At 65.9% G+C, this 57671-nt stretch carries 44 protein-coding genes (1 of these 44 running past the window's edge); 30 read left to right on the top strand and 14 right to left on the bottom strand.

Annotated features, from left to right (window positions below; translation table 11 throughout):
- From ACW4E8_RS30905 to ACW4E8_RS30850, 12 genes are all read left to right on the top strand, one after another.
- On the top strand, nt 1–1907 hold the 3' portion of the coding sequence (locus ACW4E8_RS30905) for a TonB-dependent hemoglobin/transferrin/lactoferrin family receptor (protein WP_456807998.1). Its footprint begins 373 nt before the window's first position; only the last 1907 of its 2280 coding nucleotides appear in the window; the start codon falls outside the window, past its left edge; its stop codon occupies nt 1905–1907.
- Nucleotides 1908–1924: 17 nt separating this feature from the next.
- A complete protein-coding gene (gene cobN / locus ACW4E8_RS30900; protein WP_456807997.1) occupies nt 1925–5929 on the top strand; it encodes a cobaltochelatase subunit CobN in 4005 nt (1334 codons plus the stop codon).
- Nucleotides 5930–5973: 44 nt separating this feature from the next.
- Complete coding sequence (locus ACW4E8_RS30895; protein ID WP_456807996.1) at nt 5974–6483, top strand: MotA/TolQ/ExbB proton channel family protein; 510 nt, start codon at nt 5974–5976, stop codon at nt 6481–6483.
- Nucleotides 6480–6842 (top strand): DUF2149 domain-containing protein, encoded by a 363-nt coding sequence (locus ACW4E8_RS30890; RefSeq protein ID WP_456807995.1) that lies wholly within the window; start codon nt 6480–6482, stop codon nt 6840–6842. Before ACW4E8_RS30895 ends, ACW4E8_RS30890 begins: the two co-directional genes overlap by 4 nt.
- 16 nt (nt 6843–6858) lie before the next feature.
- Entirely contained in the window at nt 6859–7695 is an 837-nt protein-coding gene (locus ACW4E8_RS30885) for a ChaN family lipoprotein (protein ID WP_456807994.1), read from the top strand.
- A 327-nt stretch (nt 7696–8022) separates the two neighbouring features.
- Nucleotides 8023–8991: a Bug family tripartite tricarboxylate transporter substrate binding protein gene (locus tag ACW4E8_RS30880; RefSeq protein ID WP_456807993.1), complete on the top strand. Its 969-nt coding sequence runs from the start codon at nt 8023–8025 to the stop codon at nt 8989–8991.
- A gap of 229 nt (nt 8992–9220) precedes the next feature.
- The gene (locus ACW4E8_RS30875; RefSeq protein ID WP_456807992.1) at nt 9221–9694 is read left to right on the top strand and encodes a tripartite tricarboxylate transporter TctB family protein; all 474 of its coding nucleotides are present in this window, start codon (nt 9221–9223) and stop codon (nt 9692–9694) included.
- A gap of 32 nt (nt 9695–9726) precedes the next feature.
- Nucleotides 9727–11241, top strand: coding sequence for a tripartite tricarboxylate transporter permease (locus tag ACW4E8_RS30870; RefSeq protein WP_456807991.1), 1515 nt, complete (start codon nt 9727–9729; stop codon nt 11239–11241).
- Nucleotides 11242–11365: 124 nt separating this feature from the next.
- Complete coding sequence (locus ACW4E8_RS30865; protein WP_456807990.1) at nt 11366–12424, top strand: AbrB family transcriptional regulator; 1059 nt, start codon at nt 11366–11368, stop codon at nt 12422–12424.
- A 50-nt stretch (nt 12425–12474) separates the two neighbouring features.
- A complete protein-coding gene (locus ACW4E8_RS30860) occupies nt 12475–12897 on the top strand; it encodes a PaaI family thioesterase (protein WP_456807989.1) in 423 nt (140 codons plus the stop codon).
- Nucleotides 12898–12919: 22 nt separating this feature from the next.
- The gene (locus ACW4E8_RS30855) at nt 12920–13816 is read left to right on the top strand and encodes a patatin-like phospholipase family protein (protein WP_456807988.1); all 897 of its coding nucleotides are present in this window, start codon (nt 12920–12922) and stop codon (nt 13814–13816) included.
- A 67-nt stretch (nt 13817–13883) separates the two neighbouring features.
- Nucleotides 13884–15353: a dihydrolipoyl dehydrogenase family protein gene (locus ACW4E8_RS30850; protein WP_456807987.1), complete on the top strand. Its 1470-nt coding sequence runs from the start codon at nt 13884–13886 to the stop codon at nt 15351–15353.
- 3 nt (nt 15354–15356) lie between these two features.
- Here ACW4E8_RS30850 and ACW4E8_RS30845 read toward each other — a convergent pair whose 3' ends face one another.
- Together ACW4E8_RS30845 and ACW4E8_RS30840 are read right to left on the bottom strand one after the other, a co-directional pair.
- The gene (locus ACW4E8_RS30845) at nt 15357–16811 is read right to left on the bottom strand and encodes a sensor histidine kinase (protein ID WP_456807986.1); all 1455 of its coding nucleotides are present in this window, start codon (nt 16809–16811) and stop codon (nt 15357–15359) included.
- Nucleotides 16812–16824: 13 nt separating this feature from the next.
- Nucleotides 16825–17499 carry a response regulator gene (locus ACW4E8_RS30840; RefSeq protein WP_456807985.1) on the bottom strand — a complete coding sequence of 225 codons (675 nt, stop codon included), beginning with the start codon at nt 17497–17499 and terminating at the stop codon, nt 16825–16827.
- A gap of 296 nt (nt 17500–17795) precedes the next feature.
- Here ACW4E8_RS30840 and ACW4E8_RS30835 point away from each other — a divergent pair, with 296 nt between their 5' ends.
- On the top strand, nt 17796–18890 hold the full coding sequence (locus tag ACW4E8_RS30835) for an ABC transporter substrate-binding protein (protein ID WP_456808032.1): 1095 nt from the start codon (nt 17796–17798) through the stop codon (nt 18888–18890).
- 9 nt (nt 18891–18899) lie between these two features.
- Here the strand turns inward: ACW4E8_RS30835 and ACW4E8_RS30830 are convergent, their stop codons facing one another.
- Entirely contained in the window at nt 18900–19643 is a 744-nt protein-coding gene (locus tag ACW4E8_RS30830) for a TetR family transcriptional regulator (protein ID WP_456807984.1), read from the bottom strand.
- Nucleotides 19644–20261: 618 nt separating this feature from the next.
- On the opposite strand from ACW4E8_RS30830, the gene ACW4E8_RS30825 reads away from it, so the two are divergent.
- From ACW4E8_RS30825 to ACW4E8_RS30815, 3 genes are all read left to right on the top strand, one after another.
- Nucleotides 20262–21512 carry an efflux RND transporter periplasmic adaptor subunit gene (locus tag ACW4E8_RS30825; RefSeq protein ID WP_456807983.1) on the top strand — a complete coding sequence of 417 codons (1251 nt, stop codon included), beginning with the start codon at nt 20262–20264 and terminating at the stop codon, nt 21510–21512.
- A gap of 68 nt (nt 21513–21580) precedes the next feature.
- Nucleotides 21581–24733: an efflux RND transporter permease subunit gene (locus ACW4E8_RS30820; protein WP_456807982.1), complete on the top strand. Its 3153-nt coding sequence runs from the start codon at nt 21581–21583 to the stop codon at nt 24731–24733.
- A gap of 2 nt (nt 24734–24735) precedes the next feature.
- Nucleotides 24736–26223, top strand: coding sequence for an efflux transporter outer membrane subunit (locus ACW4E8_RS30815; protein WP_456807981.1), 1488 nt, complete (start codon nt 24736–24738; stop codon nt 26221–26223).
- A gap of 69 nt (nt 26224–26292) precedes the next feature.
- Here the strand turns inward: ACW4E8_RS30815 and ACW4E8_RS30810 are convergent, their stop codons facing one another.
- The 7 genes from ACW4E8_RS30810 to ACW4E8_RS30780 all read right to left on the bottom strand — a co-directional run bounded on the left by ACW4E8_RS30810 (nt 26293) and on the right by ACW4E8_RS30780 (nt 34700).
- Nucleotides 26293–27132: an OmpW/AlkL family protein gene (locus tag ACW4E8_RS30810; protein ID WP_456807980.1), complete on the bottom strand. Its 840-nt coding sequence runs from the start codon at nt 27130–27132 to the stop codon at nt 26293–26295.
- Between the two features lie 87 nt (nt 27133–27219).
- The gene (locus ACW4E8_RS30805; RefSeq protein WP_456807979.1) at nt 27220–28500 is read right to left on the bottom strand and encodes a DUF2957 domain-containing protein; all 1281 of its coding nucleotides are present in this window, start codon (nt 28498–28500) and stop codon (nt 27220–27222) included.
- A gap of 38 nt (nt 28501–28538) precedes the next feature.
- Nucleotides 28539–29894 carry a DUF2957 domain-containing protein gene (locus tag ACW4E8_RS30800; protein WP_456807978.1) on the bottom strand — a complete coding sequence of 452 codons (1356 nt, stop codon included), beginning with the start codon at nt 29892–29894 and terminating at the stop codon, nt 28539–28541.
- Nucleotides 29895–30144: 250 nt separating this feature from the next.
- Nucleotides 30145–31041 (bottom strand): DUF1571 domain-containing protein, encoded by an 897-nt coding sequence (locus ACW4E8_RS30795; protein ID WP_456807977.1) that lies wholly within the window; start codon nt 31039–31041, stop codon nt 30145–30147.
- A gap of 206 nt (nt 31042–31247) precedes the next feature.
- Complete coding sequence (locus tag ACW4E8_RS30790) at nt 31248–32222, bottom strand: TetR/AcrR family transcriptional regulator (protein WP_456807976.1); 975 nt, start codon at nt 32220–32222, stop codon at nt 31248–31250.
- 268 nt (nt 32223–32490) lie between these two features.
- Entirely contained in the window at nt 32491–34086 is a 1596-nt protein-coding gene (locus ACW4E8_RS30785; RefSeq protein ID WP_456807975.1) for a GMC family oxidoreductase N-terminal domain-containing protein, read from the bottom strand.
- Between the two features lie 8 nt (nt 34087–34094).
- Nucleotides 34095–34700: a hypothetical protein gene (locus ACW4E8_RS30780; RefSeq protein ID WP_456807974.1), complete on the bottom strand. Its 606-nt coding sequence runs from the start codon at nt 34698–34700 to the stop codon at nt 34095–34097.
- Between the two features lie 115 nt (nt 34701–34815).
- Here ACW4E8_RS30780 and ACW4E8_RS30775 point away from each other — a divergent pair, with 115 nt between their 5' ends.
- From ACW4E8_RS30775 to ACW4E8_RS30750, 6 genes are all read left to right on the top strand, one after another.
- Nucleotides 34816–35889, top strand: a complete 1074-nt coding sequence (locus ACW4E8_RS30775; RefSeq protein WP_456807973.1) for an AraC family transcriptional regulator — start codon at nt 34816–34818, stop codon at nt 35887–35889.
- Nucleotides 35890–36147: 258 nt separating this feature from the next.
- A complete protein-coding gene (locus tag ACW4E8_RS30770) occupies nt 36148–37722 on the top strand; it encodes a flavin-containing monooxygenase (RefSeq protein WP_456807972.1) in 1575 nt (524 codons plus the stop codon).
- Nucleotides 37723–37783: 61 nt separating this feature from the next.
- Nucleotides 37784–38674 carry an SDR family NAD(P)-dependent oxidoreductase gene (locus ACW4E8_RS30765; RefSeq protein ID WP_456807971.1) on the top strand — a complete coding sequence of 297 codons (891 nt, stop codon included), beginning with the start codon at nt 37784–37786 and terminating at the stop codon, nt 38672–38674.
- Nucleotides 38671–39633, top strand: coding sequence for an alpha/beta fold hydrolase (locus tag ACW4E8_RS30760; protein ID WP_456807970.1), 963 nt, complete (start codon nt 38671–38673; stop codon nt 39631–39633). Before ACW4E8_RS30765 ends, ACW4E8_RS30760 begins: the two co-directional genes overlap by 4 nt.
- Nucleotides 39634–39680: 47 nt before the next feature.
- Nucleotides 39681–40556, top strand: a complete 876-nt coding sequence (locus tag ACW4E8_RS30755) for a metal-dependent hydrolase (RefSeq protein ID WP_456807969.1) — start codon at nt 39681–39683, stop codon at nt 40554–40556.
- Nucleotides 40553–40717 (top strand): rubredoxin, encoded by a 165-nt coding sequence (locus ACW4E8_RS30750; protein WP_456807968.1) that lies wholly within the window; start codon nt 40553–40555, stop codon nt 40715–40717. Before ACW4E8_RS30755 ends, ACW4E8_RS30750 begins: the two co-directional genes overlap by 4 nt.
- A gap of 106 nt (nt 40718–40823) precedes the next feature.
- On the opposite strand, the gene yidC is transcribed toward ACW4E8_RS30750, so the two are convergent.
- The 4 genes from yidC to rpmH form a co-directional block, all read right to left on the bottom strand.
- Nucleotides 40824–42494: a membrane protein insertase YidC gene (yidC, locus tag ACW4E8_RS30745; RefSeq protein WP_456807967.1), complete on the bottom strand. Its 1671-nt coding sequence runs from the start codon at nt 42492–42494 to the stop codon at nt 40824–40826.
- A gap of 21 nt (nt 42495–42515) precedes the next feature.
- Complete coding sequence (gene yidD, locus ACW4E8_RS30740) at nt 42516–42827, bottom strand: membrane protein insertion efficiency factor YidD (protein WP_035817908.1); 312 nt, start codon at nt 42825–42827, stop codon at nt 42516–42518.
- A 10-nt stretch (nt 42828–42837) separates the two neighbouring features.
- On the bottom strand, nt 42838–43302 hold the full coding sequence (rnpA, locus tag ACW4E8_RS30735) for a ribonuclease P protein component (protein WP_085959671.1): 465 nt from the start codon (nt 43300–43302) through the stop codon (nt 42838–42840).
- Between the two features lie 173 nt (nt 43303–43475).
- Nucleotides 43476–43610 (bottom strand): 50S ribosomal protein L34, encoded by a 135-nt coding sequence (rpmH, locus tag ACW4E8_RS30730; RefSeq protein ID WP_008650850.1) that lies wholly within the window; start codon nt 43608–43610, stop codon nt 43476–43478.
- Nucleotides 43611–44428: 818 nt separating this feature from the next.
- Between rpmH and dnaA the strand changes: the two genes are divergently transcribed.
- The 8 genes from dnaA to ACW4E8_RS30690 form a co-directional block, all read left to right on the top strand.
- A complete protein-coding gene (dnaA, locus tag ACW4E8_RS30725) occupies nt 44429–46186 on the top strand; it encodes a chromosomal replication initiator protein DnaA (protein WP_456807966.1) in 1758 nt (585 codons plus the stop codon).
- 368 nt (nt 46187–46554) lie between these two features.
- Entirely contained in the window at nt 46555–47670 is a 1116-nt protein-coding gene (dnaN, locus tag ACW4E8_RS30720) for a DNA polymerase III subunit beta (protein WP_456807965.1), read from the top strand.
- 229 nt (nt 47671–47899) lie between these two features.
- Entirely contained in the window at nt 47900–50425 is a 2526-nt protein-coding gene (gyrB, locus tag ACW4E8_RS30715) for a DNA topoisomerase (ATP-hydrolyzing) subunit B (RefSeq protein ID WP_456807964.1), read from the top strand.
- Nucleotides 50426–51023: 598 nt separating this feature from the next.
- Nucleotides 51024–51209 carry a hypothetical protein gene (locus ACW4E8_RS30710; protein WP_456807963.1) on the top strand — a complete coding sequence of 62 codons (186 nt, stop codon included), beginning with the start codon at nt 51024–51026 and terminating at the stop codon, nt 51207–51209.
- A gap of 69 nt (nt 51210–51278) precedes the next feature.
- Nucleotides 51279–53633: a type I restriction-modification system subunit M gene (locus tag ACW4E8_RS30705; protein WP_456807962.1), complete on the top strand. Its 2355-nt coding sequence runs from the start codon at nt 51279–51281 to the stop codon at nt 53631–53633.
- On the top strand, nt 53630–55474 hold the full coding sequence (locus ACW4E8_RS30700) for a DUF262 domain-containing protein (RefSeq protein ID WP_456807961.1): 1845 nt from the start codon (nt 53630–53632) through the stop codon (nt 55472–55474). Before ACW4E8_RS30705 ends, ACW4E8_RS30700 begins: the two co-directional genes overlap by 4 nt.
- Nucleotides 55471–56775, top strand: a complete 1305-nt coding sequence (locus ACW4E8_RS30695; protein ID WP_456807960.1) for a restriction endonuclease subunit S — start codon at nt 55471–55473, stop codon at nt 56773–56775. Before ACW4E8_RS30700 ends, ACW4E8_RS30695 begins: the two co-directional genes overlap by 4 nt.
- An 11-nt stretch (nt 56776–56786) precedes the next feature.
- Nucleotides 56787–57671 (top strand): type I restriction endonuclease (locus ACW4E8_RS30690; RefSeq protein ID WP_456807959.1); only part of this gene is annotated, 885 nt, incomplete at its 3' end.

Here is a 57671-nt window from a genome sequence, read left to right as displayed (position 1 = left end):
CTGACTTCTTCAATGGCGGCGGGCCGTCGAATATCTCCAGCGCCACGCGCGATGCGCCTGAGTTCGCGTTCCTCAAGCGCGTGGAAGTGCTGCGCGGTCCGGCCTCCAGCCTGTACGGCTCGGACGCCATCGGCGGCGTGGTGGCGTATGCCACCAAGGACCCGTCCGACCTGATGCAGGGCCGCAAGGTTGGCGGTGAAATCGGCCTGAACTGGAACGGCATCGACAACGGCTTCGGCCAGACCGCAGGCGTGGCGGGCGGCAACGACACCATCCAGGGCCTGTTCATGTACGCGAACCGGAACGCGCATGAAATGAAGAACATGGGCAGCGAGGACTCCAACTCGGTGAATCGAACCAGGCCCAACCCACAGGATGTGCGCACGCAGGCGTGGCTGGGCAAGCTCCTGCTCAACGCCAGTCCCGAGCACAAGTTCAAGTTCACCTACGAGCACCGCGACGGCAATACCGATACCGACATCCTGCGCCTGTCGACGGCGCTGCCGCGCGTGACTTCAGCCAATGGCACCGAAGACCTGAAGCGCGACCGCGTCAGCCTGGACTATGCGTGGAAGCCGGCCAGCGGCGTGCTCGACCAGCTGACCGCGCAGGTCTACTACCAGGAAGCGGATACCAAGACCATCACCAACCAGGTGCGCAGCAACACCAGCACCGGCTGCTCGGCGTCCACGCGCGGCACCAGCCTGTGCAATGTCGAACTCGGCTTCGCCTTCCGCCAGGAACAGACTGGCTTCAATGTGCAGGGCGACAAGTCCTTTGCCACCGGCAGTGTCGGGCACCGGCTGATCGGCGGTGTCGATTTCATGCGCACGCGCACCACGGAATCGCGCGACGGCATCGTGCGCAACCTGACCACCGGCACCACCAGCAAGTCGCTGGCCGGCGACAACTTCCCGATGCACGACTTCCCCACCGGCGAGACGCGCCAGACCGGCCTGTTCGTGCAGGATGAGCTGCGCTTCTTCGATGGCCGCTTCACGCTGACGCCGGGCCTGCGCTACGACCACTACTCGCTTTCGCCCGATGGCGACGACGCGGTCTACAACAAGGCCGCGGGCGGCCCCGCCGTCAGCAAGAGCGATTCGCACGTGTCCCCCAAGCTGTCGGCTCTGTGGCAGGCGACCGACCGCGTCAACCTGTGGGCGCAATACGTCTTCGGCTATCGCGCGCCCAACTACCAGGAGGTCAACGGCAGCTTCCGCAACACCATCCAGGGCTATGGCGCGGCGCCCAATGCCGACCTGAACCCGGAGAAAAGCCGCTCGTTCGAGATCGGTGCGCGCTATACCGACGACAACGTCCAGACCAGCGTGGTGGTGTTCGACAACCGCTATCGCGATTTCATCGAACAAGTGCAGCTCACCTGCCCGTCCGACCCGGCTTGCCTGCCCGGCCTGCGTGCGACCTACCAGTACCGCAACCAGACCAGCGTGCGCATCTACGGTGCCGAGTGGCGCGGCGTGTGGCGCTTCCTGCCGCAATGGCGCGTCGACGGCGCGGTGGCCTATGCGCACGGCAACAACGAGCAGACCGGGCAGCCGCTGAACAGCGTGTCGCCGCTGCGCGCCAGTGCCGGCCTGAGCTGGGAGCGCACGCCGGGCCAGGGAGCAGGCATTCGCTGGCGCGGGGCGCGCCCGGTCACGCGCACCGACGATACTTCATTCACCTACTTCAAGCCCGCCGGCTACGGCGTGGTCGACCTGCAGGCGTGGTGGCGCTTCAACCGCTATGTCAGCCTGGCGCTGTCGGTGAACAACCTGTTCGACAAGAAGTACTGGCTGTGGGGCGATGTGCGCCAGACCGGCGTGGCCGCCACCGAGCCCGGCGTGGACTTCTACACGCAGTCCGGCCGCACCTTCGCCGCCAGTCTGAAGCTGTCGTTCTGAGCCGCAGGAGCTTTGCCATGTCCCCACAAAACACAATGAAAAGCCGCTTCGTGTGGGCGCTGCTATGGCTGCTGATGCTGGCCGGCGTTGCACACGCCGCCGCGCTGCCGCGCATCGCCATCCTGACCAGCTCGCCGGTGCCCGCCGGCAAGTTCGCGCCGTTGCGCGAGATGGCGCAGGCGCAAGGCATGGCGCTGGAGGCGCGCTATCTCGAACGTATGCCGGCGCAGGAGATCGCGCCCTTTATCAACGACGCCGACCTGCTGATCGTCGATGCGCCGCGCGACCATATCGTCACCGCGATGCTGCAGAAGCTGGGCCCGCTGTGGACGCAGGCACGCGTGCCGCGCGTGCTGGTGGCGACCGACCGCTACGAGGCGCACGGCGTTGACGACAAGCTTGCCGCGCAGCTGCATGCGTACTACGTCAACGGCGGCCGTGCCAACTTCAGCGCGATGATGCGCACGCTGGCCGCGCAGCAGTTCCGCCTGCGCGCCGATAGCAGTATCCCGGCACCGGTCGCCTTCCCCAAGGCGGCCTACTATCACCCTAAGCTGGCCAACGTCATCACCACTTCGCCGGACGAAGCGCTGGCCGCGTCGGGCAGCAGCGGCCCGGTGATCGGCATCGCCATCCACCAGGCTTATGTCTCGGGGCTGGACAGCGCCTTTATCGACGACCTGATCCGCCGCCTGGAAGCCCGCCATGCGCGCGTGCTCACCTTCTACGGCCCGGTGATGGATGCCGACGGCATCCTGCGCATGGCCATGCCTGAAGGCAGGCGCCTGGTCGACGTGCTGATCAACGGCCAGATCATGCTGAACCCGCAGGGGCGCAAGGCCGAGTTCGAAAAGCTCGACGTGCCCGTGATGCAGGTCATGCCCTACCGCAAGGGCGATGCGCAGGCGTGGCAGGACGATCCGCACGGCATCAGCCTGACCGATACGCCGTTCTACCTGGTGCAGCCCGAGCTGGCCGGCGTGATCGATCCCATCGTCGCGGCCGCTACCGCGAAGGGCGACGGCGCCATCGTCAGCCTGCCGGCGCAGCTCGACACCGTAGCCGACAAGGCGCTGGCGCTGGCGCGGCTGCGCCACCTGCCCAACGCCGACAAGCGCGTGGCGATCCTGTACTACAACTACCCGGCGGGCGAGAAGAACCTGTCGGCATCGTTCCTGAACCTGCCCAGGAGCCTGGCCAGCACACTCACCGCGCTGCGCGCCGCTGGCTATACGACCGAGGCGGCCGACGAAGCACGGCTGCAACGCGACCTGGGCGCGCTGCTCGCGCCCTTCTACCGCAGCGGCAAGCTGGAGCCGCTGCTCGACGCGGGGCTGGCGGTATGGATGCCGATGTCGCAGTACCGGCGCTGGTACGACGCGCAGCCCGCCGCGTTCCGCGCCTCGGTGGCACAGCGCTGGGGCAACCCCGAGCAATCGGCGATGGCCACCACGCGCAACGGCGAGGCCGGCTTCGTGATCCCGCGCCTGCAGCTCGGCAATGTCGCGCTGATGCCGGTGCCCCCGCGCGGCGAGCGCAATGAATCCGACGAGAAGGCGCTGTACCACTCCACCACCACCCCGCTGAACCACTTCTACATGGCCGCCTACCTGTGGGCACGCGAAGGGCGCGAGGCGCTGGTGCACTACGGCACGCACGGCACGCAGGAATGGACGCCGGGCAAGGAGCGCGGGCTATCCGTCACCGACCAGCCTTACCTGGTGCTGGGCAGCGTGCCGGTGATCTACCCGTATATCGTCGACGACGTGGGCGAGGCGATCCAGGCCAAGCGCCGCGGCCGCGCAGTGATCGTCAGCCACCAGACGCCACCGTTCCGCCCGGCGGGCCTGCATACCGAACTGGTGTCGCTGCACGACCAGCTGCACCAGTTCCCGCAGCAGGATGAAGGCGCGGTGAAGGACACGATCAGGCAGCAGATCCTGGCGCGCAGCGCCACGATGCACCTGTTCCAGGACATGGGCTGGACCGCGGCGCGCGCGCGCACCGATTTCACCGGCTATCTCGATGCGCTGCATATCCACCTGCATGAACTCGGCGGCACGCTGCAGCCCTATGGCCTGCATACCTTCGGCCAGTCGCAGGACGACGGGCTGCGGCTCTACACGACCATGGCGATGCTCGGCAAGGACTGGCTCACGCGCGTGTTCCCGGAAGAGCCGGAGGAGCTGTTCGCGGTCGACTACGCGCAGCTTGCGCAGACCGCGCCCTACGCGATGGTGCGCCGCTACGTCGCCGAAGGCGCGCCGCTGGACGAACTGCGCGATGCGCGCCAGCGCGAAGACATGCAGCGCGCGCGGCAGCTCTATGCCAGCCTTGACGCCGCGCCGGAGAACGCGGGATTGCTGACCGCGCTGGCAGGCCGGCACCTGTTGCCAGGCACCGGCGGCGACCCGGTGCGCAATCCCGACACGCTGCCGACCGGACGCAACCTGTATGGCTTCGATCCCTCCAAGGTGCCCAGCCGCGAAGCGTGGAAGGCCGGCCAGGCCGCGGCCGAGGCCATGATCGCCGACTGGCGCAAGCGCCATGGTCGATACCCCGACAAGCTGGCGTTCTCGCTGTGGAGCGTGGAGACCATGCGCCACCAGGGCATGCTGGAAGCACAGGCCATGGCGGTGCTGGGCGTGCGGCCCAAGTGGGATGATGGCGGCCGAGTCGTTGGCGTGGAAGCGATTCCCGCGGCGGAACTCGGGCGCCCGCGCGTGGACGTGGTGCTGTCCGCCACGGGCCTGTATCGCGATCACTTCCCCAACCTGATGAAGTGGCTGGCCGAGGCGGTGAAGCTGGCCGCCGCGCAGCCGGAGGCCGACAACGTCGTCGCCGCCAACACGCGCGCGGTGCGCGAGCGGCTGGCGAAGCTCAACGTCCCCGCCGACCGGCTCGATGCGCTGGCGGTGACGCGCATCTTCGCCAGCGAGTCGGGCAACTACGGCACCGGCCTCAACGATGCCGCGATGGCCACCGACACCTTCGGCAGCGGCCGCGAGGCCGATGCCAAGCTGGCCAAACTCTACCTTGCCCGCATGCAATACGCCTACGGCCCCGACGAGCAGCACTGGGGCGAGGCGCTGCCGCAGGTCAACCTGTATGCCGAGAACCTGAAGGGCGTGGACGGCGCGCTGCTGGCGCGCAGCTCCAACCTGTACGGCATGCTGACCACCGACGATCCGTTCCAGTACCTCGGCGGCATTGGCCTGGCGGTGCGGCACCTGACCGGCAAGGCGCCCGAGCTGCTGATCTCGAACCTGCGCGATGCCAGCAATGCGCGCACCGAGACCGCGGCGGGCTTCCTGGCCAGCGAGCTGCGCACGCGCTACTTCCATCCGGGCTGGATCGAGGGCATGAAGGCCGAGGGCTACAGCGGCGCGCTGAACGTGCTCGACACCGTCAACAACTTCTGGGGCTGGACCGCGGTCTCGCCCGAGATCGTGCGCGACGACCAGTGGACCGAGTTTGCCGAGGTCTATGTCAACGACAAGCACAAGCTGGGGCTGAACGAGTGGTTCGAGAAGAACGCGCCGCAGCCCCAGGCGCAGGTGATCGAGCGCATGCTGGAAGCCGCGCGCAAGGGCTACTGGAAGGCCGACAGCAAGCTGCTGGAGACACTGGCGCAGCGCTACGAGGATCTCGCGCAGCGCCATGACATCGTCAGCAACAACCGTGCGTTCAACCAGTACCGCAAGCAGCAGGTGCAGGCCGCGGCCGAGGGCTTCGGCATGCAGGCGCCGGCGGCGCCCCGCGCTGCCAAACCTGCCGCGCCTGCAAAGCCCGCTGCAGCCGAACCCGCACCGGTGTCGCCGCCAGCGCCGAACCAGTCCCAACCCCAGCCCGTGCAAGGCATGCAGCTGGTCGAGCGCAATCCGCCCGCGGCCGCCATCGTGCCGGTGCTGTCGTGGCTGGCCGGCGGCATCGCGCTGGCCGCGGCCATCGTCGGCGGCGCCGTCAGCGCGCGACGGCGCCAGGCGGCTGCCGGCGGCAGCTGGATACCGGGATCGCGTTGAGCCCCTTGCAGAAGCATCCATCGAATTCCTGAAAACGAGACACCATGACCCCTACCCTGCTTGAAACCCTGATGTACGACGTCGGCCAGCTGTTCCTGATCCCGACGCTGGCGCTGATCGCGCTGCTGTTCCTGTATGCCTTCTGGGCGCTGGGCGAGTTCGCCATGCAGGCCTGGCTGCGCGCGCGCCATCCGATTGAAAGCGGGCGCGGCTACGTACTGGTGACGTGGGCGCGCCGGCACAAGGTTGCAAACACCGACGCGCTTGACGTCGCCGCGCACCGCCTGCTGGAACGCCCGCGCATCGCCACCCGCGTGGCCCCGATGCTGGGGCTGGTGGCCACCATGATCCCGATGGGCCCGGCGCTCAAGGGCCTGTCCGGTGGCAACCTGGCCAATGTGGGCGAGAATCTCACCATTGCCTTCTCCGCGGTGATCCTGGCGCTGATCGCGGCCAGCATCACCTTCTGGGTGGTCAATGTGCGCCGCCGCTGGCTGGCCGAGGAGCTGGTGTGGCTGGGCCAGTCGCGGCCGCAATGGGAGGCCGGGGAATGAAGTTCCTGGAAGAGAGCGAAGCCGACGACCCGATCCTGTCGGTGGTCAACCTGATCGACGTGTTCCTGGTGGTGATCGCCGCCCTGCTGGTGGCGATCGCGCAGAATCCGGCCAACCCGTTCACGCATGACGACGTGACCATCATCACCAACCCGGGCAAGCCCAATATGGAGATCGTGTCGCGCCAGGGCGAGAAGGTGGTGCGCTACCAGGCCAGCGGGCAGGTGGGCTCGGGCGATGGCGTCAAGGCTGGCGTAGCCTATCGGATGAAGGACGGGTCGATGGTGTATGTGCCGGAGCAGCAGGCCGGGCAACAAGCGGGAGCGCAGGCCGCCAACCCCGCCACGACAACGAGATAAGGAAAGGAACCGCGTGATGTCATTCCGTTTGCGCATTGCCGGCATGCTGGCCGCCGCTGTCGCTGTGCTCGCCACCGGCTGCGCGGCCACCCGCCCCGCGCCCGAGGCGGTCAGCGCCGCCTTCGCCGGCAAGTCCTACGTGCTGCTGGGCGAGGTCCACGACAATGCCGCCGCGCAGCAGCAGCGCCTGGCCGCGCTGACGCGCGCCATCGAGCAAGGCTGGCGCCCCGCCATCGCCATGGAGCAGTTCGACCGCGAGCGCCAGGCGGATATCGAGCGCGCCCGCCGCGAGCGCCCGCGCGATGCCGACTACCTGATCGCCCAGGCCGGCGGCGGTGCCTGGCAATGGCCGCTGTACCGGCCGGTGGTGGCGCTGGCGCTGCAGTACGACCTGCCGCTGGTGGCGGCCAACCTGTCGCGCGCCGACGCCGGCAAGATTTTGCGCGGCGGACTGGACAGCCTGTTCCCGGCCGGCGAGCGTCAGCAACTGGGCCTGTCCGGTGCGCTGCCCGACGACCTCGTGGCCGCGCAGACGGCGGTGCTCGACCTAGGCCACTGCGGCAATTTCCCCAAGGCCATGCTGCCCGGAATGCTGGCGGCGCAGGCCGCGCGCGATGCGGTGATGGCGCAGACGCTGCGCCCCTACGCGCAGCGCGGCGCGGTGCTGATCGCCGGCAACGGCCATGTGCGGCGCGACATCGGCGTGCCGCGCTGGCTGGGGGTGGGCGTGGGGCAGGTGGTCAGCGTGGGGTATGTGGAAAACCCGCCGGCCGACGGCGAGTTCGACATGGCCGTGGTGGTGCCGGCGGTGGCGCGCAAGGACCCGTGCCTGCAGGCGAAGCCGGCGGGTTGAGGGGCCTGCACCCGCGCTGTAATGCGCCATCCACGTAAACCCCGACCCTTTCTCCCCCCGATTGACAGCCTTTTGACAGTTTCCGCCGCCTAGAATCCGCCCCATGACCGGTGATTCCGGTCTGACGTTCACCAAAAGTCCAAGAACAGTCCCGGCCACACCTCGCCGCGCCGGACAGGAGACAAGCACCGGCACTGCGCCTTTCGCGCAGTCCCCCCCGGCTATCTTCCCGTCCCCCGCAACGCAGTGGCAGCCGGAACGCCCGGGTCGGATCGCGGCTGCCAGCAGGCTGGCATGGCGCATCCCCGGTACAACCAGGAGACCGCTATGCGCCGTACCTATTCCCGCCTGGCCCATGCCGTGATGGCATCGGCCGCCGTTGCCGCCACCTTTGCCGCCGCGCCGGCCTTTGCGCTGGACAGCGTCAAGGTCATGATCGGCGCCAACCCGGGCGGCGGCTTTGACCAGACCGGCCGCTCGCTGGGCGCCGCGATGATTTCCGCGGGCCAGGCCAAGACCGCCTCGTACGACAACAAGGGCGGCGCCGGCGGCACCATCGCGCTGACGCAGTTCGTCAATACCGACAAGGGCAACCCCAATGCGCTGATGGTGGTGGGCGCGGTGATGGTGGGCGCGATCGAGACCAACAAGCCGCCGGTCACGCTGAAGAACGCCACCCCGATCGCGCGCCTGTTCGCCGACACCATGGTCATCACCGTGCCGGCCAGCTCGCCGATCAAGTCGATCAAGGACCTGACCACGCAGCTCAAGGCCAACCCGGGCAGCGTCAGCTGGGGCGGCGGCTCCAAGGGTTCGATCGACCACATCCTGGCTGGCCTGATCGCCAAGGAATCGGGCGTCGATCCCAAGAAGATCAACTACGTGCCCTTCCAGGGCGGCGGCGAAGCCTCGGCCTCGATCATGGGTGGCCACGTGACGGTGGGCATTGCCGGCGTGTCGGAATTCCTGCCCTTTATCAAGAGCGGCAAGATGCGCGCGCTGGCGGTGACCTCCAAGGACCGCACCGCCGATATCCCGACGCTCAAGGAGCAAGGCGTGAACGTCGAGATCTACAATTGGCGCGGCGTGTACGGCGCGCCCGGCATCAGCGCCGAGCAGCGCAAGGCCATGATCGATGCGGTGGTCAAGGCCACCGAGAGCCAGACCTGGAAGGACACGCTGCAGAAGAATGACTGGACCCCGTTCCTGCTGACCGGCGACGAGTTCGGCAAGTTCGTCGACAGCGAATCGGCCCGCCTGGGCGGCTCGCTGCGTGAACTGGGCGTGGCCAAGTAAGAACTGCCCGCAGCACCGCTTCAACCTGCTTTACCTGTCGTGCCTGCCAACCCCGCCGGTGAACCCGGCGGTGGGAAAACGGCGCAGGGCCCGGTGTCCACCTGCCGCTGATTACAGTGGTTCGCAGACAAATAACCATATGTCGCCGGGCCCTGCCGCCGCGCGGGCAGAACCAGCCAGCGTCGCGGACGCCAGCACCCATGCTGGCGACAAAGGCCAAGGAGTCTCCATGAAACCCTCGCACTTCGCCATCGGCATCGCCGTGCTGGCGCTCTCGCTGTTCTTCTTCCTCGGGCTGTCCGGCATTTCCGGCGAAGAGGGTTATGCCGGCCTGTCGCCGCGTTTCGTGCCCACGCTGGTGGCCGTCGGCCTGGCCGTGTGCGGCGCGCTGCTGACCTGGCAGGGCGTGCGCGGCGGTTTCCGCAACATGCCGGAAGAAGATGCGGAGCTGCCCGATGCGCCGCACAACTTCGGCGGCTTCCTGTGGGTGGCCGCGGGCCTGGTGCTGAACATGGCGCTGATCGGCACGCTTGGCTTCGTGTTCGCTTCCACGCTCCTGATGGTGTGCGTGGCGCGTGGCTACGGCAGCCGCCGTATCGTGCGCGACGCGCTGATCGGCCTGTGCATCACGGTGCCGATGTGGGCGCTGTTTGAATTCCTGCTCGGCATCAACCTGCCGCTGCTGCCCATCGCCGGCTTCTGAGCCCGCCCGCCCGACCAGCAAGGAGTCTTCGAATGGATACCCTGAACCTGCTGATGCACGGCTTTGCCGTGGCCATCACGCCAATCAACCTGATGTGGGCCCTGGTGGGCTGCTTCCTCGGCACCGCCATCGGCGTGCTGCCGGGCATCGGCCCCGCGCTGACGGTGGCGATGCTGCTGCCGCTGACCGCCAAGGTGGAACCGACCGCGGCGCTGATCATGTTCGCCGGCATCTACTACGGCGCGATGTACGGCGGCTCGACCACCTCGATCCTGATGAACACCCCGGGCGAGTCCTCCACCATGGTCACGGCCATGGAAGGCAACCTGATGGCCAAGAACGGGCGCGCGGGCCCGGCGCTGGCCACCGCGGCGATCGGCTCGTTCGTGGCGGGCACCATCGCCACCGTGCTGCTGTCGATGTTCGCGCCGGTGGCGGCCGACGTGGCGCTGCAGTTCGGCCCGGGCGAGTACTTCATGATCATGCTGCTGGCCTTCACCACGGTCTCCGCCGTGCTGGGCTCGTCGCTGCTGCGCGGCATGACCGCATTGTTCCTGGGCCTGGGCATCGGCCTGATCGGCATGGATTCGCTGTCGGGCCAGACCCGCTATTCGATGAACGTGCAGGAGCTGTACGACGGCATCGACATCGTGGTGGTGGCGGTGGGCCTGTTCGCCGTGGGCGAGGCGCTGTTCAACGCGTTCTTCCCGCAGCCGGCGGGCACGTTCAACAAGCTCAGCTCGGTCCACATGAACAAGTCGGACTGGAAGCGCTCGGTCCCGGCGTGGATCCGCGGCACCATCATCGGCTTCCCGTTCGGGCTGATCCCTGCCGGCGGCGCCGAGATCCCGACCTTCCTGTCGTATGCCACCGAGAAGAAGCTGTCGGACCACAAGGAAGAGTTCGGCAAGGTCGGCGCGATCGAAGGCGTGGCCGGCCCCGAAGCGGCCAACAATGCTGCCGTCACGGCGACGCTGGCCCCGCTGCTGACGCTGGGCATCCCGACCTCGAACACCACCGCGATCCTGCTGGCCGCGTTCCAGAACTACAACCTGCAGCCGGGCCCGATGCTGTTCCAGACCTCGGGCGACCTGGTGTGGGGCCTGCTGGCGTCGCTGTATATCGGCAACGTCATGCTGCTGGTGCTGAACCTGCCGGCGATCGGGCTGTGGGTGCGCATGCTGCGCGTGCCCACGCCGCTGCTGTACGGCGGCATCCTGATCTTCGCGGGCCTGGGCGCCTACGGCATCCGCCAGTCGTGGTTCGACCTGCTGCTGCTGTTCGTGGTCGGCCTGCTGGGCATGGTGATGCGCCGCTTCGACTTCCCCACCGCGCCGGTGATCGTCGGCATGATCCTGGGGCCGATGGCCGAGAAGCAGCTGCGCAATGCGCTGTCGATCGGCCAGGGCGACTGGACCCTGTTCCTGCGCCAGCCGATCTCGGCCACCATCCTGGCGCTGACCGTGGCGGTGGTGGTGATCCCGCGCCTGTTGCGCTGGCACGCGACCCGCACCTCGGCGCACGCGCAGGCCGACAACGCGGCCTGATGCACGCGATCTTGCGGTAAGCTTTGCGAGGCCCGCACGCCAACGGCGTGCGGGCCTCTTGTCTTTCGTCTCACGCCTTCCAGAACAACAAAGCGCCGGCGCTTCCGCGCCAGGCCGCTGAACCATGCGTCTCTTCTCCAACCCCTGGCTATCCGCGCTGCCGACGCTGGCACTCGGGCTGGCCGCCGCCCTGCTCTGCACCGCGCTGCATACCCCGCTGCCGTGGATGATCGGCCCGTTGCTGTCCGTGGCCGCCGCGCGCATGGCCGGGGCCGACCTGCGGGCGCCGTCGCAGGCCCGCAATGCGGGCCAGTGGGTGATTGGCGCGTCGCTCGGGCTCTACTTCACGCCGGACGTGGTGGCGCGGCTGGTGGAGTACCTGCCCTACATCATTGCCGGCTCGCTGTTCGCGCTGGTGCTGGGCGCGGGCGGCGCCATCCTGCTGCGGCGGACCACCGGCGTGGCCTTCAAGACCGCGTTCTTCTCCACCGCCATCGGCGGCGCCTCGGAGATGGCCAACCTGGCAGAGCGCAACGGCGCGCGCATCGACCAGGTGGCGGCCGCGCATTCGCTGCGGGTGCTGATGGTGGTGGTGACCGTGCCGGCCATCTTCCAGTACGGCGGCATCCACGGACTCGACCCCTATATCCCCGGCCCGCGCCTGGTCAGCGCGCCGGGGCTGCTGGCGCTGGTCGCCATCACGCTCGGCGTGGCGCTGCTGGTGAAGCGGCTGAACATGCCCAACCCGTTCGTGATCGGCACGCTGCTGGCCGCGGCGGTGCTGACCGCGTCCGGGATCGAACTGTCGGCCATCCCCACCTGGATGAGCCGTGCCGGCCAGCTGCTGATCGGGGTCTCGCTGGGGGTGCGCTTCTCGCGCGAGTTCCTGCATACCGCGCCGCGCTTCCTGTCGGGCGTGGCGCTCTACACGGTGCTGGCGCTGGTGGTATCGGCGCTGCTGGGCTGGGGCCTGTCGGCGCTGTCGGGCGCGCACCCGGCCACGGTGATCCTGGGCACCACGCCGGGCGGCATTGCCGAGATGTGCATCACCGCCAAGGTGCTGGAGGTGGGGGTGCCGCTGGTGACCGCGTTCCACGTGATCCGGATGGCCTTCGTGGTGCTGGCCACCGGCCCCCTGTATCATTGCCTCAAACATCGCGTCGCGCCGGAGGAGACAGAGTAGCGGTCCGCCACAGGACGGCTACGGTGCGGCCAGCTAGAATCAGGAGCGCCATGTCAGAAGCCGCACCGCAATTCAGCCTCACCGATATCGACGCCACGCTGGAGCGCGTGCTGGCGCCATGGGTGCGCCAGCTCGGCCTGCGTGCCGAAGCCGTCGATGCCCAGGGCGTCACGCTGCGCCTGCCGTTCAGCGAATCGTTCCGCCATGCGGGCGGCGTGGTCTGCGGCCAGGTGCTGATGTCTGCCGCCGATACCGCCATGATCGTCGCCGTGGCCAGCGCAATAGGCGCCTTCCGCCCGATGACCACGGTTACGCTCACCACCAGCTTCATGCGCCCGGTGATCGACGGCGACGTGCTGGTGCGCGCCAACGTGCTGCGCCTGGGCAAGACCGTGGTGTTCGGCGAGATCGAGCTGACCGGCACCGACGGCAAGCTGGCGGTGCAGGCCACCACCACCTACGCCCTGCTCTGATCCCCGCGCAACGCCAGCGTCCATGACTTCCGGCCACGCCAATCCCTTCGACCAGATCGTCTTTGCCGGCGGCGGCAACCGCTGCTGGTGGCAGGCGGGCTGGTGGGACACGGTCGCACCGGAACTGCAGCTGCGCCCGCGCGTGATCGCCGCGATCTCGGCCGGCGCGGCGACGGCGTGCATGGTCTATGCGCACGACTCGCACCAGACCATGGACTACTACCGCGAGGTGCTGTCCAACAACCGCCGCAATGCCTACTGGGGCAACCTGCTGCGCAATGAGCGCGTGTTCCCGCATTACGGCATCTACCGCACCGCGCTGCTGACGATCTTCGCCGACGGGCGCCTCTCGCACCTGCAGCAGGCGCCGGAGATCCGCATCGGCGTGGCCCATATCCCGCGTTGGACCGGCCCGCGCCTGGCGGTGGCCGCGGGGCTGCTGGCGTACAACATCGACAAGCATGTGCTCAAGACGCTGCACCCGCGGCTGGGGCGCAAGCTGGGCTTCCGGCCGGAGTTCGTGCGCGCGCAGGACTGCGCCTCGCCCGAGCAGCTGGCCGACCTGCTGCTGCAGTCGGCCTCCACGCCGCCGTTCACGCCGGTGCTGCGCCGCGGCGGCCGCCCGGTGCTGGACGGCGGGCTGGTCGACAACGTGCCCGTGGACGCGCTCGATGCCACGCCGGGCAATGTGCTGGTGCTGGTGACGAGGCTGTACCCGCGCCCGCGCCGTTTCGTGCTTGAGCAAGGCGGCCAGCGCCGCCTGTACCTGCAGCCCTCGCAGCGCGTGCCGATCTCGAGCTGGGACTACACCCGGCCCGATGCCATGACGCACGCCTACGAGCTGGGCCGCCGCGACGGGGAAACTTTCCTGCGCGAGTGGCCGTCGATCCTGAATACCGAACTGCGGCCCGCTGCCTAGTGTTTCGTTTGCTGGCGCTGGCCTGATTGTTGTCGATGCGGCCCGCGTGCCGCGACAGGAGGCATGGATGACTAAGCGCCAGACAACCCCCGCCGGGGCCAAGGAACCGCGGCGCGCCCGCGAGGTCAGCGCGGCGCCGCCGGTGGAGCAGGTGCCGCGCGTGCGCAACGGCCGCACGCGGCGCAACGACAAGGTGCGCCAGGCAGACCTGGTGGTGATCGGCGGCGGCTCGGGCGGCGTGGCCTGCGCGCGGCGCGCCGCCGCGCACGGCGCACGCGTGATCCTGGTCGAGCGCGATGCCATCGGCGGCACCTGCGTCAACCGCGGCTGCGTGCCCAAGAAGATGCTGTCGTACGGCGCCACCTGGTCGGCCATCCTGTCGGGCTGCCTGTCGCACACCGGCGGGCATGAGGACTGGCGCGACGCCATCGTGCGCGTCAACGCCGAAGTCGCGCGGCTGAACACGGGCTACACCCAGCGCCTGCACGAATCCGGCGTGGAAATACTGCGCGGCGACGCACTGGTCACCGGCCCAGACGAAGTGCGCGTCGGCGACGAGACCATCCATGCGCGCCGCATCCTGATTGCCACCGGCGCGCGCCCGCGCGCGCTCGACGTGCCCGGCGGCGGCCTCGCCGCCAGCTCCGACGATGTCTTCACCTGGCAGAGCCTGCCGGGTTCGATCGCGGTGATCGGCGGCGGCTACATCGGCGTGGAGCAGGCCTCGATCCTGTCGCGCTACGGCGTCAAGGTAGACCTGATCGTTGCCGGCGACCGGCTGCTGCCCCACTTCGACCACGACATCTCGAGGTCACTGGCCGATGCACTGACCGCGCGCGGCGTGCGCCTGCACCTGAACGCCAGGGTGCACCTGCTGAGCCAGGCCAACGGCGCGGTGGAACTCTGCTACCGCCCCACCGACCGTCCCGGCCAGACCGAGGCCGTGCGCGCGCAGGCCGCGCTGGCGGCGATCGGGCGCATTTCCAACGTGCAGGGCTTCGGGCTCGAGGCGGTTGGCGTGGACTTTGGCGACAAGGGCGGCATCCGCGTGGACCGCCAGTTCCGCAGCAACGTGCGCGGCATCTACGCGCTGGGCGACGCCATCGACGGCCTGCACCTGACACCGGTGGCCACCGCGCAGGGCCGCTGGCTGGCCGACCGCCTGTACGGCCGGCGCGGCGAACGCGCCGATTTCGACTTCGTGCCCACCGCGGTGTTCTGCGAGCCTGCCATCGGCGCCGTGGGCCTGACCGAGGCCCAGGCAATCGCAGCCGCCGGCAAGCCCGAACGCATCCGCACCGTGGTCAAGCGCTTTGTTTCGCTGGAAAACCGCTTTGCACGCACACCCCACCAGTCGATGTTCAAGCTGGTGCTGAACGCGCGCAGCGGGCGCGTGCTGGGTGCGCACCTGATGGACGACGCCGCGCCCGAGATCGTGCAGACGCTGGCGGTGGCGCTGCGGCTGGGCGTGCGCGAATCGCACCTGCAGACCACGGTGCAGCTGCATCCGACGGTGGCGGAGGAGTTGTTTGGCTAGGAGTTATTCGCCGATGGGCAGCTTCAGCACCGCGCGCACGCCGGTGCCCTGCAACCCGTCGCCAAGCTCCACCGTGCCGCCAAACCGCGCCGCCATCTCGCGCGAGATGGCCAGCCCCAGCCCGGAGCCCGGCTCCGCATTGCCCACACGCCGGTAGAAGCGCGCGAAGACTTTTTCGCGCTCTTCGGCGGGGATGCCCGGCCCATCGTCTTCCACCACCAGGCAGGCGGTCTGGTCGGCGCGCGTGGCCGACAGCGTGATGCGGCTGCCGCGCGGCGAGTACTGGATGGCGTTGTGGACCAGGTTGGCCAGCGCCTCGCGCAGCAGCGCGGGGTCGGCGCGCACCGGCAGCTTCAGCCCCGGCACCGGCTCCCAGCCGAAGTCCTGCTGCTTGCCGCGCGCCAGCGGCAGGTAGTCCAGCGCCACCTGCTCGGCCACGGTGACGGCGTCGATGATGTCGATGCCATCGGCTTCCTGCGTGGTTTCGCCGGAGTGCTGGCGTACCCGCGCCAGCGCCAGCAGCTGGTTGGTCAGGCGCGCGGCCTGCTCCAGCTGGGTGACGATGCCGCCCACGGCTTCGCCGGCGGCCTGGCGCGCGGCCTCGGGGTCGGGCGCGCGCAGCTGGCGCTGGGCGTATTCGGCCTGGGTCTTCAGGATGGCCAGCGGCGTGCGCAGCTGGTGCGCGGCGTCGGCGATGAACTGGGCCTGCGACTGCGCCATCGCGGCCGAGCGCGACACGTGCAGGTTGACCGCGTCGACCAGCGGGCGCACCTCGGCGGGCACGCGCTCGAACGTGAGCGGTGCCAGGTCGTCCGGCGAACGCGCTTCCACATCGTCGCGCACGCGCGCCAGCGGGCGCAGCACGTAGGTGACGCCGCCCACCAGGATGCCGGCGCTCAGCAGGATCAGCAGCAGGTCGCGCGCCAGCGCGCTGCGCCAGACCGTGCCGATCAGCGCGGTGCGCGGCTCGGCGGTCTCGGCCACCTGGATGATCACGCGCATGTGCGCGTCGGGCCGGTACACCGGCCGCGCCATGGCGGCGATGCGCACGGCCTCGCCCCGGTATTCGGCGTCGTAGAAGCGCGGCTGGTTGTTGACGAGGTTGGCGGCCGGCAGCGGCAGGTCGTCGTAGCCGGTGACGGTCTCGACCTGGCCGGCGCGCTCGGTCGACACGCGGTAGAACACATGGGTCTGCGCCGCGGTCTCGAACATCTCCATGGCGGCGTCGGGCAGGGTCAGCTGGACGCTGTCTCCGGCCATGCCGATGGCATTGTCGATGGCGCGGATCGAGCCATAGAGCGACCGGTCATAAGCCGTGTTGGCGGCGTCGCGCAGGGTGCCGTAGGTCAGCCAGGTATCGATCGCCATCATCGCTGCCAGCGCCGGCACCAGCAGCAACAGCAGTTGCCGGCGCAGGCTGCCGCGGCGCCACAGCAGCACGGGGTGGCGCGGCCACATCCGCAAGCGCATGTCAGCGCCCGGCCTCGGGCTCCAGCAGGTAGCCGAAGCCGCGCAGGGTGACGATGGTGACGCCGTGCCCGGCCAGCTTCTTGCGCAGCCGGTAGACCAGCACCTCGATCGCGTCGGGGGAGACGTCGGCGTCGAGCGAGAACACCTTGTCGAGCAGCTGCGCCTTGGTCAGCGGCTGGCCGCTGCGAGCCAGCAGCGCGCCCAGCAGGGTCGATTCGCGCGGGGTCAGCGCCAGCGGGGCGCCGTCCAGCGTGAAGCTGCGGGTCTCGCCGTCGAACACCAGCGTGCCGCACTGCAGGCGCGGATGCGCGCGCCCGCGGCTGCGCCGGATCAGCGCCAGCAGCCGCGCTTCCAGCTCGGCAATGGCAAAGGGCTTGGGCAGGTAGTCGTCGGCGCCCAGGTTCAGGCCGCGCACGCGTTCGTCCAGCGTGTCCTGCGCGGTCAGGATCAGCACCGGGGTGCGGTCGTCGCGCCCGCGCATGGACTTGAGCACGGCCAGCCCGTCCTTGCCGGGCAGGCGCAGGTCGAGCAGCACCGCGTCGTATTCCTCGGCCTGCAGGCGGGCCTCGGCCTGCAGCCCGTCGGCGACGTGCTCGACCACAAAGCCGCCCTGCTCCAGCGCGCGGGCGACCCAGCGTGCCAGTTCGACTTCATCCTCCACCAGCAGGATGCGCATGCCGGTCTCCTCCTCTGCCGGTTTGGTCCATGTTTCGGTTGCGGCGGCGGGAAACGTCCGGATAACAGGGGGCTGCACCGATGGAGCGTGCCCGCCGCGGGCGCCTATAATACCTCCGCCCCGCTGGTCCCGGCGCGTGTTGTCCGTGCGCCCGCTCCCTTCCACAGGCAGTTCTTCCGTTCCCGACCACCGTGCCCACGCGTCCACCCCCGCCGTCCCTGCCGTGCGCTTGCGAGCCGCCTGCCTCGGGGCAGCGCCGCCGCCTGCTGGGCGCATCGCTGCTGGCCGGCGCCACCTTGCCGGCCGCATGGCCCCTTCATGCCCAGTCTAGGCCGCCGGCGCCGCCGCCGGGGTATCCGTCCGGGTATGACGCCACCATCGCCGGCGCCATGCGCGAAGGCATGGTCACGGTCTATGCATCGACCGACCTGAAAGTGGCGCAGCCGCTGATCGCCGCGTTCGAGGCGCGCTACCCGGGCATCCGCGTCCACTACCAGGATCTCAACACGATCGAGCTGAACCAGCGCTTCCTGGCCGAGACCGCGGCGCTGGGCGGCAAGCGGCCCGCGCCCAATGCGGCCTTCGCCGACGTGCTGTGGAGCACGGCGATGGACCTGCAGATCAAGCTGGTCAACGACGGCCATGCGCAGCGCTACGCCTCGCCCGAGCGCGGCGGCCTGCCCGGCTGGGCGGTGTGGCGCGACGAGGCCTGGGGCACCACCTTCGAGCCCGCGGTGATCGTCTACAACCGCCACCACCTGGCCGGCATGCGCCCGCCGCGCAGCCGCAGCGGGCTGGCGCGGCTGCTGCAGGAACACGCGCCGCGCTGGCATGGCAAGGTGGTGACGTATGACGTGGAGCGCTCGGGCGTGGGTTACCTGCTGGCGCAGCAGGACGCGCGCATGGGCAGTGAGTTCTGGTACCTGGCGCAGGCGCTGGGGCGCGCCGGGGTGCAGCTGTCGGCGTCCACTGCCGAGATGATCGAGCGCATCGCCAGCGGCGAGCTGGTGATGGGCTACAACCTGCTGGGGTCGTACGCGCTGTCGCTGATGGAGCGCGGCGCGGCCATCGACGTGATCGCCCCCCGCGACTACACGCTGGTGATGTCGCGGGTGGCCTTTATTGCCCGGCGCGCGCCGCGGCCCAATGCGGCGCGGCTGTGGCTGGACTACCTGCTCTCGCGCGAGGGCCAGGCGCTGCTGGCCAAGTCCACCTCGCAGCTCTACACCATCCGCACCGATACCGACAGCGTGCACACCGCCGCAGCATTGTCGGAGCGGCTGGGCTACGCGCTCAAGCCGATCAGCGTCGGCCCGGGCCTCCTGGCCGCGCAGGACGCGATGCGCAAGCGCGCATTCCTGGCGCGCTGGCGCGAGGCCATGCGCGGCTAAGCGCGCCGCTCAGGGGACCAGGTCGCCGGTATCGAGCCCGCCCTGTTGGGCGTTGGGGCAGGCCTGCTGGCACAGCGTGGACAGTTCCCGGTCCAGCTCCGCCATCGGGCGCGGCACGTAGCCGTGGCGCAGCGCCGGTGAGAACTTCAGGGTATCGATGAAGGCGTCGGACAGGCGCTCGGCGTTGGCGTCGAGGTCGAAGTCCTGGGGCGAGAACAGCCAGTGCGCCAGCACCCCGCCGATGGCGGCATGGAAGGCATTGACGGCCAGGTCCAGGTCCAGGTCGGCGGGCAGCTGGCCGCGCTCCAGGGCCAGGCGCAGGTGCTCGCGCATCTTGACCAGGCCGTCCTGGTGCGACTGGCGCTGGCGCTCGAAGATGGCGCCGTTGTCCTGCACCATTTCACACTTGTGGAAGATGATCTCGAACACCCGGCGCCAGCGCGGGTTGACCACGGTCTGGCGCATCACATAGGCGCAGATGTCGCGGATGCCGCCCAGCGGGTCTTCCTGGCGCGCGAGCCGCTCGGGGTCGCACAGCGCTTCCACGGGCAGGTTGACGCGGTCGCACATGGCGGCGAACACATCGCTCTTGTTCTTGAAGTGCCAGTAGATCGCGCCGCGCGTGACACCCGCCGCCTCGGCGATGTCGGCCAGCGACGGGCGTGCCACGCCGCGGGCGTGGAACACGGCTTCGGCCGCGTCGAGAATCCGGTGGCGCGTTTCAAGCGCCTCTTCCTTGGTGCGTCTGACCATTTTTGTCTCTGGTGCCGGCGGCATGACGCGATCGAGCCGTCATGGCCAGCCTTGTTAGTTCTCCCTGGGTGCGGCCCCGCTGTGGCAGCCGCACGGGCCGGCGCATGCGCCGGCGGGTCGTTGTCGTCACATGACAATGTGCTTGCAGCCTGCGAGCCGACACGACGGCGCGCATCCTAACCCGAGCCGGCGGTTTGCGCCGTGATTCCGAACGGGTAGGAGGCAATTCGGACCGGCCGGTTGGGTTTGACCGGGGTCGGGACCCGTATTCCCGCGGCCCCGCGACGCAGGTTGTGCACCGAAAGGCCCTTCCGCAACATCAAATTAACATACATGCTTGAATGTATATATAATACGCGCTTGCCCGGCATTCGGCCAGCCGCCTTCTGTGACATACCCAGCACAGTTGGCAATCCCTGCCGCAGGCCATCCGGTCATGAATCCAGTCGTTACATAAAAGCCACCGTTCGTCGCAATCGTCACCGCGACGCCGCGATTTGTGGCTAGCATCACACTTTTGTCCGCCGCAAAGCTTGCGGCGTGCTGTGTCTTTTCCGTTTGTCTGATGACAGGTCGGGGCGATGCGGCAGATCTCAAATTGCCATCATGGGGTTATCGATGAGGAAGTCCCAACGTATCCGTTGCGTTGCAGCCTATGCACTAGCGGCGCTGTCGGCCGTGGCGCTTGTTGCCTGCGGCGACAAGAAGGCCGAAGGCGGCGCCCCGCCCCCGCCCGAAGTGGGTGTGGTCACCGTGACGCCGTCGCCGGTCGCCGTCGTCAATGAACTGCCGGGCCGCCTGGAAGGTGTGCGCACGGCCGAAGTGCGTGCTCGCGTCGAAGGCGTCGTGCTGTCGCGCAACTACACCGAAGGCGGCGAAGTGAAGGCCGGCCAGGTGATGTTCCGCATCGACCCGGCGCCCTACCAGGCCACGCTGGCTTCGGCCCAGGCCGCGCTGCAGCGCGCCGAGGCCAACGCCGTGTCGGCGCGCCTGAAGGCCGAGCGCTACAAGCCGCTGGTGGCCGTCAACGCGGTCAGCAAGCAGGAGTACGACGACGCCGTGGCCTCCGCCGGCCAGGCCAACGCCGACGTGGCTTCGGCCAAGGCGGCGGTGCGCACCGCCCAGATCAACCTGGGCTACACCACCGTGACCGCGCCGATCAGCGGCCGCGCCGGCCGCGCGCTGGTGACCGAGGGCGCGCTGGTGGGCAAGGGCGAGGCGACCAAGCTGGCGCTGGTGGAGCAGGTCGACCCGATGTGGGTCACCTTCACCCAGCCGGCTTCGGAAGTCACCCGCCTGCGCCGCGCCATCGAGTCCGGCTTGGTCAAGGGCATGAACGGCGGCGCCAGGGTGCACCTGTACGTCGAAGATGGCCGCGAGTACGAGCAGACCGGCAAGCTGCTGTTCTCTGACATGACCGTGGACCCGACCACCGGCGCGATCACGCTGCGTGCGCAGTTCCCGAACCCGAAGCGCGAGCTGCTCTCGGGCACCTTCGTGCGCGTGAAGATCGAGCAGGGCGTGGATGAGAACGCACTGACCGTGCCGCAGCGGGCGCTGATCCGCGGCGCGCAGGGTGCCAGCGTGATGGTGGTGGGTACGGACGGCAATGTCGCGGCGGTGCCGGTCAAGGCGCCGCAGGCCATTGGCGACAGCTGGGTGGTGACCGAAGGCCTGAAGGGCGGCGAGAAGGTGATCGTCGAGGGCCTGCAGAAGATCAAGGTCGGTGCGCCGGCCAAGGCCGTGCCGTTCAAGCCGGCCGGGGCCTCGGCACCGGCCGCGGCGACGGCCTCCGCCCCGGCGGCGCCGGCCTCGGCCCCCAAGGCCGAGGGCCCGCAGCAAGCCAAGTCTGACGCCAAGCAAGGCTGAACCCTGCCGTACCACCAATACGGCAAATACGGCTAGACCGCTAGCTAGACCAAGAGGGAGCCAGTTCTATGGCCAAGTTTTTTATCGACCGGCCGGTGTTCGCGTGGGTGCTCGCGCTGATCATCGTGCTGGGCGGCATATTGGCGATCCTGCAGTTGCCGATCGCGCAATATCCGAACATCGCCCCGCCGACGATCTCGGTCACCGCCACCTACCCGGGTGCGTCGGCCAAGACGCTGGAGGATTCCGTCACCTCGGTGATTGAGCAGGAGCTTAACGGCGCCCCTAACCTGCTCTACTACAACTCCACCAGCGAGTCGTCCGGCCTGGCGAGCATCACCATCGCCTTCGCGCCGGGGTCGAACGTCGACCTGAACTCGGTCGAAGTGCAGAACCGCCTCAAGCGCGTGGAAGCGCGCCTGCCGGCTGAAGTGCGCCAGCAGGGCGTGCGCGTGGACAAGGCCGGGAACAACTACATGATGTTCCTGACCGTGTCGTCCAAGTCCGGCACGGCTGACGCGATCCAGCTCGGCAACTATGTCTCGGCGCAGGTGATCGACTCGATCCGCCGCGTGCCGGGCGTGGGCCAGGCCGATCTGTTCGGCACCGAGTACGCCATGCGGATCTGGCTGGACCCGTCCAAGCTGACCGGCTACAACCTGACCCCGACCGACGTCACCGCCGCGGTGGGCGAGCAGAACATCCAGGTTGCCGTGGGCGAACTGGGCGGCACGCCCTCGCCCAAGGGCACCGAGCTCAACGCCACCGTCACCACCGAAAGCCGCCTGACCACGCCGGAGCAGTTCGGCAACATCCTGCTGCGCACCAACCCGGACGGGTCGTCGGTGCGCATCAAGGACGTGGGCCGCGTGGAGCTGGGCGGCGCCGACTACTCGACGCTGGCCCGCACCAACGGCAAGCCGTCGGCGGCCATCGCCATCAAGCTGGCCCCGACCGGCAACGCGCTGGCCACCGCCACTGCGGTGCGCGCCAAGATGGAAGAGCTGTCCAAGACCTTCCCGGCGGACTACCAGTACTCGGTGCCTTACGACACCTCGGCCTTCGTCAAGATCTCGATCGAGGAAGTGATCAAGACGCTGCTGGAAGCCGTGGTGCTGGTGTTCCTGGTGATGTACCTGTTCCTGCAGAACTTCCGCGCCACGCTGATCCCGACGCTGGTGGTGCCGATCGCGCTGCTGGGCACCTTCGGCGCGCTGCTGGCGTTCGGCTTCTCGATCAACGTGCTGACCATGTTCGGCATGGTGCTGGCCATCGGTATCCTGGTGGACGATGCCATCGTGGTGGTCGAGAACGTCGAGCGGATCATGAGCGAGGAAGGACTCTCGCCACGTGAAGCCACGCGCAAGGCCATGGGCCAGATCACCGGCGCCATCATCGGCATCACGCTGGTGCTGACCGCGGTGTTCATCCCGATGGCGTTCTTCTCGGGCTCGGTGGGCAACATCTATCGCCAGTTCTCGCTGTCGCTGATCTCGTCGATGGCGTTCTCGGCGCTGCTGGCGCTGACGCTGACCCCGGCGCTGTGCGCGACGCTGCTCAAGCCCGTCGAAGCCGGCCATCATCATGAGAAGAAGGGCTTCTTCGGCTGGTTCAACCGCACCTTCGCGCGCGCGTCGACCAGCTACCAGGGCGTGGTGGCGCGCATCCTCAAGCGCACCGGCCGCTACCTGATCATCTACGCGGTCATCATTGTCGGCGTGGTGGTGCTGTTCAAGCGCCTGCCGTCGTCGTTCCTGCCCGACGAAGACCAGGGCTACATGATCACGGTGGTGCAGCTGCCCAACGGCGCGACCCAGGACCGTACCATCGGCGTGCTCAAGCAGATCGAGGACTACTACCTGCAGAAGGAAAGCAAGGTGGTGGACCAGATGATCACGGTGGCGGGCTTCTCCTTCTTCGGCCGCGGCCAGAACGGCGGTATCGCGTTCGTGCGCCTGAAAGACTGGAAGGAGCGCACCGGCGACGGCGAGACCGCGCAGGCGCTGGTCGGCCGTGCCTTCGGCGCACTGTCGTTCATCAAGGACGCGATCATCTTCCCGCTCAACCCGCCGGCGATTTCCGAGCTGGGCAACTCCTCGGGCTTTGACTTCCGCCTGCAGGACCGCACCGGCCAGGGCCACGCCAAGCTGATGGAAGCGCGCAACATGATGCTGGGCATGGCGGCCAAGAGCCCGGTGCTGATGGGCGTGCGCCCGGAAGGCCAGGAAGACGCGCCGCAGCTGCAGATCGACATCGACCGCGAGAAGGCCAAGGCGCTCGGCGTTACCGTGGCCAGCATCAACTCGACGCTGTCGATTGCGTTCGGCTCGAACTACGTCAACGACTTCATCTATGAAGGCCGGGTGCGCAAGGTGATCGTGCAGGCAGATGGCTCAGACCGCCGCCTGCCGGACGACCTGACCAAGCTGCGCGTGCGCAACAGCAACGGCGACATGGTGGCGTTTGCCGCGTTCGCGACGTCCAAGTGGGTGATGGGCTCGCCGCGCCTGGAGCGTTACAACGGCATGCCGGCGGTGAAGCTGGCGGGCCAGGCCGCGCCGGGCCGCAGTACCGGTGAAGCCATGCGCGTGATGGAAGAGAACTTCGCCAAGCTGCCGCCGGGCTTCGGCTTCGAGTGGTCCGGCCAGTCTTATGAAGAACGCCTGGCCGGCTCGCAGGAACCGATCCTGTACACGCTGTCGCTGATCATCGTGTTCCTGTGCCTGGCCGCGCTGTATGAAAGCTGGTCGATCCCGTTCTCGGTGCTGCTGGTGGTGCCGCTGGGCGTGCTCGGTGCGCTGCTCGGCGTGACGCTGCGCGGCATGCCCAACGACGTGTACTTCAAGGTGGGCCTGATTGCCACCATCGGCCTGTCGGCGAAGAACGCCATCCTGATCGTGGAATTCGCCAAGGACCTGCAGGCGCAGGGCAAGGGCCTGGTCGAAGCCACGCTGGAAGCGGTGCACCTGCGGTTCCGACCGATCCTGATGACGTCGATGGCGTTCATCCTGGGCGTGCTGCCGCTGGCGATCGCCACCGGCGCGGGCTCGGGCAGCCAGCGCGCCATCGGTACCGGCGTGATGGGCGGGATGATCACGGCCACGGTGCTGGCGATCTTCCTGGTGCCGGTCTTCTTCGTCGTGGTGCGCAAGCGCTTCAAGGGCAGTGCACGCCAGCGCATGCTGGACCAGAAGTGGCACGAGCCGAAAGAGGAACTCTGAACATGACCAAAACTCTGACCACACTGCTGCTGGTGGCCGGCGTTCTGACGGGGTGCACGCTCGCGCCCCACTATGATCGCCCTGCCCCGCCGGTGGCAGACAGCTTCCCGGTGGCGCCCGAGGGCTACGCCACCGCCGAGGCGAAGAGCGGCGAGACCCGCCGCGCTGTCGACATCGGCTGGCGCGAGTTCTTCCGCGACCCGCGCCTGCAGTCGCTGATCGCGACCTCGCTGGAAAACAACCGCGACCTGCGCACCGCCGCGCTGCGCATCGAGGAAGCGCGCGCGCAGTATCAGGTGCAGCGCGCCGACCTGCTGCCGACGGTGAACGCGAATGCTGGCTATACTCGTGCCAGCACCAACGCTGCCACGGGGGTATCGGTTCTGGGCCAGCCTGCGGTATCGCAAGTCTACTCGGCCAGCCTCGGCATCTCGTCCTACGAGCTGGACTTCTTCGGCCGCGTGCGCAGCCTGTCGAACGCGGCGCTGGCGCAGTACTTCTCCACCGAAGAGGCGCATCGTTCGGCGTATATCTCGCTGGTGTCGGAAGTGGCCAAGGCCTACCTGTCCGAGCGTTCCTTCGCCGAGCAATACGAGATTGCACGGGACACACTCAAGGCGCGCGAGAGCACCTATGGGCTCGCCAAGCAGCGCTTCGACGTCGGCGCCACGTCCGCCCTGGACCTGCGCGACAACGAGTCGCTGGTGGCCCAGGCGCGTGTCGCCGCCGCGCAGCTCGCACGCCAGCGCGCGCAGGCGCAGAACGCGCTCGAAGTGCTGGTGGGCAAGCCCATCGGCAGCATCGAGAACCTGCCCGAGCCGATGCGCCTGTCCGACGAACGCATCATCAGCGATATTCCCGCGGGCCTGCCTTCGGACCTGCTGGAGCAACGCCCGGACATCCGCCAGGCCGAACAGCAGTTGCTGTCGGCCAACGCGAATATTGGCGCGGCACGCGCGGCGTTCTTCCCGCGCATCACGCTGACCACCAGCATTGGCACGATCAGCCCGACGTTCTCGAACCTGTTCGATGCCGGCACCAAGGCGTGGTCGTTCGCGCCGCAACTGACGCTGCCGATCTTTGACTATGGCCGCAACAAGTCCAACCTGGACCTGGCCAATGTGCGCAAGAACATCCAGGTGGCCAACTACGAGAAGACCATCCAGACGGCCTTCGCGGAAGTGGCGGACGCGCTGGTGGCGCGCGGCACGCTGGAAGACCAGGTGACCGGCCAGGAAGAAGTGCGCAATGCCGAAGCCGCGCGCTATGAACTGGCGCGCGTGCGCTTCCGCAGCGGCATTGCCAGCTACCTGGACGAGCTCGATGCGCAGCGCCAGCTGTTCACCGCCGAGCAGGCGCTGATCCAGGCACGGCAGCTGCGGCTGAACAATGCGATCGACCTGTACCGGTCGCTGGGTGGTGGTTTGCAGGAGAGCGGTGCGGTGGCGAAGCAGGGGACGCCGGCGCAACAGGGGACGGTGACGCAGTAAGGGTTGCCGCTTGCCGTTGCAGCAATAAAAAACGACGCGCTCAGGCGCGTCGTTTTTTTTCTTTCAGCGTCAGAACTTGTACGAAGCCGCCAGGAAGAACACCAGCGGATTCGGCTCCAGCCTGGTCTTCGACGTCGACAGCACGGTCCCGTCGGAGGCCTTGATCGTCATCGTCGACGTCGACTTCAGCGGGATATAAGTCACCGCCGCCGTCAGCCCCCAATGCTCGTCGAAGTTGTAGGTGCCGCCGACATTGAATACGGGCGCCCATGACGACGATGCATCCGCACTGACCGACGTCGGCCCCGGGATGCCCGCCCCCGCCGCCAGGATCGCGCCGAGGTTGTTGTTGACCGAACTCGCGAACGCCGGATTGACCTCGATGTTGGTAAAGAAGTTGTACGACACCCCCAGCCCCAGGAACGGGCGGAAACGCGTGCCCGGATCCAGGAAGTGGTACTGCACCATCGCCGCCGGGCTCCACTGCCGCGCCTTGGTGATGATGGGATTCAGCGCGGGGTCGCCCAGGCTCTGGCGGCCGAGCGCGCCGGCCGGGCCCGGCGGGATTAGTTCGCCGTGGCCATAGAGCTTGAACTCCGGCGGGATGCCGCCCACCGCGGTGACCGCGATATGGTCGGTGACGAAGTGGCTGAAGGTCAGCCCCAGCGTATTGGCATTGGACGACGAGAGGCTGCTGCCCGGCGCGGTGAAGGTGGACGGCAGGCCCAGCGGGTAGTTGATCGGCACGTCCAGCAAGGTGGTGGTCAGCGGGCCGCTCTGGCCATGGGTCTGGATATAGAACCAGCCGGCGGATACCACGTTGTCGCCCTTCTTCTGGGCATGGGCAGGCAGGGCGAAGCTGGCCAGCGCGGCCAGCATCAGCGTGAGCGTGAGGCGTATGGTTTTCATCTTGTGTCCCCCGGCAGTGGATGTCTCTGTTTGGTCGAGTCGTGGTGCAGTGGCCCGGGCTGCGATGGCCCGGGCCTTGTCGCGTGCTTACTGCACGAATGCGCCGACGGTGAAGTACGGGCCGCTGTCGCGCTGTTCCAGGAAGCCGAACACGCCGCCGGTGAACATCAGCTTGCCGGTCGGCGCCGAGCCCGCGGGCGCCTCGCGCCGCGAGGTGCGGACCACGCCCGGCACCTGCTGCGAGTAGTCCAGCCGGTAGGGAATCGCCAGCGACGCATCGGACGGCCGGAACGGATCCATCATGGTTGCGGCGGCGCCGACCAGCGCGGTCACGCGGTAGTTGAAGTTGCTGTCGACGCCGACGTATTCGCCGTTGACCGTGCCCTCGGTGACTGCCACCGCCGGCGCCATCATGCCGATGCCGATCTCGTCATCGGCGCCAAGCGGGCCGTTGGCGAGCGAGTCATTGGCATAGCCCACGCGGATCATGACCGGCACCAACTGGCCGCGCAGCTTGCCCACGATCAGGTAGGCCTTGCCCAGCGTGTTGCCCAGCGTGGGCGGCTGGCTCTCGGCCTTGTAGTTGGTCGACAGCAGCGCGCCATTGGCCTGCGGCACGAAGTTGTTGCCCTTGCGCTCGCACGTGTTGGTGGCGTTGTCGCAGACGGTGAATGAACCATCCGCGGCCAGCGCCATGCGGTAATCCTGCGCCACCGTCTTGAACTGCTTGGACGGCACCTCGTGGAAGCCCGTGCCGTTGTACTGCCCGGCGATCTTCGACAGGTCGGTCTCGGTCTGCGCGAAGCCGATGAACTGGAAGTACGGGAAGGTGGTATCCGGCACCGCGCCGGCGCCCAGCACGCCGTTGAACTGGATGCGCGCGCCGGGGACCGTGCCGCCCACTACGCCTTCGCCGACGAAGAGCTTGGCGGGGCGGTTCGGATCGAGGCTGGCCCCGGTCAGCTCGAACGCGCACTGGTTCAGCTTCTCGGTCGGCAACCCCGTCTCTGCCTTCAGCGTGCCGCGCATCACGTTCTGCCCGTTGGTCGGGTCGCTGCGCGTGGGCTGCACGGTACCGGTCTGGCGCGGCACGGAAGAATCCAGGAAGGTCACCTGCCAGGTCTTTTTGGTGGTGTCGATCTGCACCTTCACCAGCTCGCCGGAGCCGGTGCCGCCGGTGAAGGTGGTGGTGTAGTCGAGCGAGGCCGGGCACAGCCGCGTCTGCACTGCGGCCGGCGTGGACGGCGCGTCATCGCCGCCGCCGCCGCCACACGCGGCGAGCATGGCGGTGGCGGCCACGGCCAGCGTACGCGCCGGCACCGTGGATGGGCGCGAGGCCCGCGGCAGGATCAGTCGATGGGGTTGCATGGCGTTGTCTCCTCGGTCTTGTGTCTTCTTTGGTGGACTCAGGGTGCTGCCAGCACGCCGACGCGGAAGGTCGGGCTGGCGCTGCCGGTGCCGGACAAGTGGCTGAACGCGCGGCCGCTGGCAATCAGCGCGCCGGTGGCGCCGCTGTTGTCGATGGTGGCGATCATCCCCGGCGCGTTCTGCGTGAAGTCGAGCTGGAAGGCGCCGGTCTGGTTCATCGTCATCGGGTCGAGCAGCTCCACGCGCGCGCCCTTGACCAGCGAGGCGGTATAGGCAAAGTCGCTGCCCGAGCCGATATAGCCGCCGTCCAGCTGGCCGCTGGCCAGCGCCTTCGCCGGCGCCATCAGTGCGAGCCCCGATTCGTCGTCGACATTCACCGTCAACGGCAGCAGCGAGATCTGCGCGTAGCCGGTGCGCACCAGCAGCGGCACCAGTGCGCCGTTGAGCTTGCCCACCACCATCAGGCCCTTGGCGCGGCTGGCGTTGTTGCTGGTGATGGCCGCACTCTGGAACGACGGGTAACGGCGGCTGCCATCGGCATTGCTGCTTTCAAAGGCACCGTCGGCGCTGCGCAGCTTCCAACTGTTGCCGGTGCTGAGGCAGCTGCCGGCCGCCACGGTGCAGCTGCCGTCGGCGTTGAGCGTCTCGGTGGTCTGCGCGGTCGCGGGCGTGAAGTGGCTCGACGAAGTCAGCGAGCCGCCGGACGGCACCTGGTGGTAGCCCAGCAGGTTGTAGCTGCCGGCCACCCTGGTGAAGTCGGTCTCGGTCTGTGCGAATGCCAGCACCGGGTAGAACGGGAACGTGGTGGCCGGGATCGCGCCCAGCCCGAGCACGCCCGGGTAGGAGATGGTGGCACCCGGGATGCCGCCGCCGGCGACGCCGTTGCCCAGGAAGATCACTGGCGGCCTGGCGCTGTCGATATTGGCCTGCGAGGTGCCGTCTGACGCCGTGGCCGTCTGCAGCGCGACGGCGCAGCGGTTCTGCTCGGCGGTCGGCAGCGAGGTCATGTTGGCGAAGGTGCCGGTAAAGGTCACGCCCGCGCGCGTCGGGCTGACGCTGCCGGGTTGCTTGGGCACCGGCGACTCGATGATCTCCAGCTGGTAGGTGCGTGCCGCGGTGTCGAAGCGCAGCTTCACCAGTTCGCCCGCGCCGGAGCCGCCGGTGAAGGTGGTGCCGTAGTCCAGTGCCGCCGGGCACAACGACCCCGGCGGGCCGCCGATGGTGACCGGCCCCTGCGTGGGGCACGTGCCCGTGTCCGCGCATTGCGGCGGCGCCTGCGTGCTGGCGCGCGGCGCCTCTTCATCGCCGCCGCCACCACCGCAGCCGGCCAGCGCCGCGGCAAGGCTCACCCCTGTCAAAACCAAAGTGCTGCGTCGAAGCATCGACATGGTCATTGCCTGTCTCCTGATTTTTTCTTGGCGACCCCTGGTTCTGGATCTGGTGTCCGGCTCTGCGGCCGGATCCCTCCCGGGTGCGGCGACTCTCGCCGCTCGCGTGTTTTTGCGTCAATAGAGCGGCCGTTCCAAACAGGCGCGCCTGGCGTGCATGCCGCATGTGGCTGTGGATTGCGGGTGTTGCACGGACTGCGCGCCAAGCGGCGCGGCCAGCGATTCAAACGCACGGCGCGCGCCGAATGGCTCCATCTCAGAAGCGATAGTCAGGATTGGCCGGATCGAACGCCGAGGCCTCGAAGGTCTTGCGCACCAGCTTGTCGAACACGATCTTCTCGACCATGTTGCCGTCGGCATCCCAGGCGGTTTCCACGCGGATATAGGGATGCTTCAGGTCCAGCATCAGCTGCACCTTCTTGGCGTAGTACTGCGGCGCGCCGGCCGGCAGGTCCCAGGTCAGCGCCACCATGCGCACGCCCTGCTCCTGCACCATCTCGGCCTTGCTGTATTTCTCGGACAGGCCGGCGGCACGCAGGGACCTGGCGTCGCGCTCCAGCATCGACAGCACGAACTGGAAGCCCAGGTCGCGCACGGTGTGGTTGGACTGCGAACGCGCCAGCGTGCCGTCCAGTCCGATCCACATCGAGGTGAAGCCCAGCATGCCGCCCAGGTGGCCGTACATCTCGTCCTTGCGGCGGGTTTCGTCGTAGATGATTTCCTGGCCCGACTGCGCGCCGCCGGGCAGCCACTTGGCATAGAGCTGCCGCGGCGCGTGGCGGTAACGGATCTGCATCTTCGCGGGCTGGTCCTGCCACTGGTTGTTGAGCCGTTCCTGGCGCGACATCCAGTACTCGTACTCGGGATAGCGGTTCATCTCGGCGCGGGCCCATTTCAGCAGCGCATCCGGCTGCAGCGCCTGGAACACGGCCAGCGCCTGCTCATCGGACAGTCGCGCGAGTTCGCCGCTGGCGACCTGGCGCGAGAACAGTGCGGCTTGCTGTGCGGATGGCAGGCCGTCATAGCCCGTGCCCGCGGCGGCAGTGGTTGTGGCCGTCTGGGCCATGGCCACGAGGGGCATGGCCAGTGGCGCAGCCAGCAGTCCGATGACGGCACCGGCGACAGCGGCAAGGTAAAGCGGTTGGATCGACATGGCAGCTTCCTCCTCAAGATGTCCGCCAGGGGCGGAGCGCGGGCAGCGCAGGCGCGAACGGGGCCACCGCCGCGCCCTTGGAAAATCCGATAAGGCGCACGGGGTCCGCGGGGCCTGTGCGTGGCCTCGCTGGATGGATCGACGGTTCAGTTTTTGCGTGAGGACGGTGGCACCGGCCCGGCGGTAACCGGGTGCGGCGCGCGCCGCTATGTCCTGGTGCGCATTCGCATCCAGTCATCCAGCGGGTTGCTGGGGAAGCTCACGGTTTGCTCGCGCGCGCGGACCGGCATGCTGGTCACGGCTGAGCGTTTGGTGCCCTCATTGCGCACGGTGCGTGCGCTGATGCGGGCCTTGCCGAGGGCGGCGGCGGTCTGGCTGGCCGCATCGCCCACGGTTGCCGCGATCGCGGCGTAACTGGTACCCAGGTCATCGGTGCATTGCGCTGCGGCCAGCCTGCTGGCGCGCTGCTCGGCCTGCTGCTGCTCGCCGAGCTCGAACACCGACTGCAGGGCCGAGAACTCATCCGCACTGGGTTGCGCCACGTTCAGCACAGCTTCCACCATGGCGGTGAGCTGGGCCAGCACGTGTGCATCGCTCATCTGCCGGCCCTGCGTGAACGCCGGCAGCAGGTTGGTGAGCTCTTCGCCGGCCAGCACGCCGGCCAGCGCCTTGAGCGCAAACTGCAGGCGCCAGCCCAGTTCATGCCGCGGCAGCCCCGGAATGGCGCGCGAGAAGGCGTCGAAGAAGCGCCCGTACACCGGGGCGTAGTGCTCCAGCAGGTATTGCTGGATAAAGGGCGAGGTGTCCGAATACACGCGCCCGAGCAGCCGCAGGAACGACGGCCCGCCCACCGACGGATCGCGTGCCATCTGCAGCGCGGGCACGAACAGCGCACCCATCACGTGCTCGCAGCGGATGCTGTTGCCGGGCCAGCGCGCTTCGCACGCATCGAGCAGCGCCAGGCGCCGCGCGTTGAGCGGATCCAGCCGCCGGCTCAGCACCGCGTGCATCATGATGTCTTTGCTGCGGAAGTGGTAGTTCACGGCGGCCAGGTTGACGATGGCGCGCGACGTGACCTGCCTGAGCGAGGTGGCTTCATAGCCGACCTCGGTAAACAACTTTTCCGTGGCGTCGAGAATCCGGGCCTTGGTGTCTCCTGCCGAGCTTTTGCCGGTCTTCATGGGGGCGTCTCTCTTCGTTGCTGCCTTAAACCCCTTAGCAATTTGCTACGCTGTTCCGCTCCCTGCTCTGACGGCATACGGATGCTTGAAACAGCTGTACGAAGCCTATCCACCACTTCGAGCGTTTCACAAGACCTGAATTGGAGTGGGCATTCTAATTGCGCCGCTGGTGTGGGGAATCGCACAACAATGTCGCCCGCAGCCTGCATGGAGCAGCCATGCCGGATGCCTGCAACGCAGGACATTGCAGGCTTGCGCGGCCAATACATCATGACGTGAGGCTCCGGGCCAGCGCGTCCGCATTCTGCGCCGTCAGCGCGAACACTGACAATTGGGGATTGGCCCCCACGCTGGTCGGGAACACCGAGCCGTCGAATACCGACAGGTTGGCCAGCTGGTGGTGGTTGCCATGGCTGTCCACCACGCCGCCGCGCGCATCGTCGCTCATGCCGCAGCCGCCCATCAGGTGCGCGGTGAACAGCGCGGTGCGGAACGGCTTGAGCGGCAGTTGCGCGATGGCGTCGCGCGCCTCCGGCCAGTTGCGGTACTCCGCAGCATCCAGGTGCGCGGGCCGCACGCGCTCCGCGCCGGCGGCAAACTGCGCCTGCGCCATGCTCAGCCAAGCGCGCCGCACGCCGTCCCAGGCGTAGTCGCTCATCTCATAGTCCAGCAGCGGGCTGCCGTCGGGCGCCAGCCGCACGCGCCCGCCGGTGCTCTCGGGCACAAAGCCGTCGCGCAGCAGTGCCAGCATGGCGTTGGTATGGGGCAGTTGCGCCATGTCGCGGCGCAGCGCCTCGCCCACACCGTTGACCACGCCCGCGCTGATGCCGGGGAACAATGGCGGCACCTCCAGCTTGTAGCCCATCGGCCCGGTCGCGCCGTCCTTCCACTGGAAGTGGTCGGAAGCGATTGATTGCGGTGCGCCATAATAGGGATCAATGCGCTCCGGCATCTTGGCGATGCTGATATTCACTGGATGGATAAACGTGCGCAATCCCAGCCGCTCATGCGGGTCCGGCACGCGCGAGCGCAGCAGCAGCGCCGGCGTGTTGATGGCGCCGCCGGCGGCGATGAAGTGTTTGGCCCGCACGACCACGCCGACCCCGGTCGGCGTATAGCCGTCCGCGCCCAGCGCCTCGCCGGTGACCGACTGCACGCGCTTGCCGTCATGGTCCAGCGTGCGCACGCGCACGCGGTGCACCAGCGTCGCGCCGCTGGCCAGTGCCGCGGGAATGGTCGATACCAGCATCGACTGCTTGGCATTGACCGGGCAGCCCAGCCCGCAATAGCCCGAGTTCCAGCAGCCCTTCACGTTGCGCGGGATCACGTGCCATTCCCAGCCCAGCGTTTCGCAGCCGCGCTTGAGCACGTCGTTGTTGGGATTGGGCGCCATCGCCCATGGCGCGATGCCCAGGCGCTCTTCCACCTGCTTGAACCACGGCGCCATGTCGGCCTCGCTGTGGCCGGTGACGGCGTGGTGCGTGGCCCAGTGCGCCAGCGTCTGCGGCGGCGTGCGGAAGCTCGACGACCAGTTGACCGTGGTGCTGCCGCCGACGGAGCGGCCCTGCAGGATGGCGATGGCGCCGTCGGCCGTGGCGCGCGCCGCGGCCTCCTGGTACAGCTCGCGGTAGGCCCGCTTCTCGTCCATGTCGCGGAAGCTGTCCGAGGTGCGCAGCGCCCCCTCTTCCAGCAACACCACGCGCAGGCCCGCGCGGCTGAGCGCCTCGGCGCTGATGCCGCCGCCCGCGCCGCTGCCGACGATGACGACGTCGGCATCCAGCGTGCGCGTGGTGGTGAAGGTTGCAGCGTCCAGTACCTTCCAGCCGGCGGCGATGCCGGCGTCGTAGAGATTGTCGATGGCCATGTCGGGGATCAGGCGTGCAGCGCCTTGTAGACGGCCGCATTGGGGCCGGGATAGCCGCTGCCCGCCCACGCGGCGGGCAGTACGTAGTAGCCCACGCTGGTGAGCTTGACCAGCACCACCGCGCCGGCATTGAGCGTGGCCAGGCGGCTGGCGCGCCAGCGCGCCAGGAAGGACTGAACCTGGGTGGGCGTGGCCGCGCTCCAGTCCTGGCGGATGCCGGTCAGCGCCCAGCGCAGCGGCATGCTGGCAAGCAGGCCGAACAGCTTGCGCAGCTCGGCTTGCGCGCCCGCGCCCATCGCGGCGCAGGTCGCGTCGATATTGCGCAGCGCGTCCTGCTCCAGGGTCGCGCGCCGCGGCGGCGGCGCTTCGGCCAGCTCGGTGACGATGGCCGGCAGCAGCGCGCGGAACATCGCCACGTCTTCCGGGCGCAGCCAGGTCATGCCGGCCTGCGGCGCGGGATCGGCCGACGAGCAGCCAGCCAGCGACGGCACCAGCGCGGTACAGGCCAGCGCGGCCGAGAAGCCGAGGCCGACTTTCAGGAAGCCGCGCCGCGTCAGCGCGTGCAGCGCCTCGGCATCGGCATCCGCACGGCGGTGTGGATGATTGGGGGGCATGTTGTCTCCTTGCGTCGGTCTGTTGTATTCAGGCGGGGGCAGGCCCGCATTGACGCTACCCGGAGTTTGGATAAAGATCGGTGCCCGGTCTTGATCCCGCATGACAGGTGATTTGATGCCACGCGCCAACCAGCCCGACGGCGGTGCCAGTGGTAGGCCAGCGGGCACCGCATTGGGCACCGTCTCGCTCGCCTACCTCCGCGCCGTGCTCGACCACGGCGCGCGCCAGGGCATTGCCCCGGCCGAACAGCTGCGCGCCGTCGGCGTGTCGCCCGAGCTGCTGCACGCCACTGGTGCGCAGACCGCCACGCGCATTCCCGGTGCCGCCTACCTGGCGCTGCTCGACTGGCTGGAGCAGGTCACCGGCGATCCCGATGTCGGCCTGCGCGCCGGCGCCGCCTTCGCGCCGCGCCACTATGCCGAGATGGGCTACGTGGTGCTGACCACGCCCACCGTGCGCGACGCCATCCTGCAAGGCATCCGCTATGAGGTGCTGGCCAACGATATCGGCGGCACCCGCCTGATCGAAACGCCGCAGGCCGCCTGCATGACCTGGGAAGCGCGGCATGGCCCGCTGTCGCGCCATGCGCATGAGCTGCACATGGCAACCTGGGTGGTGTTCGCGCGCTGGCTGATCGGTGCGCAGCACGTGGCCACGCAGGTGGAATTCCCGCATCCCGCGCCGGCCGATACCCGCCTGCATGCCGAGGTGTTCGGCTGCCCCGTGGTCTTCAACGCCGCGCGCCATGCCATGCATATCGAACGGGCCTTGCTGGACCTGCCGTCGCTGCAGGCCGACGCGGGCATGCAGGCGCAGATGACGCGCATCGCCGATACCCAGCTGCAGCAGATCGTGCCGGCTGGCGCCGACGCATTGGCGCAGGCGCGTGCCTATATCAGCGGGCGGCTGCCACAGGGAGAACTGCCGATTGCCGATGTGGCCGCGCACCTGGGCATGCCCGTGCGCACCCTGCAGCGGCGGCTGCAGGCGCAGGGCATCAGTTATTCACAGCTTGTGGATAACGTGCGGCGCGCGCTGGCGGAACAGTATCTTGCCGATCCCGGCATCAGCCTCGCGCAGTGCGCGATGCGGCTCGGCTATTCCGAGCAGAGTGCCTTCACCCACGCCTTCAAGCGCTGGACCGGTGAAACGCCGCATGGCTGGCGGCGCAAGGGACGGGCGGCCTAGGGCCCCGATGTTGCGCCCACGCCTTCGTGATCCGCGAAGCCTGAAAAAAACCTCCCGGTTTCAAACGCACGACTGGATCCCACGGCGCAAGCGCCTGCGGGGTGGCATAGCCTTGTTTCATGTGCGCCAAACGCCGCTGGAAATCCCCAAAAATTAGAACCATCCTTCAACTCACGGCATTGACCACCTGCCCTGCGCTTCCTACGATGACATCCATCAATGTCACAATAAACACTGTAATAACGGTGAGGAGCGCCCATGAATGCACCCGCGGAGCTGCCGCAGCAGGCATCCCCTGCCCTTGAGCACACAGACATTGCCATCATCGGCAGTGGCTTTGCCGGCCTCGGCATGGCGATACGGCTGCGCGAGCGCGGCGAGCGCAACTTCCTGATCTTCGAGAAGGCCGGCTCCGTCGGCGGCACCTGGCGCGACAACCATTACCCGGGCTGCGCCTGCGATGTGCAGTCGCACCTGTATTCCTTTTCCTTCGCGCCGAACCCAGACTGGTCGCGCATGTTCTCCACCCAGCCGGAGATTCGCGCCTACCTGGAAGGCTGCACCGACCGCTTCGGCCTGCGCCCGCACCTGCGGCTGCACCATGAGCTGCGCCACGCCGCCTGGGACGAGGCCGCGCAGGTGTGGCGCCTGGAGATGGCCGACGGCAAGGTGGTGCGGGCGCGCGTGCTGGTCTCCGGCATGGGCGGGCTGAGCCGGCCTTCGACCCCCAATATCCCGGGGCTGGACTCGTTCGAGGGCGAGTGCTTCCACTCGCAGCACTGGAACCACGCCTATGCGCTCGCCGGCAAGCGCGTGGCCGTGATCGGCACCGGCGCCAGCGCAATCCAGTTCGTGCCGCAGATCGCGCCGCAGGTGGCGCAGCTGGACCTGTACCAGCGCACCCCGCCGTGGATCATGCCCAAGCCGGACCGCGAGGTCAGCGCGACCGAGCGCTGGCTGTTCCGCCGCCTGCCGTTCACGCAGACGCTGGTGCGCACCGGCATCTACTGGATGCTGGAATCGCGCGTGCTGGGCTTTGTGCTGCATCCGAAGATCATGAAGGTGGTGGAGCGCGTCGCGCGCCGCCATCTGGCCAGGCAGGTGCGCGACCCCGCCTTGCGCGCAACGCTGACGCCCGACTACACCATCGGCTGCAAGCGCGTGCTGATCTCCAACGACTACTACCCAGCGCTGACGCGCGACAACGTGGACGTGGTCACCACCGGCATCGCCCGCGTGGAGCGCGACGCGGTGGTGCTGCGTGACGGCACCCGCCGGCCGGCGGACTGCATCATCCTGGGCACCGGCTTCCATGCCACCGACCCGATGCCGCGCGGCGTGATCTCGGGCCTTGACGGCGTGGACCTGGTCGATGCCTGGCGCGACGGCGCGCAGGCCTACCTGGGCACCACCGTAGCGGGCTTCCCCAACCTGTTCTTCGTGGTCGGCCCCAATACCGGGCTGGGCCACAGCTCGATGGTGTTCATGATCGAGTCGCAGGTGGCCTATATCGCGGACGCCCTGCAGCAGATGCGCCGCGAAGGTGTGCAGGCGGTGGACGTGCGCGAGCCGGTGCAGCGCCGCTTCAACGAACGGCTGCAGGCGCGGCTGGGCCATGCGATCTGGTCCGCCGGCGGATGCGCCAGCTGGTACATCGACCCGCGCAGCGGCCGCAACACCACGCTGTGGCCGGGCTTCACCTGGCAGTTCCGCCGCGCCACGGCGAGCTTTCGCATGACCGACTACGACCTGTACCCGGTGCGGCGCGCATTGCCGGACGAGACCGCCATGCAGCCCGGGTCGGCCGATATCGCCACGGTCGCCGGTGCCTGACATACACGCATTCCCCCTGACTCACACCCAAAAGAACGACATCACCGGAAGGAGACCGGACATGAAGGACTTCCGCAACAAGGTTGCCGCGATCACCGGCGCCGGCTCGGGCATCGGCCGCGCGCTGGCGGTGGCGCTGGCACGGCAGGGCTGCCACCTGGCGCTGTCAGACCGCAACGAGGCCGGGCTGGCGCAGACCGTGGCCCAGGCCATGGCCGCCGCACCGCAGGCCCGCATCACACAACACACCGTGGATGTGGCCGACCGCGCCGCGGTCTACGCGTGGGCCGCCGCGGCCGCCGAGGCCCACGGCCGCATCAACCTGATCTTCAACAACGCCGGCGTGGCGCTGTCCAGCACCGTCGAGGGCATGAGCTACGACGACCTGGAATGGATCATGGGCATCAACTTCTGGGGCGTGGTGTACGGCACCAAGGCCTTTCTGCCGTACCTGAAGGCCAGCGGCGACGGCCACGTGGTCAATACGTCGAGCATCTTCGGCATCTTTGCCCAGCCCGGCATGGGCGCCTACAACGCCAGCAAGTACGCGGTGCGCGGCTTCACCGAATCGCTGCGGCAGGAGCTGGACCTGATGGACTGCGGCGTGTCGGCCACCACCGTGCACCCGGGGGGCATCAAGACCAATATCGCCCAGGCCAGCCGCGTGTCATCCAGCGTCAACGGCTTCCTGGTGCGCGACGCGCAGCACGGCAAGGATGAGTTCGAGAAATTCTTCATCACCTCGCCCGACAAGGCCGCGCGCGTGATCCTGGAAGGCGTGCGCCGCAACCGCCGGCGCGTGCTGATCGGACCCGACGCCTACGCCGCCGATGCCATGGCGCGGCTGCTGCCGGCTGCGTACCAGTCGCTGGTGGTGCGCGAGACGCGCCGCAAGCGCGATCTGGGTCCCGTCGCGGCACCGGCCTCGATCGGCCAGGGAGAGCGCCCGTGAACCGGCTCGCGATCGAACAGGATGCTTCGCTGCTGGCGCCACCGGGTGCGCTGACGCGCTGGTTCGGGCAAGGCCGCGTAGGGCTGTTCAGCCTGTCGCGCGCCACGCTGGCGCAGCGCCATGCGCTGCCGGCCTCGCGCTGGGTGCGCGTGCTGGATGCGATGGTGCACTACACCGATGAAGGCCCCGCCGACGGCGAGACCCTTGTGCTGATCCACGGCTTCGGCGCTTCGCTGCATACGTGGCAAGGGATCGTGCCAGTGCTGGCGCAGCGCTACCGCGTGCTGCGGCTGGACCTCGCCCCGTTCGGGCTGACCGGGCCGCTGCGCGATGCGCGCGGCCGCATCGAAACCATGGACGTGCACCGCTACCGCGATTTCATCGACGCCTTCCTGGCCGCGGTGAACGTGGGCCGCGCCAGCATCATCGGCAACTCGCTGGGCGGGCTGATCGCGTGGGACCTGGCGGTGCGCCGGCCCGATGCGGTCGACAAGCTGGTGCTGATCGATGCCGCCGGCTTCCCGATGCGGCTGCCGATCTACATCGACCTGTTCCGCCATGCGCCGGTGCGCTGGTCGGCACCGTGGATGCTGCCCGAGTTCATCATCCGCGCCGCCACGCGCGACGTCTATGGCGACGCCTCGCGCGTGCCGGAATCCACCTTCCGCCGCTACGTCGACTTCTTCTACGCCGAAGGCAGCCGCGAGGCCGTCGGCAAGATGGTGCCCAAGCTCGACTTTGCCCAGCTTGACACCCACCTGCTCGGCAGCGTGCGCGCGCCCACGCTGGTGCTGTGGGGCGAGCGCGACCGCTGGATCCCGCCCGCGCACGCGCAGGCGTTCGCCGAGCGCATCCCCGGCGCGCAGCTGCGCCGCTATGCGGGGCTTGGCCACGTGCCGATGGAAGAAGACCCGCAACGTGTGGCCGCAGACCTGCTGCCGTTCCTGGCAGCCCAATGAATTTCCACCGGCGCAACACGCGCCGGCCTTCACCCAAGGAGACCGCCATGATGCCAGTCCGCCGCGACGTGCATCCCCACCTGCCGCCAGAGCGCATCAGCGACTGGCACGAACGGGGCCGTCACATCACCCATTTCATCAACGCGCTGTCGATCTTCTTCCCCGCCGGGGAGCGCTTCTTCATGGACAGCGTGCGCAACTACCGCGACCAGGTGAAAGACCCCGAACTGAGCCGCGCCATCGCCGGCTTTATCGGCCAGGAAGCGATGCACACGCGCGAGCACATCCTCTACAACCGGCTGATGGAAGACGCCGGCCTGCCCGCCGCGGCGCTGGACCGCACGGTGTGGAAGCTGCTGGACGTGCTGCGCAAGATCCTGCCCAAGTCCTGGCAGCTGGCCCACACCATCGCGCTGGAGCACTACACCGCGATGCTGGCAGGCGGCCTGCTGCAGGATCAGCGCCACATGGGCGCGGCCTCTGAGACCGGCTACCGGCAAGTGTGGACCTGGCACGCGCTGGAAGAAACCGAGCACAAGGCCGTGGCCTACGATGTCTGGAACACGGTGATGAAGCCCGGCCCCTACCGCTACTTCCTGCGCACCTTCACCATGCTGACCACCACCGTGACGTTCTGGGCCATGGTGTTCGTGTTCCACATCGCGCTGGTGATGGGCGACAAGGGCTGCCGCAACAAGCTGACCGGGTTTGGCGGCGTGCTGCGCTTTTTGTGGGCCGCGCCCGCCGTGCTGCCCAAGATGATCCCGGAATGGCTCAGCTACTTCCGCCCCGGCTTCCATCCATGGGACGACGACAACCGCGCCGAGCTGGCGCGCATCGCCCCGCTGGTCGAAGAGATCGAAGACACCGCGCGCGCCGCCGGCGTCTCTACCCGCGCGCCCTCGCTGCGGGGGGCCGCATGACCATCTGGCAGTGCCGTATCTGTGGATTCGTTTATGAAGAAGCGCTCGGCATGCCCGAGCACGGGATCGCGCCCGGCACACCGTGGGGCGCGGTCCCGCTGGAGTGGAGCTGCCCGGAGTGCGGCATGGCGAAAGCGGATTTCGACATGGTTGCGCTATAGGCGGGCGGTGGTCAGTGAGGGGTGATGGCTGTCAGCGCCCCGATCCATCAAACAAAAAGCCCGGCATCACTGCCGGGCTTTTTGCTTACCGCAACTTGCAACAGCTTCAGCTCTTGGCCACCACTGCCACCTTGCCCTTGCCGAGCATGCGGTTGATCTGCCATTGCTGGGCGATCGACAGGATGTTGTTCACCACCCAGTACAGCACCAGGCCGGCCGGGAAGAAGAAGAACATCACCGAGAACACCAGCGGCATGATCGCCATGACCTTGGCCTGCACCGGGTCCGGCGGGGTCGGGTTCAGCTTGGTCTGCACGAACATCGACACGGCCATCACGATCGGCAGGATGTAGAACGGATCCGGCACCGACAGGTCATGGATCCAGCCCAGCCACGGCGCGCCGCGCATTTCCACCGACGACAGCAGCACCCAGTACAGCGCGATGAACACCGGGATCTGGATCACGATGGGCAGGCAGCCGCCGAGCGGGTTGACCTTCTCGGTCTTGTACAGCCCCATCATCTCCTGGTTCATCTTCTGCGGGTCGTTCTTGTAACGCTCGCGGATCGACGTCATGCGCGGCTGCAGGTCCTTCATCTTGCCCATGGACTTGTAGCTTGCCGCCGACAGCGGGAAGAACACCAGCTTGATCAGCACCGTCAGCGCGATGATCGACCAGCCCCAGTTGCCCAGGAAGCCGTGCAGCTTCTCCAGCAGCCAGAACAGCGGCTTGGCCAGGATGGTCAGCCAGCCATAGTCCTTCACCAGCTCCAGGCCCGGGGCGATCTTCTCGAGCATGTGCTCTTCCTGCGGGCCGGCGAACAGGCGCGCATCGGTGGTCACCGTGGCGCCCGGGGCCAGTTCACCCAGCGGCTGCTGGACGCCCACGCGGTACAGGTTCGGGTCGATCTGCTGGACGTAGAAGCTGTGCTCCTTGCCGGTCTGCGGGATCCAGGCCGAGGCAAAGTAGTGCTGCACCATCGCCACCCAGCCATTGTTGGCGGCGGCCGGCACGCTGGCCTTGCCCTTGGCCACGTCTTCAAAGTTGATCTTGTGGTACTTGTCGGCGTCGGTGTAGATGGCCGGGCCGGTGAAGGTGCTGTAGAACTGCGACTGCTCGACCTTGCTGCCGTCGCGCGCCAGTTCCAGGTACAGCGTCGGCGAGACCGGCGCGGCACCCGCGTTGGTCACCGCGAACTTGGTGTCGACCACATACGTGCCCTTGTGGAACACATAGGTCTTGACCAGCTTCACGCCGTTCTTCTCAGCGGTCAGCGCCACTTCCAGCTGCTCGGCGCCGTCCAGCGTGCGCGGGCCCGGGGCGGCGGTGAACACCGTGGTGTGGTTGGGCAGGTCGCCGCCGCCGATCAGGCCCGAGCGTGCCATGTAGGTGCGCACGTTGTCGCGCTCGAACAGCACCACCGGCTTGCCGTCCTTCTCATGCTCCTTGAGCAGCTCCAGGCGCGACACAATGCCGCCGGCGGTGTCGATCTCGGCGCGCACCGTGTCGGTGGTCACCACGATCTTCTCGCCAGCGGGCTGGGCCGCGGCCTGCGGCGCGGCCGGGGCAGCGGTACCCGCTGCGCCTGGCGCCACGTTGGCCTTGGGCACGTCGCCCTGGGCGGCAGCGCCGCTGGCGGCGGGCGCCGAAGCGGCCTGTTGCGTCGTGCTCGGGAAGAACATCGACGCATGGCCTTGGGAGCGCTGCCAGTTGTCGTAGAGCAGCACGAGGGCCATCGAGAAGATGACCCAGAGGATGGTGCGTTTGATATCCATGTCTGGCTGTGGTCGGAGAAATCAGGGTCTGGGCAGACGGATCGCAACAGGCGCATGGCCTGCGGCGGCATGGACGGAACGGCCCGCGTGGGTGTCCGGCCTGGCAGTGTCGTCAGCTTCCGTGCCCGGCACGGGATCATACCCGCCTTGGGCGAAAGGATGGCAGCGGCACAGCCGACAGGCGGCCATCCAGCTGCCGCGCGCGGCGCCGTAATGGATGACGGCGTCGCGGGCGTAGTCGGAACAGGTCGGCAGGAAGCGGCACTGCGAGCCCAGGTAGGGACTCAGGGCGATCTTGTAGATACGCAGCAGGGCAAGCAGGATTCGCTTCATGGCAGGCGGTTCAGGCCGGAAGGCCTGGTGGCTGGCTTTGCGAGGGGCTCGCCGGTGGCGCCGCGGGTGGCGGTGCCGAGGGCGAGGCAGGCGGTGCGGGTGGCGGCAGTGGCTTGGCCGCTACGTCGAGCAGGCTGGCGATTTCCGCCGCGCATGCCCTTCGGACCGCCGCGCGCGTTGCAAATTCCGCGCGCGGAAACTTGGCTTGCAGGCGCAGCAGCACGTCGCGCCCAGCCAGGTGCTCACGGCGTTGGCGGAACAGCTCGCGCGCCATGCGCTTCACCAGGTTGCGCTCAGCCGCGCGCGGCGCGAACTTCTTGCCGACCACCACGCCAAGCCGGCCTTCCGGACGGTCATTGGCGCGCACGTAGAGCACGAAATGCGGGCTGCGCCGCCGGGGCCGCAAAGCAAAAACGGATGAAAACTCATCCGTCTTTGTTAGCCTCGCGGCTTTGGGGAAGGCATGGGCTGACACGCTGGGTGACACTGGTGAGCGCTGGCGAATACTACTGCTGGCGCAAAAGCGGCGCCCTGCGGCAAGCGGCCGGCCGACCTGAAGCCGAGGCGGTGGGCATTGACGGCTGCGCGGCACGGCTGCGGTACGCTGCAGCCGGCGCCGGGCGCGCCGTCAGGCCGGTCGCCCGGGCCTCAGATGGCCAGGCGCTTGCGGCCCTTGGCGCGGCGTGCGTTGATGACGGCACGGCCGCCGCGGGTCTTCATGCGCACGCGGAAACCGTGGGTACGCTTGCGGCGGGTAACGGAAGGTTGGTAGGTACGTTTCATGTTGCACTCTCTGGTTGATCTTGGCTCGCCCGACTCCGGCCGGTGCCGGGGTGCCGTGGCCGCCGCGTATGGTTCGCATGGGGCTGCCGCAAGCAAGAAACTGCCGCGGCGTGTCCGACGATTCTGGTTCTGTCTTTGCTGCCGGCCGAATGGCGCGCGCTGCAGGCGGGGTGGCCTGTGGGCGCGGACGGTACGAACAGGCCAGACCCGGCGATGCGCATACGTGATCCCCTGCCGCATCGCAGAACCCGCCATTTAAACGATTTTCTCCGGCGCTGTCAAGGCGCAAGTCTGTGTGCAAGGGCACAATTGCTACACCGCTCAGTGGCCCGTGGTGCGCCATTGTCCACAACGCGCGGTGGGTAACTGAATGTGCCCTCCAGGCCACCACCAGCATGGTCATCCACAGGCGAAGTCCCTGTTTTGCCTGAAATTTTCCCCGTTTCCGCACCCCGGAAACCCGCATCACAGCAAGGGTTGTGCACACAAATCCACTGCATTTGCACAAGTTATCCACAGACTTATCCTTTGTGGATAACTCAGGGGCGGGGGTACAATCCGGGTCCAAACACAACACGGGCTGCGTGGCGCAGGCGCAACCCGGGCTCCCACCGCGGCAACGCATGACTGAACGCACGCCAGTGCAGCGAACCTGAAGGCTCGCTGGCGGCTGCATTGGCATGCCGCGGAGGCCTCACCGAACGGAATTGATTCCTAATACGGTAAGGATGGCCCGGATCGCGCGGCGTAGATGCTGCTTGTGGCGTGCCGGGGGAACCGCTGAATTGCGGCCGGGTACGATTACCAAAAAACAAACAATGCAAGATTTCTGGCAGGCGGCAGCAGCGCAATTAGAGCGCGAGCTGACGCCGCAACAGTTCAAAACGTGGATCAAGCCGCTGGCGCCCGTTGCGTTCGATGAAGAAACGCACGCGCTGCGCATTGCCGCGCCCAACCGTTTCAAGCTGGACTGGGTCAAGAGCCAGTTTTCGGGGCGCATCACCGCACTGGCCTGCGAGTACTGGGAAGCGCAGGTCAGCGTCCAGTTCGTGCTGGATCCCGCCGCGTCGGGCCGTGCCGCTGCCTATATGCAGCCGGCCCAGCCCGGCATGGGCCCGGGCGGCATGGACGGCCACGCAGCACCGGGTACGGGCATGGCCGGCTATCCCGGCGCCCAGCCGATGGGCGGACAGGCCACGTTTGCCATGCCCGGCCAGCCCGGCTATGGCGAGTACCCCAACGCAGCCGCGTACGGCATGGGCCAGCCTCAGTACGGCAATCCGGCCGGCATGCCATCCGCAGCCCCGGTCCCGGCCGGCGCGCGCGCCCAGGCCCCGGGCATGGGCGGCCAGCACCCCGGCCAGCATCATCCGCAGCACGGCGCGGACATGGGCGAGATCGACGTAGTCCACATGGACCCCGCCGAGGCCAGTGCCCGTTCCTACCGCGTGCAGCCGCAGCAACCCCAGCAACCGCACCCGTCCCATCAGCCCCACCCGCAGATGGGCGGCGCCACGCCGATGCCCGGCCACCAGCCCAGCGACACGGTGCATGAGCGCTCGCGCCTGAACCCGATCCTGACCTTTGACAACTTCGTCACTGGTAAAGCCAACCAGCTGGCGCGCGCCGCGGCCATCCAGGTGGCCAACAACCCGGGCAAGTCGTACAACCCGCTGTATCTCTATGGCGGCGTGGGCCTGGGCAAGACTCACCTGATCCACGCCATCGGCAACTACATGCTGCTGGAGAACCCGCGCGCGCGCATCCGCTACATCCACGCCGAGCAGTACGTCTCTGACGTGGTCAAGGCGTACCAGCGCAAGGCGTTCGACGAGTTCAAGCGCTACTACCACTCGCTGGACCTGCTGCTGATCGACGATATCCAGTTCTTCTCTGGCAAGAACCGCACGCAGGAAGAGTTCTTCTATGCCTTCGAGGCCCTGATTGCCAACCGGGCGCAGGTGATCATCACCAGCGATACCTACCCCAAGGAAATCAGCGGCATCGACGACCGCCTGATCTCGCGCTTTGACTCGGGCCTGACCGTGGCCATCGAGCCGCCCGAGCTTGAAATGCGCGTGGCCATCCTGATGAAGAAGGCCGCCGCGGAAAGCGTCAACGTGCCCGAAGAAGTTGCCTTCTTTGTCGCCAAGCACCTGCGCTCAAACGTGCGTGAGCTGGAAGGCGCGCTGCGCAAGATCCTGGCGTTCAGCAACTTCCACGGCAAGGACATCACCATCGAGGTGACGCGCGAAGCGCTCAAGGATCTGCTGACCGTGCAGAACCGCCAGATCTCTGTGGAGAACATCCAGAAGACCTGCGCGGATTTCTACAACATCAAGGTCGCTGACATGTACTCGAAAAAGCGGCCTGCCAATATTGCACGGCCGCGCCAGATTGCGATGTACCTGGCCAAGGAGCTGACGCAGAAGAGCCTGCCCGAAATCGGCGAGCTCTTTGGCGGCCGCGACCACACCACCGTGCTGCACGCCGTGCGCAAGATCGCCGACGAACGCAGCAAGGATGCGCAGCTGAACCACGAGCTGCACGTGCTGGAGCAAACGCTCAAGGGCTGATGCATGGCCGATGCCCGGGGTACCCCCGGGAAGGCGTTTTGAAGGGTCGGCCCCTCGGGGCTGGCATACTGTAGGGTGCGCGCCTCGGACATCCCGTGGCGCCTGGGGAATTAACGTCAGCGTCGCCGGGGCAAGTGTCCGGAAAATGGCCACTGATAAGGCTTTGCGGTGAGTCGGGACGGGATGGCAAGTACGGTTTGCGCCAGCGTGGCTTTTTGTGCACAGCTGGCCCGCCGGCCGGTCCCGCCCCGCTTCACCGCAGCGGCTTATCCTTGGTACAATGGCATATTAACTCCTTGATTCCTAAGTGAATTTGGAGTTGTTTGCGTTCTGCGGTCGCCGATTACAAACGACGAAGGATAAATTCAATGCAATTGGTCAAAACCTCGCGAGACAACCTGCTGCGTCCGCTGCAAATCGTGAGCGGCATCGTGGAGCGCCGCCACACCCTCCCGATCCTGGCCAATCTGCTGATTCGCAAGTCCGGGTCCAACGTTTCCTTCCTCTCGACCGACATCGAGATCCAGATCACCACGCACGCCGAATGCGGCGTTGGCAGCGACAGCGTTGCCACCACCGTGGCCGCGCGCAAGCTGCTGGACATCCTGCGCGCCATGCCTGACGGCGACGTGGCCCTGTCGCTCAACGACAAGCGCATGACAGTGCAATCCGGCAAGAGCCGCTTCGCACTGCAGACGCTGGCCGCAGAGGAATTCCCGACCGTTGCCGAAGCCAGCGAATTCAACGCCAGCGTCAGCCTGCCGCAGAAGACCTTCAAGCACCTGCTGGCAATGGTCCACTTCGCCATGGCGCAGCAGGACATCCGCTACTACCTGAACGGCATGCTGCTGGTGGTAGAAGGCAAGAAGGTCATGGCAGTCGCCACCGACGGCCACCGCCTGGCCTACTGCGGCGTTGAGCTTGAGACCGAAGCCGTCGGCGTGGGCGCGCGCCAGGAAGTCATCATCCCGCGCAAGACCATCCTGGAACTGCAGCGCCTGCTGGAAGACAACGACGATCCGGTGCAGGTGCAGCTGGCCGCCAACCAGGTCAAGTTCACGTTCGCCAATATCGAACTGATCTCCAAGCTGGTTGAAGGCAAGTTCCCCGACTTCCAGCGCGTGATTCCCAAGGGCTACAAAAACGCCTTCGCCATCGACCGCGTGCGGCTGCAGCAGGCGCTGCAACGCACCGCGATCCTGACGACCGACAAATTCAAGGGCGTGCGCTGCATCCTCGACACGCACGTGCTCAAGATCAGCTCCACCAACGCCGACCAGGAAGAGGCGCAGGAAGAGCTGGAACTCGATTACTCGGGCGACGCGCTCGATATCGGCTTCAACGTGACCTACCTGCTCGACGTACTCGCCAACCTGAAGAGCGAGCAGGTGCAGGTCAGCCTCGGCGACTCGAATTCGAGTGCGCTGATTACCGTGCCGGAAGACGACAACTTCAAGTACGTCGTCATGCCGATGCGCATCTGATGATCCGGTAACAGGACCAGACCAGACAAGAACCGGAGCAGCAAACGGCACGCAACGACACCCGGCCCAGGCCGGGACGTCCTGGGGATGACCATCCCGCAGCGGGGGCAGGATCGAAACGACGATCCGCCCCTTTTGCCGTTTTTAGTAACCCGCCATGCGGACCTTTTCGCGCCCCGCCGCTATGCCGGCCCGGCCCGAATTCCGCCATTGCCGTGAGTAGAAAGACATGACCGAACAGCAGAACCCGCAGCAGGAAAACACCTACGGAGCCTCTTCGATCCAGATCCTGGAAGGCCTGGAGGCGGTACGCAAGCGCCCGGGCATGTATATCGGTGATACCTCCGACGGCACCGGCCTGCACCACCTTGTCTTCGAGGTGCTGGACAACTCCATCGACGAAGCGCTGGCCGGCTACTGCACCGAGATCCAGGTCACCATCCACAGCGACAACTCGATCTCCATCGTCGACAACGGCCGCGGCATCCCGCCCCTGGTCAAGTTCGACGACAAGCACGAACCCAAGCGCAGCGCGGCAGAAATCGCCATGACGGAGCTGCACGCCGGCGGCAAGTTCAACCAGAACAGCTACAAGGTGTCTGGTGGCCTGCACGGCGTGGGCGTGTCCTGCGTGAACGCACTGTCCAAATGGCTGCGCCTGACCGTGCGCCGCGACGGCCAGGTCCACCTGATCGAATTCGCCAAGGGCGACGTGCAGAACCGCATCGTCGAGACCGTGACCGGCCCCGACGGCCAGCCCGTTGAAGTCTCCCCGATGAAGATCATCGGCGCCACCGACAAGCGCGGCACCGAAGTCCACTTCCTGGCCGACGAAGAGATCTTCACCAACGTCGAATTCCACTACGAGATCCTCTCCAAGCGCATCCGCGAGCTCTCGTTCCTGAACAACGGCGTGCACATCAAGCTGGTCGACCAGCGCACCGGCAAGGAAGAAGACTTTGCCTTTTCCGGCGGCGTGAAGGGCTTTGTCGAGTACATCAACCGCGCCAAGAGCGTGCTGCACCCCAACATCTTCTACGCCAATACCGAAAAAGAAGGTATCGCCGTGGAAGTGGCCATGCAGTGGAACGACGGCTACAACGAGCAGGTGCTCTGCTTCACCAACAACATCCCGCAGCGGGATGGCGGCACCCACCTGACCGGCCTGCGCGCCGCGATGACCCGCATCATCAACAAGTACATCGAAGAAAACGAAGTCGCCAAGAAAGCCAAGGTGGAAACCACCGGCGACGACATGCGCGAAGGCCTGTCCTGCGTGCTCTCCGTCAAGGTGCCCGAGCCCAAGTTCAGCTCGCAGACCAAGGACAAGCTGGTCTCTTCCGAAGTGCGCCTGCCCGTGGAAGAACTCGTCGGCAAGGCCCTGAACGACTTCCTGCTGGAAACCCCGGGCGACGCCAAGATCATCTGCGGCAAGATCGTAGACGCCGCCCGCGCCCGCGAAGCCGCCCGCAAGGCCCGCGAAATGACCCGCCGCAAGGGCCTGATGGACGGCATGGGCCTGCCCGGCAAGCTGGCCGACTGCCAGGAAAAAGACCCCGCCCTGTCAGAACTCTTCCTGGTGGAGGGCGACTCCGCAGGCGGCTCCGCCAAGCAAGGCCGCGACCGTAAGTTCCAGGCCATCCTGCCCCTGAAGGGCAAGATCCTGAACGTAGAGCGCGCCCGTTTCGACAAGATGCTGTCCAGCCAGGAAGTGCTGACCCTGATCACCGCGCTGGGCACCGGCATCGGCAAGGACGACTACAACCTGGACAAGCTGCGCTACCACCGCATCATCATCATGACCGATGCTGACGTGGACGGCTCGCACATCCGCACCCTGCTGCTGACGTTCTTCTACCGCCAGATGCCCGACATCATCGAGCGCGGCTATGTCTATATCGCGCAGCCGCCGCTGTACAAGATCAAGCACGGCAAGGAAGAGCGGTATATCAAGGACGATGTCGAGCTCAATGCTTACCTGCTGAAGCTGGCGATGGAGAAGGCTGTGCTGGTGCGGCCGGATGGGTCGGAGATCAATGGGGATGCGCTGACTGAGCTGGCGCGGCAGTATCAGTTGACTGAGGGGGTGATTTCTCGCCTGTCACGTGTTGTTGATACCGATGCCCTGCGCGCGATTGCTGATGGGGTGGCGCTGGATCTCGACAGCGCTTCTGCTGCTGAGGCGTCTGCTGTGGCGCTGAAGGCCAAGTTGGCTGAGATGCATGCCAAGACGTTGATTGGGGCTGCCGTGAATGATGACGGTACCGCTGACGTCTACGCGCAGTTTGATGAGAAGACGGATAAGCATCGGTTGATGATTGCGCGGCGTCATCATGGCAATGTGCGGTTGTCGCATCTGGATGCGGACTTTGTTCATGGTGCTGATTACGCTGCCCTGTCCAATGCTGCTAAGACCTTCCAGGGGCTGACTCCGGAAGGCACCAAGGTGCAACGTGGCGAAGGCGAAAAGCTGCGCGATCAGACTGTCAACGACTTCCACGGGGCCATGCAATGGCTGCTGGCTGAGGCTGAGCGTGGGGTTTCTCGTCAGCGCTATAAGGGTCTTGGTGAGATGAATCCTGAGCAGCTGTTTGAGACGACGCTTGACGTTACCCAGCGGCGACTGCTGAAGGTGCAGATTGAGGATGCTATTGCGGCGGATCAGATCTTTACCACCCTTATGGGGGATGAGGTGGAGCCACGTAGGAACTTCATCGAGTCGAATGCGTTGGTGGCGCGGAATATTGATGTTTGACGGCCGATGTAGGATCTCAGAAAAGTTGATGTTTTTCACAAATAAGTGAAGCGATCTGGGCTGATGGGTTGCTGTAGGTTGTCAGATCGACTTCCTTAACATTTCGCACAACTGCAGAAAGGCCGCGTCCCTCATGGGGGCGCGGCCTTTTTGCTTAGGCGTCGGCTTGATACAGCCCCAATAAAATCAAGGGGTTACTGTAGGAAACTATAGGGAACCGGAATTAGCTGGACTGCGAGCGCTTTTGCTGGACTCAAAATGTCGAGCCACCAGAAGGAGTAGTTCGACATCACAGTAGCTCCATGGCGTGGTTGGCTGAGTGTTTACGTCCCTGAGCAGTAGGAAACGCCCGCACTCACTACCGTGATATAGGGCCAAGATTATTTTCAGGAAACTCCACGCAGCCTGGCGCACCTGATGCGCCTCACCACGTCGCTCCTCAGTGTCATGACCCTGTCTGTCCTTTGGGAAGGACAGACTGCTGCCTAAAGCCCACTAAGCCCTCTTTACCCCGTCAGAGCGTGAAGGAGGCTCTCTGTGCTGTTCAATTATCGCAAAACGCAGTACATTCGCAGCACACTTGATTCAGGACCGTGTCATGAAGCGCCCCAAGGACGAAACTCTGTCCATCCGCACCTCGGCAGACATCAAGCAACTGCTGCGGATGGCTGCCGAAAAGGAACATCGTTCCATCGCATCGATGATGGAAGTGCTGATCCTGAGCTATGCGCAAGAACATGGCCTGAAGGCCGCTACCGCACAGGAAAAGCCGCAAAAGAAATGAAATGCACGCCCGCTGTCAACGGGCTTCCGAAGTCGACACGGGCTGCTGCCCAGAGAAGAACAGTAAAGAATGGATCACTCAGTACATAACAAGATCGTCAGCTTCATTTGGTCAATCGCTGACGACTGCCTCAGGGATGTCTTCGTGCGCGGCAAGTACCGCGATGTCATTCTCCCGATGTTCGTCCTGCGTCGCCTTGACTGCCTGCTGGAGCCCACCAAGGAAGCGGTGCTCGAAGAGGTCCGCTTCCAGCGTGAAGACGCGGAAATGGCCGACCTCGATCCGCATGGTCTTCGCGAGGCATCGGGTTACGTGTTCTATAACACCTCTCGCTTCACCCTGAAGTCACTGCTGGGCAACCCCTCGCAGCTGGAAGCCAACTTGAAGAACTACCTCGATGGCTTCTCGGACAACGTGAAGGAAATCGTCGAGAAGTTCGACTTGCGCAACCAGATTCGCAAGATGGCGCAGTCTGACGTGTTGCATGACGTCATCGAGAAGTTCGTCTCAGACGAGATCAACCTCAGCCCGACTGATCGCAGAGGCCCGGATGGGCGTACCCAGTCAGGGCTGTCCAACTTAGGCATGGGCTACGTATTCGAGGAACTGATCCGCAAGTTCAACGAAGAAAATAACGAAGAGGCCGGTGAGCATTTCACGCCTCGTGAAGTGATCAAGCTCATGACCAATCTCGTTTTCATCCCGGTCAAGGGTCAACTGCCCAACCCGTTGACCATCTACGACCCGGCCTGTGGCAGCGGGGGCATGCTGACCGAGTCGCAGGATTTCATCACCGACCCTGAAGGCGACGTGAAGGCCAAAGTCGGCGTTTTCCTGTACGGTAAGGAAGTAAACCCGGAGACCTACGCCATTTGTAAATCCGACATGATGATCAAGGGCAACGACCCTGAGAACATCAAGTTCGGCTCCACGTTGGCGACCGACGAATTCTCGGGCAAGCGCTTCGATTTCATGCTGACGAACCCGCCCTACGGTAAGAGCTGGAAGAGCGACCAAAAGAGCATCGTCGATGGCAAGGACGTGATCGACCATCGTTTCCAGGTCAATCTGTCCGACTACACAGGACAAGAGCACGACTTCCACCCGGCGATTCCGCGCTCGTCTGACGGCCAGCTCCTGTTCATGATGGAGATGGTCAACAAGATGAAGCGACGCAACGATAGCCCGATGGGATCGCGAGTCGCTTCCGTTCACAATGGCTCAGCCCTGTTCACCGGGGATGCTGGCAGCGGTGAGAGCAACATCCGCCGCCACATTATCGAGAACGACTACCTGGAAGCCATTATTCAGCTGCCGAACAACCTGTTCTATAACACCGGCATCACAACCTACGTCTGGGTCCTGTCCAACCACAAGGCCGACAAGCGCAAGGGCAAGGTGCAGCTGATCGACGCCAGCAACTTGTACCAGAAGCTGCGCAAGAACCTGGGTGAGAAGAACTGCGAATTCACCGACGAACACATCCGTCAGATCACCCAGCTGTACTTGGAAATGCCAAACGACGGCATTTCCAAAGTCTTCAACAACCGCGATTTCGGTTACTACAAGGTCACGGTGGAGCGCCCGCTGCGACTGGCTGCACAATTTAGCCCCGAGCGCATTGCCACGCTGCGTTTTACGTCGGGCATGCAGGACATGATGGAATGGGTGTACGGCAAGTACGGCGACGAGGTCTATACCGACCTGAAGTCGCATACCGAGGCCATTGAAGCCCACCTCGAGCGCGAAGAGATCGCCCTTTCACCCAAGAACCGTAAAGACCTGCTGTCCGAGGCCATATGGCGTGAGCAACGCGACATCATGCAGGCCGCCCAGCAACTGGCCGGGACGATCGGCGCTGGTGAGTTTCTCGACTTCAACCGCTTTGAGAGCATCGTTGATGACACCCTCAAAGCACTGGGCCTGAGGCTGGCCGCAGCTGCCCGTAAGCAAATCCTCAACGCGGTCAGCTGGCGTGACGAACGGGCCGAGAAGGTTATCAAGAAGGCCCACAAGCTCAACGCCGCCAAGCTAGGTGATCTGCTGTTCCAGCTTGGTACGACCCACGACAAGCTTGGCCACTATGGCTATATGGCGACACCTGCTGGCGAATACGTCGAGTACGAGCCGGACAGCGAACTGCGCGACACCGAAAACGTCCCGCTGGCCCTGGACACCAACCTGTCCGCGTCCAGCGTGATTCACGACTACTTCATCCGTGAAGTGCATCCGCATGTGGACGAGGCCTGGATCGCCATCGACAAGACCGTGATCGGCTATGAGATCAGCTTCAACAAGTATTTCTACCAGCACAAGCCGCTGCGTAGCCTGGAGGAAGTCACAGCGGAAATCCTGGCGCTGGAGGTCGAGACTGATGGCCTGCTCAAGCAGCTAGTGAGCTTTGTGGCGGGGGCCAAGCAATGAAGGAAATTCAGGCCAAGACGCGCAGCGTGCGCGAACTGCTGAGCGACACCAAGTACGGCATCGACTACTATCAGCGTGAATACAAGTGGCAGACCAAGCAGATCGTTGAACTGGTTTCCGATCTCACCACGGCCTTCCTGGAAGAGTACCAGCCACAGCATGAGCGCAAGGATGTGGCCTCGTACGGGCACTACTTCCTAGGCTCCATCGTCATCAGCCAGCCGGACGAGAAAAAGCAGATCGTGGATGGTCAGCAACGACTAACCAGCCTTACGCTGTTGCTGATCTACCTGCACAACATCCAGAAAGATCGGCCCGACGCCGTTTCGATCGAGAAGATGATCTTCTCTGCGGAATACGGCGATAAGTCGTTCAACCTCGATATTCCAGAACGCAACGAGTGCATGAACGCCCTGTTCGATGGCACGCCCTACGACGCGGTGGATCAGGTCGAGTCAATCCAGAACCTGATCGGGCGCTACAACGACATTGTGGAAGCCTTTCCAGCCGAGGTTGCGAACGACAAGGCGCTGCCGTACTTCGTGGACTGGCTTCGCAACAAGACCCAGCTGGTCGAGATCACTGCCTACGCAGATGCCGACGCCTACACGATCTTCGAGACCATGAATGACCGTGGCTTGTCGCTCTCCAATACCGACATGCTCAAGGGCTATTTGCTGGCGAGCATCACCGACACCGCCAAGCGGGCCGAGGCCAACAAGGAGATCAAGCACTGGCTGCTGACCTTCGCCAAGCGTGACAGCGAGCGCGACACCAAGGAGAGCGAAGCTGACTTCTTCAAAGCCTGGCTGCGAGCGAAGTACGCGCAGGACATCCGCGAACGGAAGAAGGGTGCAAAGCCGGAAGACTTCGATCTGATCGGCACTGAGTATCACCGCTGGGTTCGTGCCAAGGATGATCTGATCGGCCTGAACACCAGTGACGATTTCGACCGCTGGGTGCGTCAAGACCTGCGCTTCTTTGCCCGCATCTACTTGGAACTGCTTGGAGCGTCCGAAACCTTGAAACCGGGGCTGGAAGCGGTCCGCTTCAACGCGGACCACGGCTTTACCCAGCAATTTCAAGTGCTACTGGCCCCGCTGCTGCCTACCGACGATGAGGCCACGGTCAAGGCCAAGCTTAAGCTGACTGCGGACTACCTCGATTGCTGGTTGAATCGCCGCCTGTGGAACTTCAAGTCGATCGATTATTCCACGCTGCAATACGCGACCTTCCTGCTGACCAAGGAGCTGCGCAACCTGTCGCTGGATGCGCTGCGCGACAAGCTGATCACCCGGCTTAGCAACGACCAAACCGAACTGCCGCTCGACGATCAGCCCTACCTTAACAACTGGAACGCCAAGAGCCTCCATCGCCAGCTGGCACGGTTCACACACTGGTTGGAAGAGCAGAGCGGACAGCCGGGGCGGTATCACGAGTACATCATTCGTTCAGGCAAGAACGCCTACGAGATCGAACATCTGTGGGCCAACCACTTTGAGCGCCATACAGATGAATTCGCCCATACACAGGAGTTTTCTGCGCACCGCAACAAGGTGGGCGGACTCGTGCTGTTGCCGAAAAAGATCAACGCCAGCCTGAATGACAAGCCCTACAGCGACAAGCTGGAGCACTACCAAAGCGAAAACCTGCTGGCCCGTTCGCTTCATCCCATGTGCTACGTCCACAACCCCGGTTTTCTCAAGCTGAAGGAGAAAACCGGCCTGCCGTTCAAAGCGTTCACGGAGTTCAAAAAGGCCAACCTCGATGAGCGATTCAGCCTCTACAAAGGCATCGCCGAACTGTTGTGGTCGGCTGATCTTTTGAAGGAGGTGGCATGATGCAGCGCTACGAGACCTACAAACCGAGTGGGGCCGAGTGGCTGGGTAATGTCCCAAGGCATTGGGACGTCCAACCGCTTCGCGCTGTGACTTCCCTCAAGTCCGACAAGAACAGGCCTGATCTGCCTGTTTTGTCTGTCTATCGAGAGTACGGGGTCATCCTCAAAGACTCCCGTGACGACAACCACAATGCCACCTCACTTGACACGGGTAGCTATAAGGTTGTGAAACCTGGTGATCTGGTCGTCAACAAGATGAAAGCATGGCAAGGTTCGATGGGGGTGACTGCCCACGACGGGATTGTCAGCCCAGCATACATCACCTGTAGGACAAGGACTGATCGAGTTCGCCCGGCCTATCTTCACTACCTTCTGCGCTCGTCACCACTGATCGGTGTTTACAACTCGTTGTCTTACGGCGTGCGAGTCGGGCAGTGGGATATGCACTATGAGGATTTCAAACAAATCCCGATTCCTTTGCCGCCCCAAGAAGAGCAAGACCGCATCGTTGCCTTCCTCGACCAAAAAACAGCCGAAATCGACGCCGCGATTACGAAGAAAGAGCGACAGATCGAGCTGCTTCAAGAGCAGCGCTCTATTCAGGTCAATCTGGCAGTAACTGTGGGCCTTGATCGGTCGGTTCCTCTCAGGATGGGTGAGTCTGAATGGATTAAATCGCTCCCGGAGCACTGGGAAACCGTACCATTGAAGCATATATCAACGGTACAAAGCGGTGTGACACTGGGAAAGGCCTATGTATCATCCAAAGCAACGAAATCTTTTCCTTATCTTCGAGTCGCCAATGTTCAAGACGGATACATTGACCTTTCGATGGTTACGGAAATCGTTCTGCCAATACGAGAGGCCAAGAACTACCTCCTGCGTGCGGGCGACATTCTTGTCACCGAGGGCGGCGACATTGATAAGCTCGGACGAGGCAACTGCTGGGACGGTCAGATCGAAGAGTGCCTACATCAAAACCACGTCTTCGCAATCCGTGTCCTCAAGAAAGTGAGACCGGAATATGTTGCATTGATAACCGGTGTCTCGTACGCACGGCGCTATTTCACAACCACCGCGAACAAGACGACGAATTTGGCATCAACCAATAAGACAAAACTTGGAAATCTCCCAGTGTTAGTCCCTCCCCTGCTGGAGCAAGATGCCATCTTGGATTATTGTAGTAAGATCAAAGCGCACTATGAGGGGCTGATAGGCTCCATTAAGAAAGAGATTTCAGCACTAAAAGGTATGAAGTCTTCATTGGTTGTAGAAGCTGTAACAGGAAGAATAAAAGTCTGAGGGCGGGGCACATGGTCAGCCAAACCAACGAAGCAGCGCTTGAAACGCACATCGAGAACGCCCTTGCCAAGGACGGCTACCGTATTGGCAATCCGGCTGAATTCGACCGAGAGTTTGCTATCGACGGCAAACTATTCTGGCAATTTCTCGAAGCCACCCAGCCCAAGGAACTAGCAAAACTGAGGGATCGTCCGAACTGGCAACGCCTGCTGCTGGAGCGTCTGAACAAGAAGATCAAAAAGGACAGCGTGCTGGCTGTTCTGAAGAAGGGACTGGACATCGACGATGCCCACTTCGATCTGCTTTACCGGCTGCCGTACAACGACCTGAACCCGGACGTCGTTGCCAGCTTCGAGGCCAACGTCTTCAGCGTTACCCGGCAGGTGCATTACAGCGAGTCCGACACCTTCAAGTCGGTGGACATGGTGCTGTTCGTCAATGGTTTGGCGATTACCACGTTGGAGCTGAAAAACCCCTGGACTGGGCAGGACGTCCACAACGCGATCAAGCAGTACCGCACCGACCGCGACCCGCGTGAGCCGCTGTTTGAATTTGGCCGCTGTCTGGTCCACTTTGCGGTGGACCCAGACGAGACTTACATGTGTGCCCAGCTGGCCGGAAATGACAGCAATTTCTTGCCGTTCAACAAGGGCTTCAACTTCGGCAAGGGCAACCCGGTCAACCCAAAAGGCCACAAAACGGCCTACCTCTGGGAAGACATCCTGCCGCGCCGCAGTCTGACCAACATCTTCGAGCAGTTCGCCAAGTTCACCGTCGAGAAGGATAAGAAGACGGGCAAGGAACGTGTCAACGCCGATTTAAATCTGACCCACTTTGGCAAGAATCGCCGAAGTAAAACTGACCCACCTGGCTCCCGTCAGCCAGCCGCCTTGGCG

The sequence above is a fragment of the Cupriavidus sp. CP313 genome, from assembly GCF_054072015.1.
The sequence above is the reverse complement of the archived record's forward strand: the minus strand, read 5'-3'. Positions and strand labels throughout refer to the sequence as shown.

Excerpts from the sequence above, each read along its gene's own strand:
- ACW4E8_RS30860 (WP_456807989.1), top strand. The coding sequence starts at position 12,475 with ATGTCAGAAGCCGCACCGCAATTCAGCCTCACCGATATCGACGCCACG.
- ACW4E8_RS30755 (WP_456807969.1), top strand. The coding sequence starts at position 39,681 with ATGATGCCAGTCCGCCGCGACGTGCATCCCCACCTGCCGCCAGAGCGC.
- ACW4E8_RS30810 (WP_456807980.1), bottom strand. The coding sequence starts at position 27,132 with ATGAAAACCATACGCCTCACGCTCACGCTGATGCTGGCCGCGCTGGCC.
- ACW4E8_RS30845 (WP_456807986.1), bottom strand. The coding sequence starts at position 16,811 with ATGTGGCCGCGCCACCCCGTGCTGCTGTGGCGCCGCGGCAGCCTGCGC.
- ACW4E8_RS30895 (WP_456807996.1), top strand. The coding sequence starts at position 5,974 with ATGACCCCTACCCTGCTTGAAACCCTGATGTACGACGTCGGCCAGCTG.
- ACW4E8_RS30790 (WP_456807976.1), bottom strand. The coding sequence starts at position 32,222 with ATGAAGACCGGCAAAAGCTCGGCAGGAGACACCAAGGCCCGGATTCTC.
- ACW4E8_RS30805 (WP_456807979.1), bottom strand. The coding sequence starts at position 28,500 with ATGCAACCCCATCGACTGATCCTGCCGCGGGCCTCGCGCCCATCCACG.
- ACW4E8_RS30775 (WP_456807973.1), top strand. The coding sequence starts at position 34,816 with ATGCCACGCGCCAACCAGCCCGACGGCGGTGCCAGTGGTAGGCCAGCG.
- ACW4E8_RS30710 (WP_456807963.1), top strand. The coding sequence starts at position 51,024 with ATGAAGCGCCCCAAGGACGAAACTCTGTCCATCCGCACCTCGGCAGAC.
- ACW4E8_RS30705 (WP_456807962.1), top strand. The coding sequence starts at position 51,279 with ATGGATCACTCAGTACATAACAAGATCGTCAGCTTCATTTGGTCAATC.
- ACW4E8_RS30875 (WP_456807992.1), top strand. The coding sequence starts at position 9,221 with ATGAAACCCTCGCACTTCGCCATCGGCATCGCCGTGCTGGCGCTCTCG.
- ACW4E8_RS30885 (WP_456807994.1), top strand. The coding sequence starts at position 6,859 with ATGTCATTCCGTTTGCGCATTGCCGGCATGCTGGCCGCCGCTGTCGCT.
- ACW4E8_RS30890 (WP_456807995.1), top strand. The coding sequence starts at position 6,480 with ATGAAGTTCCTGGAAGAGAGCGAAGCCGACGACCCGATCCTGTCGGTG.
- ACW4E8_RS30850 (WP_456807987.1), top strand. The coding sequence starts at position 13,884 with ATGACTAAGCGCCAGACAACCCCCGCCGGGGCCAAGGAACCGCGGCGC.
- ACW4E8_RS30815 (WP_456807981.1), top strand. The coding sequence starts at position 24,736 with ATGACCAAAACTCTGACCACACTGCTGCTGGTGGCCGGCGTTCTGACG.
- yidC (WP_456807967.1), bottom strand. The coding sequence starts at position 42,494 with ATGGATATCAAACGCACCATCCTCTGGGTCATCTTCTCGATGGCCCTC.
- dnaA (WP_456807966.1), top strand. The coding sequence starts at position 44,429 with ATGCAAGATTTCTGGCAGGCGGCAGCAGCGCAATTAGAGCGCGAGCTG.
- ACW4E8_RS30880 (WP_456807993.1), top strand. The coding sequence starts at position 8,023 with ATGCGCCGTACCTATTCCCGCCTGGCCCATGCCGTGATGGCATCGGCC.
- ACW4E8_RS30695 (WP_456807960.1), top strand. The coding sequence starts at position 55,471 with ATGATGCAGCGCTACGAGACCTACAAACCGAGTGGGGCCGAGTGGCTG.
- ACW4E8_RS30830 (WP_456807984.1), bottom strand. The coding sequence starts at position 19,643 with ATGGTCAGACGCACCAAGGAAGAGGCGCTTGAAACGCGCCACCGGATT.
- ACW4E8_RS30780 (WP_456807974.1), bottom strand. The coding sequence starts at position 34,700 with ATGCCCCCCAATCATCCACACCGCCGTGCGGATGCCGATGCCGAGGCG.
- rpmH (WP_008650850.1), bottom strand. The coding sequence starts at position 43,610 with ATGAAACGTACCTACCAACCTTCCGTTACCCGCCGCAAGCGTACCCAC.
- gyrB (WP_456807964.1), top strand. The coding sequence starts at position 47,900 with ATGACCGAACAGCAGAACCCGCAGCAGGAAAACACCTACGGAGCCTCT.
- ACW4E8_RS30770 (WP_456807972.1), top strand. The coding sequence starts at position 36,148 with ATGAATGCACCCGCGGAGCTGCCGCAGCAGGCATCCCCTGCCCTTGAG.
- ACW4E8_RS30825 (WP_456807983.1), top strand. The coding sequence starts at position 20,262 with ATGAGGAAGTCCCAACGTATCCGTTGCGTTGCAGCCTATGCACTAGCG.
- cobN (WP_456807997.1), top strand. The coding sequence starts at position 1,925 with ATGTCCCCACAAAACACAATGAAAAGCCGCTTCGTGTGGGCGCTGCTA.
- ACW4E8_RS30865 (WP_456807990.1), top strand. The coding sequence starts at position 11,366 with ATGCGTCTCTTCTCCAACCCCTGGCTATCCGCGCTGCCGACGCTGGCA.
- ACW4E8_RS30700 (WP_456807961.1), top strand. The coding sequence starts at position 53,630 with ATGAAGGAAATTCAGGCCAAGACGCGCAGCGTGCGCGAACTGCTGAGC.
- ACW4E8_RS30750 (WP_456807968.1), top strand. The coding sequence starts at position 40,553 with ATGACCATCTGGCAGTGCCGTATCTGTGGATTCGTTTATGAAGAAGCG.
- ACW4E8_RS30855 (WP_456807988.1), top strand. The coding sequence starts at position 12,920 with ATGACTTCCGGCCACGCCAATCCCTTCGACCAGATCGTCTTTGCCGGC.
- ACW4E8_RS30870 (WP_456807991.1), top strand. The coding sequence starts at position 9,727 with ATGGATACCCTGAACCTGCTGATGCACGGCTTTGCCGTGGCCATCACG.
- ACW4E8_RS30795 (WP_456807977.1), bottom strand. The coding sequence starts at position 31,041 with ATGTCGATCCAACCGCTTTACCTTGCCGCTGTCGCCGGTGCCGTCATC.
- yidD (WP_035817908.1), bottom strand. The coding sequence starts at position 42,827 with ATGAAGCGAATCCTGCTTGCCCTGCTGCGTATCTACAAGATCGCCCTG.
- ACW4E8_RS30840 (WP_456807985.1), bottom strand. The coding sequence starts at position 17,499 with ATGCGCATCCTGCTGGTGGAGGATGAAGTCGAACTGGCACGCTGGGTC.
- ACW4E8_RS30820 (WP_456807982.1), top strand. The coding sequence starts at position 21,581 with ATGGCCAAGTTTTTTATCGACCGGCCGGTGTTCGCGTGGGTGCTCGCG.
- dnaN (WP_456807965.1), top strand. The coding sequence starts at position 46,555 with ATGCAATTGGTCAAAACCTCGCGAGACAACCTGCTGCGTCCGCTGCAA.
- ACW4E8_RS30800 (WP_456807978.1), bottom strand. The coding sequence starts at position 29,894 with ATGACCATGTCGATGCTTCGACGCAGCACTTTGGTTTTGACAGGGGTG.
- ACW4E8_RS30765 (WP_456807971.1), top strand. The coding sequence starts at position 37,784 with ATGAAGGACTTCCGCAACAAGGTTGCCGCGATCACCGGCGCCGGCTCG.
- ACW4E8_RS30785 (WP_456807975.1), bottom strand. The coding sequence starts at position 34,086 with ATGGCCATCGACAATCTCTACGACGCCGGCATCGCCGCCGGCTGGAAG.